The sequence below is a fragment of the Longicatena caecimuris genome, assembly GCF_004341945.1.
Lineage (GTDB): Bacteria > Bacillota_I > Bacilli_A > Erysipelotrichales > Erysipelotrichaceae > Longicatena > Longicatena caecimuris.
Genome location: NZ_SMBP01000008.1, coordinates 57,672 through 115,342 on the forward strand (window position 1 = coordinate 57,672; position 57,671 = coordinate 115,342).

Sequence of the window (57,671 nt, forward strand, 5' to 3'; positions counted from 1 at the left end):
TGATGTCGTTGAACGTGGTGTTATCTTATCTGGTACGGCTGTTGTCGCTATTGTAACACAGCTATTTGCTGGTTATTTATGTGATAAGTACCATAGTGATAAACGCTTTTTCAATTTATCATTGATTATCTTTGTTTTAGCGGCCTTGGTGATGTATCAGGTAAGTGAAAAGAGCTTTTATCTGCATTTGATCTTTATGTCTTTAGTCGGCGGTATGTTTCGTACGACAATGGCAATACAGGATAGCTGGACACTACAGACGAGTGAAACCTGTCGAAATAACTTTGGACCGATTCGGGCCTTTGGTGCGATTGGTTGGATGATTGGAAGTCCGATTGGAGCGATGATTGTTGAACATTACGGCTATGCTTCCTTAGGTTATGTATTTGCCGGTTTGGCCGTATTGAATATTTTATTGACGATGATGATGCAAGATGCCGTAAAGGTGGAAAAAAGTGGTGGTATTCATATCGGCGATTTAAAGGAATTGTTACTCAATCGTAAATATATCATCGTGGTATTGATCTTCCTATTTATTAATGTCATCGCAACGGCCGATATTTATACGACTGTGGATAAGATGATGAATCTTGGAGCGAAAGAAGGAATGATCGGCGCACGCTGGAGCATACAGGCATTTACCGAACTGCCACTGTTTTTTGCCGGTACCTGGCTGTTAAAGAAATTCGGTGACTATAAGCTGATGATGTTTGGTACCTTTATGTACATTCTTCGTTTTATTGCCTATTCGCTTGTACAATCACCGGAAATGATGATTGTTGTCACTTTGATGCAATGTATCACGTATCCGCTTATCATGATCACCAGCAAAACTTTGGTTGATGATACGACGCCAAAACATTTGCGTAGTAGTGGACAGACCATAGCTTCAGCTTTTTATGTAGGTGTTTCACTATTAGTTACCCCTGTGATTGCCGGTGCAATGGTCAATGCGATGGGGGCCGATATGACATTATTGCTGATTGGTTTATCCGGCATTATCCCTTTAGGTTTGGGATTGCTTTATAAACGGGTATAGACAAATGTCACTGATTTACGTAACCGCTTAAATTCTTCCTTGAAATAGTGTATAATAATACCGAAATTGGAAGAAGGAGAAAATTTATGGATACTATATTTACTATGGAAACCTTTATCAGTGTGGTTATGATCGGGTATGGCATTTGGATGTTATTTCGTTCCGCACAGCAGTTAAGAACAAATATAAAATTAAGAAATGAGTACAAAAACAGTCATAAGGACTATGAAGAAGTAAATGTTTATACCGGCTTTTTGATTTTCTTTGCCATAATGATGGCAGCCGGCATTTTCCTTGCCTTTTTCCCATATGTGGAGGATAACGTTTACTATTATCGTCTTGCCTACAGTTTAATAGCGTTGATTGCCGTGAGTATGGGAATGGATACGCTTGTGAAACGACGTGTTATTTTTGATGACAATGGCTTCTTATATGAAAAGGCTTATTATCGTTACCGTTCTATCATGAACGTAACACGAAATAAAGGCTTAATGAAAAACATGGAAATTTCATCAACCGAAGAAAAACGAATCACGATTTCACATAAGATGGGTGAGGCATTTGATGTTCATTATGACAACTGGAAAAACCGTAAGAAACATAAAAAATAAAGGTGAAGGATGATTCGTAATGATAAAACTATGTGTGTTTGATGTGGATGGTACACTGATTACAAAAGGTGATAGACAGTTCAGTTACAACACGATAACAGCATTAAAAAATTTGCAAAAGCAAGGAGTGAAGCTGGCCATTGCCAGTGGCAGACCTCCTTTTGCCATGGAGAAGAAACTGCTGGAAGAAATTACATTTGATTATTTTATTTGCAGCAATGGTGCCTGTGTGATAGATAGCAAGGATGAGGTATTACATCGCTTTTCTTTTACGAAACAGCAGACCCAAAAATTGATTGATATCTTTCGCACCAAAGATGATGCTTTGATGTTTCAATGCATCGAAGCGGCGCGTTGTTATCATGGCTATAAACGTATTGCGCATATGCTGGAAGGATTTTTAGGACGTTTGGATATTTTAAGCGATGAGCGTGAACAAAGCATATATCAACAAAAAAGCCTTCCTTTAGCTGCTGTGGCAAAAATTGAACATGAGGATTTGCAAGCGATCAAAGAACATTTTCCTGAATTATTATTTACGCCCTTTGATACGACATATTATGATATCAATGGACAGCATAGCAAAGCAGATGGCATCGCATGTATTTGTAAGCATATCGGTATCGATATGACAGAATGTGCGGCGTTTGGCGATGATTATAATGATTTGGATATGATCAAGCGCTGTGGGTATGGCATTGCCATGGGGAATGCCCGTGAAAAAGTCAAAGAAGTAGCTGCTTATGTGACATCTAATGTTGAGGAAGATGGCATATGGAACGCTTGTCTTCACTATGGGTGGATAAAGCAATGATACGATTATTATTAAGTGATATCGATGGTACCTTGATTCAATATGATCCAAAGATTCATAAGACTGATGTTGACGCAATCCATCAGCTGCAGGAACATGGTGTTCAATTTGGTTTGGTGACAGGAAGAGATATCGGCTTTTGCCGTCATCTGTTAACACACCATAATTTACAAGCCGATTGTATCATAGCCAATAATGGAGGCTCTTTATGGATTCAAAAACATAAGGTATTGGAACATCATATGGATGGGGAAGAAGTTATCGCTATTATGAAACAATTGGATGCTTATGTGGGGATGTGTCATCCTTTTATTTGTAGTGAAGAGCGTGAATTCTTTTTGATGAAACATGCCTATACAGCGGATGCATGGCAATCTATACGTAAGACACTTGCTTATTTGGGCAATTTGCGTGAAGAAGACTTACTCCAACATTTGCATAGAACAAAAGCCAGTGTGGTCAAAATCAGTTTGTATACTTGCAATGAGCAGACAACAAATGCTTTATTGCCTAAGCTTCAGGCAATATTTAAAGAGTATGAAGTCTTGCCTACTTCTATCGACTATATTGAAATAACCAAAAAAGGAATTCATAAAGGCAACACCGTTTGTACCCTGATGGATAAGCTGCATCTAAAAAAGCATGAGGTTGGGGTAATCGGGGATGGCCATAATGATGTGCCGATGTTTTCCTGTGTTGAGCATAGTTTTGTGATGGAAAGTGCGCAGGAGGAAGTAAAGCGTCATGGAAAGAGAATCGTAAAAAGTGTTGCGCAAGCGGTACAATGTGTTATACAATACAATCAAAATGAGGAATAACTTCCTTTTATCAGTAGGAGGATGTAAGGAAATGGCAAAGAAAAAAGCAACAGTTCAGCAGACAGCGGCAAAACGTGTATTAGATGTATTACATCGAAAAGAGGCATATTCAGAAAGTACGGCTGTCGGTTATGAGGCATTTAAAAATATATCATATCCAACTCAGGTCATCGCTTATACGATTGCGAATCTGATGGAAAATGGGGTTGTGAAACGGACGCAGGATGAGCGCTTTTATTTTGATGAGCAGAACTGGAATCAGTTAAAGAAAAAAGTCAATGTAGGATATCTGGTATTAATTGGCTTGCCATTGATTTTATTTTTAATTTTCTTATTCGTCAAATATGTGTTATAGTTTCAGAAAAGCTTAGCGTTTACAGATTATGAAAAACGCTTGCTTCATGTAGTATTTATCCGGTTGCTTAGCAACCTTTTTTTGTTTGAAAAACCTTTTCCATAGTGATATGTACCCTTTTGATACGCGGTACATATGTATTGCTAAGTTACCATATAACGGGTATTAAAAAATGATTATTATCGGTTATCCGGTTGAAACATATGGAATTAGATATAAATGATGTTGCGTAATTGTTTATCCGTTTAAAGGAGTTTATCGATTATCAAAGGGTGGAGAAGCTTGTAATGAATAAGTTAAAGGGAGGATCAAAAACTTATCTTATAGGAAATGTTATGAAGTATTACGTCAGTGCTATGCCGGGATAAAGGCGAATCGTAAATAAATAAAAAATGAGGGATGCCAAATTCGGCAATTCCTCATTTTGGGTGTTTTAGGTGATATTTTCTAATGTATCTTTTAGTTTATCCATGCTGGATATAGTTTCCTGGAAAGGCACTTCAGCTTCTAAGGAAAGGACTTTATCATAACCGCGATTGTGTAAATATGTCAGAATCTGATCATATGGTATATCGCCGTCGAATAATTCTTTATGCACAAAAGGTTTTTGCTGGGTAGGATCATAATGATAATCTTTGATGTGAATATGACCTATTTGCGGATAGATATAACGTAACTCATCCATTAATGAAAAGAGTAAATAATCTTTTGGCACATTTTCTTTTACTGCTCTAAAGCTATTTGCTGGATCCCATAATAAGCGTAAGTGTGGATCTTGGAAAGCCTTGATGATCTGTATCGTCATCATTCCCTTTGGCAATCGTGAATATGGGCAGTTTTCTAAAACCAACGTTATATCATACTCCTTCGCAATCCGTAAAGCTAAGCGGACTGCACGAAGGATAGCATTCATATCTTCCTGAACGCCGAAAGGAGGTTTACGATTGTCAGGAAAACGGAAGGGGAATATGCGTACGCGCGGACAATTTAAACGTTTGGCAATGCGGCAGGCATTTTCCAGATAACGCAGGTGCGTATTGATATCGCCTTCAATGGCATAAAAAGAATCATTGAATAAAGAAACTTGATCACCTTCATATAAAGGGCAAAGAAAAAAGACAGTACTGGCAATGCAGGATACTTCCAAATGATAGGTTTGTAAGAGCGTGCGGATATGCTCGACTTCTGCCAGACTACATTCTTCAATACTTTTACCAAAGACATTGTGTAATTCCACATGCGAATAATGATGTGCTTTCGCTATTTGTAAAGCACGTTCTAAATCTTCACAAATTTGATCGGTTATAATGGCATATTGCATACATTCACCTGACTGCAACAATAAGATTTGCAGTCATTTTTCCTTTCTGTACTATGATTATACCATTTTCTTAGGCAATTGTTATAACAATTGTTAGAAAAAAGATGAAAAATGTAGGAAAGGTCATAATGTAATGACATTTCATTGCTTTTGTATGTGATTCATATTATAATAGGGACGAGAAAAAGAAAGAGGTAGAACATTATGTATCCATTTCGTTTAAAACCAATTTATGACAAAACCATTTGGGCCAATGATCGTTTAACGACGATGCGTCATGAAGCCCAGACCGGATGTGGCACATGCTGGGAAATCAGTGCCCATCCACATGCACAGAATAAGATCATCAATGGAGATTATGCCGGTAAAACTTTACAGGAATTGTTAGATGAGAAAGAGCAAGAAATGCTAGGGAAAGTACCTAGACAGCGTTTGTTACGTTTGGCTTTTCTAGATGCGGCAGATAATCTTTCCATTCAGGTTCATCCGGATGATGCTTATGCGCATGAACATGAACATGATGAAGGGAAAACAGAATCCTGGTATATTTTAGAGGCTGATGAAGGGGCAACGCTGGTAGCTGGAACGACCATTGCCGATAAGGATGTTTTATATCAGGCGGTGCAAGAGAATACAGTTGAGCAATATGTGCGGCGCATTCCGGTAAAAGCCGGGGATTTTGTATGTATTGATGCAGGGATGTTGCATGCCTTAGGGAAGGGCATCTTAGCATTGGAAATTGGGGAGAATTCCAACACGACATATCGTTTTTATGATTATAATCGAAAAGATGCAAACGGCAATCCACGTCCTTTGCATATTCAAAAAAGCTTTGATGTTGCGGATTTCGCTTTGGTTTGTACACCGGTTCATTCTCCTTTAGAAAAAGTACAGGAAACAAAGGAGAAAATGTTAGTAGAGCGTGAAGAGTTTTGTGTCAAGCTGGTAGACATTCATGCATCCTATGAAGTAATTATGGATCACACAAAATTTTATTGTGTATCGAATGTTGGTCAAGATGCTGAAATCATCTGTGACGGTATGCACATTCCATTCCTTTATACAGAAAGCATCTTTGTGCCGGCAGCGTGTAAGGATTTTACCATACTGGGGGATACCAGAGTATTACTTAGCTATGTGAAATAAAGCAAGGCGATTAGGGCAGCTAAGAGCTGCCTTTTTGTTACCGGTGTTCTACATGCGCAAGAATTAAGCAGGTGCATAGTCGAACACAATTATGTGCGCATAGGGTGTCATATTTGGATGTTTGCAAGCAAGATACCAAAAGCAAAAGGTAAAAAGCCTGTTTACGAAGAAAATAGCCTGTTTTCCATATAATTTGTTGGTTTCTTTATGTCAATTTTGGGTGAATTGTGTGATTACATTTGTAATGTATGTGAAAAAATTAAACAAAATGCTTGAAATACCATATCCACTGATGTAAGATAACTATGTAAAAAGACAGCGTAAGCGATTACATTCCTGGAAAAATAAGAGCTGGTCACTCTGGAATGTAGCACTTACTGGTAACTGAATCGCTGGGAGATTCTGCATATTGTTGATACTTCATACAATAAAATAGTGATGGTGCTATCCGTAGTGCTTAACTTTTTTGTGTGAAAAAACAGTGTTGAAAAACCATAAGACAGTTACGATCAGTGTCTGTTAAAAAGGAGGATACTAATGAGATATGTGATTATGGTCAGCCACGGCGAATTTGCACCGGGTCTGCATTCTGCTGTAAAGATGATGACAGGCAGTAGAGATGATGTATTAAGCACGAGTCTTCGTGAAGATATGAGTGCTGATGAATTTGCGGAAAACTTCCGTAAACTGGTGGAGCCGCTGAATACTGACGACTCCGTAATTTTACTTGCTGATATTTTGAGCGGTTCACCATTTACGAATGCGTTGGCAGTACTTGATGAAAAAGGTATGATGGCTAATACGTTAGTACTTGCTGGTATGAACATGCCAATGGCTATTACCGCCGTATTGATGAAAGACAATTTTGATGATTTAAATGTACTGAAAGAAACCATTCTAAGTGAAGGTCGTGCTGGCATGACAGAATTCAGTACAACAGCTGATGACGCTGATGATGACATTTAGTCATTCAGATAAAAAGGAGGAAAAAGTATATGATTAGTTTTGTACGAGTTGACGACCGCATCATTCACGGTCAGATTGTAACACGTTGGTCTAAGGAATTCCCTTGTGACGGTATCATTGCTGTAAATGATAAAGCAGCAACTACTCCAGTTCTAAAACAGTCCTTTAAAGCATCTACTGATAAAAAAGTATTGGTGTGGACGATGGAACACTTCTTGGAAAAAGCACAGACCGTGCTTGACAGTGAAAAACGCTATTTCTTAATTACAAAGAATCCAGTCGACATGAAAAAAATCCTGGTAGACAACAAATTTGTCCCAAGTGATGTAAAACGTGTTGTCATTGGACCTTGTAATGATCGCCCAGGTTCTATTAAGTTAGGACAGAATCAGTCTTTAATTCAGGAAGAGGCTGAAGCATGTGAAGCTATGACAAACGCTGGTTATGATGTATACTTTGCGTTATTGCAGGAAACAGCTATTGGTTCATGGCCTAAATTCAGATCTAAATTCGGTTATTAATGGTGGGAGCATTGAAACTGAATTGGATTATATAAAAAAAGGAAAAGGAGAAATGCTATTATGAGTTTAATTCAAGCAATTTTAATTGGTCTTATGAGTTGTACTGCAGCTAGTACGATTGCTTGTTTGGGAACTACTGTTGGTAACTACACTCTGAATAGACCGTTGGTAGCATCTTTGTTCGTCGGTTTAATTCTTGGTGATGTACCAGGATGTATCCTGGTTGGTATGCCTATGCAGGTTATGTGGATTGCGCTGGTTACACCTGGTGGAACCGTAGCTTCTGACTTGCGTGCAGTTTCCTACATTGGTATTCCTTTGGCTTACGTTGGAGCGAAAGCTGCTGGAATGGATTTAGCTGGAAAGGATGCTGCAGGTTTGGCATCTAGTATCTCAGCTATGACTGGTGTTATCGGTATTACATTGTTCTACGGAACTGCTATGATGAACCTGATCTGGCAGCACATTGGATGGGCTAGACTGGATAAAGGCGATTTAGGAATTATTGGTAAAGTTGATGCTTTATTCCCATTAATTTCTCACTTCGTATTATCTTTCCTGCCTGTTACTCTGCTGTGCTATTATGGTGCAGATGCAGTTACGGAAATCTTTGCATCTTTGAAAACAGACGTATGGTATGTTAAGGCGCTGATTACAGTTGGTGCTGTACTGCCTGCTGTTGGTATTGCTATTCTGCTGAAATCCGTTGTTACGAAGACAACCGATTTGATTTTCTTCGCATTCGGTTTCGCATTGGCTAAATCTATGGGATTAACACTGATTGCTGCTACAGCTGTTGGTGCTGTATTCGCATTGATTAACTATCAGTTAACAATGGTAAAAGCTGGTGGCGGTGGAGCTGCCATCGATGATGATGACGAGGAGGATATTTAATTATGAAAAAAATCTCAAAGAAAACATTAAATAGTTCCTTCTGGCGCTGGTGGTATGGAAACTTAACTTGTTTCTCTCACGAACACATGCAGACATTTGGTTACATGTGGTCTATGCTGCCAATCATTCAGGAATTGTATCCTACACACGAAGAACAGTGTGAAAAAATGAGAACGTATTATCCATTCTTCAACACTGAGCCTCAGATTGGTGCTATCGTAGTTGGTATCACTGCTGGTTTGGAAGAAGCTCGTGCAAATGGTGCTGAAGAAATTGATGATGAAATGATCAATGGTATCCGTGCAGGTTTGATGGGTCCATTGGCTGGTATCGGTGACTCTTTGATCGTTGGTACTTACATTCCTATTTTGTTAGGTATCGCATTAGGTTTCGCTGAAGGCGGATCTATCTTAGGTCCATTATTCTATATCGTAGTATGGAACGTAACAAGTACATTATTCCAGAAAGTTATTTATAACAAGGGTTATGAACTTGGTGGTTCTGCTGTTGAAATGATCGTTGGTACACAGGCAACTGCGTTCCGTGAATCTGTTATCGTTATGGGTCAGGTTATCGTTGGTGCGATGGCTGGATCTTGGGTAAACATTACTTCAGCTGTTCAGATCGCTACTGACTCTGAAGGTAAAGCAGTTATGCTGCAGCAAAAACTGGATGGTGCATTCCCTGGCATTCTGACAATGCTGTTTGTACTGTTCGCTTGGTGGCTGATGGCGAAAAAGAACGTTACTCCAATCAAAGTATTAATTCTGTTTGTGGTAATTGGTTTCTTAGGTTCTGTCAGCGGATTGCTGGGATAATACTTAGCAATACATTCAAAATCATCCCTTACTCCCAAAAGGGATGATTTTCTTTAGGTCTTGCAAATCGAAGTATGGGATGGTATGATTTTTACAATGAAATGAGGTAGAGTACGATGACCAAAAAAGAGCGTGAACAATTGAAGAACGAGATATCTTATCGTGATATGATGACCAAACGATTGATAAGAAATGCTAAGATGTGTTTCTTCCTATGTTTATTATTTAGTGCTTTGGCTATATGGGGATTCACAGGTATGCACGATGCATTCCTCAGTGTAGGCGAAACAGCACGCAGTGTCATAAAATGGCTAGGATTGATACTTGCAATTCCGACAGGTATCTTTACGATCTTGTTCTATCTAAGCTACCGCAATTCTAAGAAACTGGTACTGCAAATGTTAAATGATTTGCAGAAGGGGAAAAAATAATAGGAAAAGGCGCTTATCCAAGCGCTTTTTTGATGCAAATAATTGCTATATACGGTACAATGAACATAACGAAAAGAAAGGTTAAAGGATGATGTTTATGAAACTAAAAGCGCTTTATGGGGTTTATTACAGTGCCTGTGGCAATACCAGAAAAGTAATTGAAACAGCGGCTGAAACATTACAACAATATCTCCATCTTCCGATTACCTATATTGATTTTACATTGCCTGCTATGCGTAAAGAAACCTATGTTTTCCCTAAAGATGCGTTGGTGTTGTTTGGTTCCAGCGTTTATGCAGGAAGATTGCCTAATAAGATGTAGCCCTTTCTGCAAAATCATTTACAAGGGGATAACACCCTTGCGCTAGCTATCCTTACCTATGGCAATCGTTCTTATGATCAAGCGGTAGATGAAGCTATCCAAGAACTGCATTTGCATGGTTTTCGTGTTATAGGTGCAGCAGCTATGTCTTGCCAACATGCCTTTACAGAGAAACTGGCAACCTTTCGACCTAATGAAGAGGATAAAGAAGCATTACGTCAATTTCTGATGCAACTTATGCATACCTTATTGGAAAATGATCTGTCAAAGGATATGGCTGTACTTACAACGAAGATGACAACGAAACGATCGTATTATAAGCCACTCAAAGAAGATGGAACACCCGCACACTTCCTTAAAGCAACGCCCAAAACAAGACTCGATTTCTGTACTAAATGTGGGATATGTGCTACCCATTGTCCTATGGGGGCTATCTCTTTTGAAAACTTTTATGAAATTATCGGAACTTGTATAAAATGCCAGGCTTGTGTTCAGAGCTGTTTGGCAAAGGCAAAATATTTTGATGATGCAGATTTTTTATCTCATGTGGCCATGCTGGAAAAAAACTATCAAAAGCCGAAAGAAAATACATTTTGGCTTGCGAATACTTTATGAAAAGTATGAAGCACAGTATTTATACATTCTATCATTTGAAAAAGAAAAGAGCCATCTGCATCCCGCAGGGCTCTTTTGTGGTGTTATTCAACAGATGATTTTGTCAGAGCATCAATCAAAGCATTTGGATCAATATCACGTTTTTCCTTTTGAGCAACTTTTTCATAATCACGATTATAAATATCAAAATATTCATGATATAAATATAAGGTATCTTCTGCCGTGATCTTGCCTCCAAATAAGCATTCCGGATGTGCTTTTAAAGTTTCTTCCGCTAATGGTTTGGCATCGCTGCTTTCTACCCAAGTTCCATTTGGACCGACAACACGCAAATCTTGATTGATATGATCATCTTTTCGACCATTGACATATACATACTTCTGCATCATCATCGGTATGTATTGTTCCTCCGCATACCAAGAAAGCTTGTAAGATTCAGATACGTAATCAAAATGCGCAGCTAAGATTTTAGCACTCGCTTTTGATAAGATGAACCAAGGGCTGCCGATGCGATATACTTCTTCACTCTTACGGCGTATACCAAGCATGGAAAAGAAAGAACCGCTGGCTTTTGATAGGGAACGCAGAAAGTTATTTCTAGGAAAATCTAAAGCATTGGTAAACGGATAATATTTCTTACTTTTTTTATTTAGGGCCACCTGATCATAATCGGCTGTGGCATCATAATAAAAATCTTTTCCTTCATGTTCGCTTAGAAATGCAACAATTTCACTACGACTCTTTAAGGGCATCATGCCATCTGTTAAATTAATGAAATAATCGAAATCATCTTTTTCGATTGCTTCTTTCATTTGAATGATGGTTCCTCTTGCCAAAGAGAGATCTCCTTCTTGGGCATATTCTTGCGTGCGTGATACGTGTACACGTAAATAATCTGTATATACAAAGGCTACTTTGTCTCTTAAATCGTTATCATTGATCATGATGAAGACATGATCACCTTGCTTAGTCAATTGATTGATCATTTCAATTACTTCTTCATAATCACGGCTTGTATGTACCAGAAATGCTAATTTCATAGTATCCTCCATTCTGTAAGATGATAAATCATCCTGGGTGTTTTCATTATCTTCCTTATTATAGCATTGATATGTAAAAATGCGAAGTGATATTCGTCATCAATTGTATCCGTTTACAACGCATATAAAAAAGACAGATTGTTTAAAAAATCTGTCTATTTAGCTATTTCAACCAGCCGAAATCTTTTAAACAGGCATCTACATTTTCTTCAAAGGTGCCAAAATGGATGCCGGCCTCTTCTATCTTTTGATGATCGAGACGATAGTCACGGAAACGTTCTTTATAGCGTTCATGATCAGGTAAAATATAGCGATCGATAGTTTCTTCATCGAAGCCTAATTTACGAGCTACTATTTTTGCTGACTCATAGGTGTTGTGGGTATTGGTATCCGAGATATGATAAATACCGGATGCCAGCTCCATGATGTTTGCAAATTGATCTGCCAGCTTCTGGGCATAGGTCATACCACGGATTTCATTTACGGTAAATTTTGTCGGCTGTTGATAGAACAGAGCATGCATAACGTTGCGTATGATGTTAGGACTTGCCTTAATGCCGGGGCGATTCATGCCTAACATCCAAGAGAAACGAAGAATCAGATAATCTTCCAGATGGGAAGTGATATAGTTTTCACATTCCACTTTGTGCTGTCCATATTTTGTGATAGAGCACAAGCTGTCTTCTTCTTTAAATGGACCTGCACAAGTCTTAGCGTTAAAGCATTGTTCCGTACTGATAAAAAGTAAGCGAGCATGTCGTTCTTGACAGATATCGGCAATAACTTTTGTGCTTTCCACATTCACCCGATAGGTGAGTTCAGGATAGTTCTCACAATCCGCTGTCTGTGCCATTGCTGCGGTATGGAATACATAATCGAATTCCTGCTTTTCAAACCAGGCTCTGACTGCATCCGGATCAGCAAAATCTGCATCTTTTCGCGTCATAGCCACCACATCCATTGTGTTTTTTAAGGATTCTTTGACTAAAGAGGCAATAAAGCCATTGCCACCGGTAATAATGATTCTTTTCATGTGGTTATCCTCTTTCTTTTTTAAATTCATCTAAGATTTTTAATGAACTGCTCGTACCGATACGTTCTGCACCTGCTTCCAGCATTGCTTTGCATGTTGCCCAATCGCGAATGCCTCCGGCTGCTTTTACTTTCACTGCATCGCCTACGGTTTCTTTCATCAGTTTTACATCTTCTACACTAGCTCCTCCAGTACCGAAGCCGGTACTTGTTTTGATATAATCCGGTTTCACTTTTTTAGCTATTTCCGCAAGCTTGCGAATTTCTTCTTTTTCTAAATAGCAGTTTTCAAATATAACTTTACATAAGATCCCATGTTTATGACATACCTGTGTGATTTCACGCATTTCCCTTTCAAGATAATCCCAATGATGCATCTTTGCTTCTCCGATGTTGATGACATAATCAATTTCATCAGCACCATCCGCAATTGCTTTCTGCGTTTCTAAAATCTTTGTCTCCAGTGTTGTCTGCCCTAAAGGAAAGGCGATGGCTGCTCCCACATGCACATCACTGTCCTTGAGTTGTTCTTTACAATAGGTTACCGGTGAAGCGTTGATGGCAACCATCGCGGCTCCGATTTCTTTCGCTTCACGGCAGAGTTTATCAAAATCCTCATGTGTTGCATAAGCCTTTAAAAAGGTGTGATCAAATACACTTGCAAGTGTTTTAGCGGTTAATTTTGTTGTGTCCATAACGATGTCCTCCTTTAATGTAATTACATTATAACATTAAGATATTTTCATTGTCAAATAGAAAAAAATCCTTTATAATAAAAAGAGAAATGAGGCATGTATATGATCGATAAAAACCTACGGCAGCATTTTCGCATTGCGAAAAATTCTCCTGTTCCATTATATTATCAGTTGAAATCGGCAATCTTGGAATTGTTTGAAAACGGCTATTATAAACCTGGTGATAAATTACCGACAGAGGCAGAGTTTTGTGAACTCTTAGATATATCAAGACCAACGATTCGTCAGGCATTTGCGGAGTTAATACATGAAGGGTATATCACCAGACAAAAAGCAAAAGGCACGTTTGTCTCGGTACCGAAAGTAGAAGGCAATTTCTTTATGAAATTAAGTAGTTATGACGAAGAGATGAAAAGCTTAGGTTTAGTGCCAAGCACAAAGGTGTTACAAAAAGAAACACTTCCGACACCGGAAGGTTGCCAATCATTATGGGAGAGTGAAACATCACTGTATTTAAAACGGCTGCGGTATGCTGATGAAAAGGAAATGGTCGTCGTGGAAACGTATGTGCCAAGTGCAGTATTTCCGGACATTGCCCAACATGATTTTGAAACATCTTCCCTTTATCAGATTATGGAGGAAAGGTATCAATGTAAAATAGCTTATGTTGATCGTGTGGTAGAAACACGTTTGGCAGATGAAGAGATCCAGTCATTGTTGCATATGGAACAGCCGGCAGTAATCTTGTATGTAAAAACAAAGGCATATACGGCGGATGATCGGTGTGTGGAATATTCCACGGCATATTATCATGGAGAACGTAATACCTTTAAAATGCGTCTTATTCAACAGGGGTAATTCAGAAGCTCTTCTATTTGCAGGATGGAAGAGCTTTTCGCTTTATGCGCATACCATAGCTTTTTTATGGATTTCCTATGAAAAAAGATCGAAAAGATAGGTCAATTCCATGGAATTGGTATAACGAATTTCGGAAATTTCAGCACTTTTATTGACATTTATTCAGTGGTTTACTAGAATAAAATCAAGCAAGATATAATGTTATAACAATTAGGAGGAAAGATATGGAATTTGACCCTGGATTTGCCATCCATATGGAGGAAGAAACACTAACGTTTTCCTATGGCGATGGCGCATTTGGACCGATTTGTGAAAAGCGACATCTTAATGATATTCGTTCTTCATTGGCGGATGCAGATGCGGATGGACCGGATGTTTTATACAGTATAGCTATGGATGTCGGTATGGAAAAGGATCGCGAAGCGATTGTACAGCGCAATCTTTTATATGGTGCAGTTGCGTATGCGAAAGGAAGGATCGGGAAGGAACCTGTCCGCTCACAAGGACATATTCATGCGATATCCCCTTCTTGTAATGCATCCACCTGTGAGGTTTATGAAATATGGAGCGGTGAGGCGTATATTTATATGCAGCAGTATGGCGGTGATGATGCCGGAAATTGTTATGCCGTACATGCCAAAGCGGGTGATGTTGTCATCGTGCCACCGGGTTGGGTGCATGCGACGGTGAATGCGAATATTCATGAGAACATGAGCTTTGGGGCATGGTGTGTCAGAGATTATGGCTTTGCATATCAGGAAGTGCGTGAACACAATGGTATTGCTTTTTTCCCACTGGCGGATGAAGCGGGTAATATTACCTGGGAAATGAATCCTAGCTACAGCCAAGGAAACCTTACCATTTGTGAGGCCAAAGAATATCCACAATTTGGTATTGAAAAAGGAAAACCGATTTACACGCAGTTTCAGGAGAATCCGGATAAATTCTTATTTGTCGCACATCCTGAAATAAAGAAAAAGGAATGGGAGGAACTTGTATGAAGGTAGTAAAAGCACCGGTAACATTCGATATACATTCTGTAATGGAAGGAAGTGATGTTGCGGTTGGCACGAAACGGTATAAGGATGCCAAATCCTTCTTTGCCAAAGAAGGTGATTTGGATGAAAACACAGTAATGTATGATGTATATTCCTACACAAAAGGTGATGCCAAGCGGGGCAATTTAAACTGGGGACTGACCGTGTTACATCCACTTTGTGTAGCAGGAGAATGCAATATGACACGCGGACATTGGCATGAAGATCGTGACTGTGCGGAATTTTATTTCGGTGTCAGTGGAAAAGGATTGTTAATGTTGATGGATGAAGAAGGAAATACTTGGGCAGAAGAAGTGTCTGAGGGAAGCCTGCATCACATTGACGGTCATCTTGCACATCGTCTGATCAATACAGGGGATGAGGATATGAAAGTGGCTGCCTGCTGGGGTTGTGATGCCGGACATGATTATGCAGCGGTAGATGCGATGCCATTCGGCTATCGCGTAATGAAGGAAAAAGGAAAACTGGTATTTGTGAGAGGAGAATAAGAATGAAAAGCAATTACAACAAATTCCCGACAACGTATATAGAGGGATATGATGACAGCGCATGGGCTGGTTATGCGCGTATTTTGGATGAATTGAAAAAACACTGCAATACAGGACGTCATGTACTGGTTGCTGATGTGTATCCGGGGGTATTTGATGATGAAATTCTGCCGGAATTAATGAAACTGCATCCAGCATTAGTAATTAATATGATAGATCTTTTTAAAGAAGAAAAAACCATCAGTGAACAATTGAAATATCATATAACGGATGATCGTGTCTTTGGTAAGATGTATTATGGAGATGTCATTGATTTTATTGATTTGACGAAACTGGAAGAGGCAAAGCAACAGGTTATGGCATGTGATGGTTTGGTTTTGCTTTATGGTTTTGGAGCTGCTTTGGTACATCCAGGGGATACTCTGGTTTATTTCGATATGGCTCGCTGGGAAATTCAAATGCGTTATCGCGCAGGCATGGGCAATTATAAATGCAGCAATTATGATGAAGATCCATTGCGTAAAAATAAACGTGGCTTCTTTATTGAATGGCGTATTGCGGATAAGCATAAAGCATCTTTATTTGAACGAATGGACTATGTATGCGATACAAATAAAAAGATGGAGCCAAAGATGATCAGTGGCGATGCCTTCCGCAGTGCATTACAACAGATCGCAAAACAGCCATTCCGTACAGTCCCATATTTTGATCCAGGTGTATGGGGAGGCCAGTGGATGAAAGAGGTTTGTGACCTTGATCGTTCCAAACAAAATTTCGCCTGGAGCTTTGATGGCGTACCGGAAGAGAACTCTTTATATTTAGGATTTCATGACATTACGGTAGAAATCCCAGCTATGGATTTGGTATTATACCAGCCAAAACCATTATTGGGAGCACAGGTATTCGCACGTTTTGGGGCAGAATTTCCAATTCGTTTTGACTTCTTAGACACCATGGGCGGACAGAATTTAAGTCTTCAGGTACATCCACTGACAGAATATATTAAAAAACAATTCGGTATGACTTACACACAGGATGAAAGCTATTATATTTTAGATGCAGAAGATGATGCTGTCGTATATCTTGGGTTAAAAGAAGGTATTCAAAAGGATGAAATGATTCAAGATTTGCGTAAAGCGAATCAGGGCGAAATGTCCTTTGATGCAGAAAAATATATTAATAAATTTCCGGCAAAGAAGCATGACCATTTCTTAATCCCGGCAGGTACTTGCCATTGTTCTGGAAGTAATGCAATGGTTTTGGAAATCAGTGCTACACCATATATTTTTACCTTTAAATTATGGGATTGGGATCGTTTAGGTTTAGATGGCCGTCCACGTCCGGTGCATATCGAACATGGAAAAGAAGTCATTCAGTGGGACCGTACGACACCATGGGTAGAAAAGAATTTAGTAAATGCGATTTATGAAGTATCACGTGGTGAACATTATGTGGAAGAACATACCGGTCTTCATGAATTGGAATTTATCGAAACCAGACGTTATTGGATGGATGATGTAACGCATCACACTACCGATGATGGGGTGCATATGCTGAATCTGGTAGAAGGAAGAGAAGCAGTCATTGAAAGTCCAACGAATGCTTTTGCGCCATTTGTTGTTCATTATGCGGAAACCTTCATCATTCCAGCAAGTGTCGGGGAATATACGATTCGCCCATATGGAGAATCTCAAGGTAAGAAAATCGGTGTTCTGAAAGCTTACGTAAGAAAATTTTCCTAAAATAAAATAAGACATGCTATAATGGATTCACGGAGGTGAGTTCATGGAGCAACTCGATTTTAACAAAGGTGCAATTCCTCTGTATATTCAAATTAAAAAAATTATTAAGGATAAAATCTTATCCAATGAATATGCCCCAGGAGATGCCATTCCAAGTGAGGCGCAGCTGCAAAAACGCTTTGGTGTATCACGCATCACGGCAAGACAGGCGATTGCCCAATTGGAAACGGAAGGACTGGTAGAACGTGCCAGAGGAAAGGGCACAAGAGTCATATTCCAGAATAAGATTGAAGAAGAACTGATTGGTATCAAAAGCTTTACGAATGAAATGCTGGAAAGAGGAATTACGCCTGGCACTAGCTATGTGCATATTGAAATGACCGTAGCAGATAAAGAAGTGGCAGAGGTATTTCATTGTCCTTTGCAGGAACAAGTATATCGTCTGTCCCGTGTACGTACTGGAGATGGGGCACCAATGGTTTACTTCATCAGCTATTTTTCTAAGGACCGCAATCTGCCTTTAGATGATACCCGCTATCAGGGCAGTATGTATGCATTGCTGGATGAACTTCACATAAACAAGCCATCACGTAGTAAGGAAAGCTTTTATGCCGTAACAGCGACGAAGGAAATTGCCGAAAAGCTAGAAATGAAAAAAGGCGAGGCCTTACTGGTGCGTAAGCGTGTATCTTATGATCATGATGGACGTGTGTTAGAATATACGGTTTCCTATTATCCAGGAGATCGTTATTCCTATACGATAGAATTACAATAAGACTCGAATCTATGTTCGGGTCTTTCCTTATATTTTAGGTAACATGCCATTGTAAAGAATACATATGAAATAGATAAGGAGGAGATGCAGATGACAACGTTAGATAAAACGATACCTTATTATCCGGTATTAATGGAACTAACAGAACTACCGGAAAAGATGGAATACCGTTTGGCAGAAGGATATCGAGTCATACCTTTTGATGCGCGTTATAGTCAAGATTGGGTGCGCTTGCATGTGGCATTAGGTCAGTTAGCGAATTTTGCACAGGGAATGCAATATTTTAAGGAAACATTTTTATCACAGCCGGAAAAAGTGAAGAAACAAATGCTACTAGTCGTTGATGAAAACGGAAGGCTTGCCGGTACAAGCTCTGTATGGGAAGGCGAGCATTTTGGTCATACACGAATGCGTGTGCATTGGGTAGGTGTAGATGAGCATCATCAAAGAAAAGGGATAGCTAAGGCATTAATGATTGAAACGATTCGGTTTTATGCCTCTATGCAGGTAACAGAACCTCTGTATTTAACTACGCAAACAAACAGTTATGTGGCAATTGCCATGTATTTGCGATTAGGTTTTACACCTTATAAAAAAGCAATGCCCGTAAACTTTCAAGCAGATCCCAAAACATTTGAAAAAGATACGGCATTGGCTTGGAAACTCATCATGGATAAGATTGCCGAAATAGCCTAAAACAATAAAAAAAGAAAATCACACTCGATGATTTTCTTTTTTTACACCCATGATCGTAATAGCTGCAAGTATTCTGACATTGGCATTGCTTGATAATAATAATGCCCTTGGATCTGATCACAATGCGCCTCTTTTAATAGAGGCAGATAGCATTCATCTTCGACACCTTCCGCAACAATGCTATAACCACATTGTTTTAACATACGTATACTTGATTGTAACATCAGGTTATTTTTTTCATTGGCAGGTTGGGGAAAAAAGGAACGATCAAGTTTGATACTTGTAAAGGGAAGATGAGGAAGCATCGTTAAGGAAGCACTGCCACTGCCAAAGTCATCCATGGCAATCGGATATCCTTCCTGGTGCAAGACAGTTAAGAAGTCGGATAAGGCTTGATTATCTTTTGATAAAATATCTTCACTGATTTCAAATTCTAAGAGCTTACTGGAAAGTGCAGAAGCTTTTGTAAGTTTTTTTACTTCCATTAGATATTCCTGTGCATTTTCTAGTGTTGCTTCAGAGACATTCACACTGATTGGCAGTAAGGGGAATTGTTGTTTCTGACATAAGGCAAACATATGAAAAAGCTGATGTAAAACATATACATCCGTCTGGCGAATAAAGCTGTTTCTTTGAATTTCTTTCATCCATTCAGATAGTGGAAGCCATTGGTTTTCATGGTACAAACGCAATAAAGCCTCACCCCCACATATGGTTTGGGTAGCTAGATCAACTTTTGGTTGTATAAAAACACGCAGATTCCCTTTTGCCATTGCCTTTTCTACCATTTCCTGTGTCGAAACCGCTTGTAATAAGCGGTTTTCTAGCAATTGATCATAAAGCTCATAAGATGTCGTATATTTTGCATGATCCTTGCTTTTGATAGCGGCAAGCTGGCACTTATAAAATAAGGTAGATAGTTCTTCCTGTGCTTTGGGATAACAAATGCCAAAGGCAAAAGCAACATGTGGAAAAGCATCATCTAGTTGCTGGATCATATCATGAATATATGTCCAGGATATGGTTTTCCACAACGTGAATAAAGAACAATGCATCCATTCACTTACGCAAATACATGGATCCATGACAGACAGCATTTGGTCCAGTATTTCTACGGCCTTTTGGCATTCTTGCCGATCTTTTAAATAGTGTTGCGCATATTGTTTAATTTCAATATACACACCGATACAATCATCCGCTTCTAAGCGTTCATACAACGTTTCCATATCCTTCCATGTCAGCATTCCACATCACCTAATGAAAGTCTTGCACGTTTTTCTGCTTTTATGCATTCCTTTTTGTAAATGTGTCATTGAGCTATCTTGTGAAAACAGACTTAGCGAAGCTTGCGTTGAGAACTGCCGGGGATATGCAACTGTTCTCGATACTTCGCTACGGTTCTGCGTGAAACCTTAAGATCCATGGCAGATAATTTTATCACCAATTGTTGATCCGAAAACGGTTTGTGTTTATCTTCCTGTCGAATGATAGAAAGGATGGCCTTTCGTATTCCATCGGCACTATCCCCTTGACAAGTCATCGCTGAAAACAATTGTTTAAAAGCATAACATTCACCTTCAAAGCGATAATATTTCTGATGCAAGGCTCTGGAAACAGTTGATTCATGCATTCCTAATTTTTGGGCGATATCCTTTAAGGTACAGGGACGCAGCTCATCATGATACAGAAAATAGCCTTTTTGAAGGGTGACAAGCTCATTGATGATCATGAGCAAGGAGGCATTGCGGCGATGCAGCATATCGACAAAAATACTTGCCTCTTGAAAGTATTGTTTTAATTGTGGATGCTCTTCCATCATACTGACATATTCCTGATGCAGGGAAGGGGTAAAGACGGAAATCGGTTCAATGCGAATTTCCTCATCTTCAACGATGATATCCACTTCCGGGGTTATATTGATTGTTGTTTGGGTTTGGTATGGAGCACAAGGATATGGATGACATTTGCGGATGGAATGTAAAATATCCTTGATCTCCTCAATCGTTAAGTTCATTTGCTTGGCAATAGAAGAAAGATCATGAGATAAGATGGCATCGGCATGATGTTTGAGCAGATATGCCCCTTTGGTGTTTCCCATATGCAAACATTGCAAATATAAGGAGTCAGCGGCATCTTTGGCAAAGACTCCACTTGGTTCAAAGGTACGAAGAATCGTAAATACATCCTGCACTTCCTGAAGTGTTACTTGAAAAGCGTGTGCAACTTCTTCCTCGTTGATGTTGATATAACCATTTTCATCTAAGGATTCAATAAGATAGGCGGCAATATCTTCACGTATGGAAGTCTTGCAGGTGTGCAGCTGATAGTACAACTCTTCCTTTAAGCTGATAGGCGCATGTACGGTATCCATCATTTCATAGCCCTTCTCCTGATGAAAGCGACAGGCAAACATCGGATTGCGTTGCGCAAATTGTAACACTAGCTTTGTGATTTCTTCATGATTCATTTTTAATACTTCTAAGGCATTCTGATTTTTCTGCGTTAATAAATATTTCTGTTGAAGCGTTTGTTGAATTGCTAAATTTTGTTTCATACGATCACCTCTAAGTTCCTCTTATCTATATCTAGCAAAAAGCGTGCCAACTTTCGTAAAAAAGCAAATTCTTCTGATTGACTTTTTCTATGAGAATTTCGTACACTTAATAATGGAAAAGGGGTTGATGGTAATGTTAGAAAAGGTAAGACAACAGGTCCTTATGGCAACCACAAGAGAATTAGCAGAAACAGGCAATGCAGTTGCGATTAGTGAAGCGTTGCATTTAAGCCGTAATATGGTATCCCAATATTTAAACCAGCTATGGAATGAAGGGAAACTTGTTAAAATAAATACCCGTCCGGTGTTGTTTTATGATGTGCAGACATTAGAGAAGTTATTTTCTATCCATCTGAAGGAAAAGGAATTCACATCGAAGAAGGAATTTGTAAAAGCCTTGCAGCCACAGGAAGCGAAAGATTTTGAAAAGCTGATTGGAGCGCAGGAAAGCTTAGCCAATGTGGTAAATCAATGTAAGGCTACCATATCATATCCGCCAAATGGACTGCCTTTATTGCTGTATGGACCTACCGGTACCGGAAAAAGCTTCATGGCACAGTTAATGTATGAATATGCCTTAAATCATCAATTAATCGAAGCGGATAAAAAATTTCTCATCGTTAACTGTAGCGAATATGCCAATAATCCGGAGTTGTTAACGGCGAATCTGTTTGGTCATAAAAAAGGCGCATTCACCGGTGCGGATAAGGATAATCCCGGTCTTATTAAACTGGCAGAAGGCGGTGTGCTCTTCTTGGATGAGGTGCATTGTCTGCCACCGGAATGTCAGGAAAAGCTCTTCTTATTTATGGATAAGGGCATTTATCACATGGTGGGAGATAATGAAAAGTGGTATCAGTCTTCTTTACGTTTAATCTTTGCGACAACGGAAAAACCAGAAGAGGTATTATTAAAAACCTTGCTGCGCCGTATTCCGATGATTATCACGATTCCTTCCTTAGAAGAACGTGGCACGCATGAGCGTCTACAACTCATTCATTCTATCTTTGCGGCAGAAGAAACCCGTATCCATAAATCCATCTATCTTTCTACCCTTGTCTATCAAACCTTATTATCAACAACGTTCAATGCCAATATCGGAGAACTAAAAAACGCTATTCAAGCAAGCTGTGTCAACGCGCTGTTTCATGCAGATCCCAACAAGGATCGCTTAGAAATACGGGCATATAATCTGCCGGAAACCTTGAAAGAGCCAAAGATGAATGTGCCATCCATGACGGAACAAAAGCTCATCTCTGTACATGAACTGGCGAAATTCGTATCGCATGAGCGCGCCATTCTAAAATGCAATGAAGAACTGTTGAAAGCTTATGATGCAAGAGAAAACAGTGATTTGTTCTTAAAAACGGCATGTCAAAGCATTGATGAGTATCAGGAAACCATCGTCTTTCAAAAGAAAAAGACCATTCGTAAGAATGAATATCTGCAAGGTATCGTATCGAATATCTTTGATATGCTGAGTTCACGTTATGGTTTTAAATTCGTGAATAATGATGTGATTGCCATTGCTTCCTATATTGATGATTACAGTCGCAACCTGTTAGAAATGAACAATTGGCTGGAGCAAGAAAAAAAACACGTCAAACAATTGCTTTCCTATATAAAGAGCGAATGGCATCGAGAATATGCGATTGCGCAGGAAATCGTAGAAAATCTTACCGTAAATTTGGATATGGAATTTGATGCGATGTTTACTTCTGTGCTGGCATTAAATTTAAAGAAATTAAATCGTATTACAGATTTGAATAAACGTATCGGTATTATCATTGCCCATGGTTTCAGTACAGCCAGCAGTATGGCCGATGCAGCGAATAAACTGTTAGGGCGTTATGTGTTTGACGCCATGGATATGCCGTTACAGCTTAGTTCCACACAGATCATTGAACAGCTAAATCGCTATTTGGCAAAAATTCCGCAATATGAAGAATTATTTTTACTGGTTGATATGGGTTCTTTGGAAGAAATCTATAAAGGATTAGAAGTATCCAATGCCAGCATCGGCATCATGAACAATGTCACGACACGTTTAGCATTGGAAATCGGGCAGGGTATCATCTCCAATACGCCGATGAAAGAAATCTTTGAAACTGCTATTGATTACAGTAGTGCCAATTATCATATTGTGGAACATAAGAATCGCGAAAAGGTTATTCTCTGTTCCTGTGCCAGCGGTATGGGAACTGCCGAAAAGCTGAAAAAGATTTTGGTGGATTCCTTACCATGCGATTTACCGATTCATGTCTATACGTATGATTACAATACCTTATTGGAAAAACAGCTGCACGATGCCTTCTTTGAAAATTACGAAGTCATCTGCATTGTTGGAACACTGAATCCTAATATACCTGACATCCGCTTTATACCAATCGAAGATTTAATTATCAACGATACCTTGGATGAGCTGCATGATTATTTTAAGGATTACATCAGTGACAGTGAAATGAAGACCTTCCAACAAAATATCTTAAAGAACTTCTCGTTAAGTAATATCATGAACAATCTGACGATCTTAAATCCTAGTAAGCTATTAGAACATGTCGCCGATGCCATTGATAAGCTGCAAAATGATTTGCAGGTTCGCTTGACGAATAATACCTGTGTGGGCTTGTATGTGCATGTCTGTTGCTTGATTGAACGTCTGGTTACCAGAAAGAGCATTGAAACGTATACGAATGTAGAAGATTTTGCGGAAAAAGAAATAGCGTTTATCAAATCGGTGAAAAAAGCGTTTAGCGTCGTTGAAAATTACTATAGCGTCGAAATACCGGTGGAAGAGATCGGCTATATCTTCGACTACGTGAAGAATAATTAAGAAAAAAAGCGAAAAAAGCGTGTTTAACATGGAAAATTCCAAGTTGGCACGCTTTTTGCTAGTTAGTAAGTGAAGGGAGCTGATGAGTATGCGACAAGTGATTCTCGCATCCCATGGAAAGCTGGCGGAAGGATTATTAAACTCCCTGCGTATGATTATCGGCGAAGAGCTGACGCAGGATGTAGAAACCTACTGTCTGTTTCCGGGAGAAAATCCAAATGACTTTATGAACAAGCTGAAAGAGCGCATTGCAACAAATCCACAGATGGAATTTGTCATTCTCTGCGATATCAAAGGCGGCAGCGTTCATACAGCCTTATCGCAGCTGTGTGTGCATCACAATGTGAAGGTATTCAGCGGAATGAATATGAATTTGGCCATGGATATTCTGTTATCCTGTCCGCAAGTGATTGATGCACAGGTTAAAGACAGTATCGTAAAGAATGCCCAAGACGGCATTACCTTCCTGGCAGCGGATGATTTAAAAGCTGAGGAAGATGATGAATTTTAGAAAGAGGTGAAGTAAGATGATTAAATGTTTACGCGTTGACCACCGACTATTACATGGACAGGTGGCATTTTCCTGGACGAGCGCATTAGGCGCTGACTGTATCCTGATTGCGAATGATGATGTCATGAAGGATGAATTACGTAAGACAACCATTAAGATGGCCAAACCACAAGGTGTTAAGCTGGTTATGAAAAGTGTGGAAGATGGCATTGCAGCGGTGAATAGTGGTGTTACAGATAAATACAAACTGTTTATCGTTGTGGAATCAATTCAAGATGCTTATCGTTTCGCAACAGAAACAAATGTCATCAAGTCTGTGAATTTAGGTGGCACGAAAGCAAAAGAGAACACAAGAAATATCAGTAAGGCAATCAATGTGACAGAAGAAGAAACAACCTTACTGAAAGAATTAGTAGACAAAGGAATCGAAGTGGAAATTCGCATGGTTCCTAATGATGCGAAAGTGCATGCGGAAAATGTATTATAAAATCGCATAAGAAACACAAATCTATCGAAGGTTAAAGCTAACCGCATAAAGAAACATAATCATGAAACTATTTGAGAAAGAGGAGGGTTTTACACAATGCTACAAGCAATCTTACTTGCATTGGTCGCAATGCTTGGTAATGCAGAATATTTATTTGGTACCTGTTTGTTATCCAGACCATTGGTGATGGGAACATTGACAGGCATCGTATTAGGGGATATTTCGATGGGAGTAACTCTGGGAGCTACATTGGAGCTTGCCTTTATGGGCGCATTCTCTGTAGGTGCATCCATTCCACCGGAAATGATCAGTGGAACCGTATTAGGTACGGCATTTGCCATCACTACCGGAACCGGTGCTGAGGCAGCCTTGGCATTAGGTCTTCCAATTGCCAGTCTGGTTTTGATTTTTAAGAATTTAAGCATGGTCTTCATTTTACCGATGTTTGTGCATAAAGCAGATAAATATGCCGCTGTTGGTAATTATAAGGGTGTTGAAAGAATGCATCTGTTAGGTGGATTCTTTGGTGTCAATTTGATCATCGGTGTGATCGTCGGTGTCAGCTTCTATTTAGGTAGTCCTGTCATTCAGGGCATTCTGGATATGATTCCAGCATGGGTACAAAAAGGCTTAGAACTGACAATGGGTCTGTTACCTGCAATTGGTTTTGGCTTATTGATGCAGATGATCATGAACAAGAATGTTGCTTGTTTCTTCTTCTTGGGCTTTGCGTTAAGCACATATTTGAAGATTCCAGTAACCGGTATTGCCATCTTTGGTGCTATCGTGGCAATTGTCCTTGTCCAAATTAAAAATCAGAATAAGCATGCGGTAGAAACAGCCGGTGTGAGTGAAGGAGATGAAGATGATGACTTCTAATACGGTAAAAGAAAATAGTATGATTACAAAAAAAGATCTAAATAAAGTAGCCCTTCGTTCCTTGTCTATGGAATGGTCATGGAATTATGAGCGACAGGCGAATCTGCCTTATTGTTATGCGTTGATTCCAATCATTAACAAATTATATAAAACAGATGAAGAACGTGCAGAAGCGATGAAACGTCATCTGGAATTCTTTAACACAACACCACATTTATCAACCTTGCTGTTAGGTATTTCTACAGCGATGGAAGAACAAAATGCTACAGAAGAAAACTTCGATACTTCCAGTATCAATAATATTAAGATTGCCTTAATGGGACCATTAGCCGGTATTGGTGACAGCTTTATCTGGGGAACTTTACGTATCATTGCAACCGGTATTGGTATTTCCTTAGCACGTCAAGGCAATATCTTAGGACCAATCTTATTCCTGCTGGTATTTAATATTCCGGCACAGGGCTTACGTTTCTTCTTAATGAATGCCGGTTATAAACTGGGAGCTGAATTCTTAACGAAGATTGAAAAAAGCGGTCTGATGGAAAGCTTAACTTATGGCGCTGCTGTTTTGGGTCTGATGGTTATTGGTGGTATGACGGCGGAAAACGTATCGATCAATATACCGATTGCGATTGGTAGCGGTGATGAAGCAACAACGATCGGGGATATTTGCAATGGTATCATGCCGGGCTTATTGCCATTGGCATTTACCTTCGTGGTATTCTTCCTGTTACGTAAAAACTTTAAAACAACGACGATTCTGCTGCTAATGGCTGTTTTAGGTCTGGCAGGCGCATTCTTTGGATTCTTAGGTTAAAAAATAAGGAGAGGAAATGGAAATGTTAAAATTTAATGAACAAGCACAGATTGATAGTGTAAATGGAGCTTTGGCTCTGCGTGGAAAGATCAATGAGATCGTAGATGGGATTTGTAAAGAAGGTTATACGAATGTTTGCTGGTTAGGCATTGGTGGAACATGGGCAAGCAGTATGCAGGCAACTGTGCATATGAAAGAGATGTCTGCGATTGAAACATGGGCAGAAAATGCCGCAGAATATCTGACAACAGGAAATAAACGTATCGGAAAGGGAACCATTGTCATCACATCCAGTGTAACCGGAAGTACGATTGAAGTAGTACAGGCAGTAAAAAAAGCACAGGATGCCGGTGCGAAAGTCTTAGGCTTTATTGATATCGATACTACAGAATTAGCAAAGATGGTCGATTATGAAATTGCTTACTCAGCAAATGAACAACTGAAATTCTTCATGGTTGCGGATCGCTTCATGTTTAACAATGGCGAATTTGCAGATTATGAACGCATGTATGAAGAATTTGAAAAATATTTAGCTGTTGCGTTGGTAGAAGTAGAAAAGAAAGCGGATGACTTTGGAAAAGAATTTGCGAAGAAACATTGGAACGATGAATTGCATTACTTCGTCGGTGCCGGCAATCAGTGGGGTGCTACGTATTCTTATGCTATGTGCTATTGGGAAGAACAGCTATGGATTAAGACAAAATCCATCACAGCACCGGAATTCTTCCACGGTATGTTTGAAATCGTTACACGTGATACACCGGTTACGATCTTTGTTGGAGAAGATGCACAGCGTTCTTTATCTGAAAGAGTTGTCAACTTCATTCCACGTATCTGTAAGAACTATACGGTAATTGATACCAAGGACTACGAATTAAAGGGTATTTCTCCTGAATTCCGTTCACATATTTCTCATCTGGTTATGCATGCAGTCAATAATCGCATTGATGCACACATGGAAGAAGAAACTTGTCATCCAATGGAAATCCGCCGTTATTACCGTAAACTGAACTATTAAAAAGAAGGTGGAGCAATCCACCTTTTCCCCTAGTAAATAAGAAAGGAAAAGGGATCAAACAATACCTCTTGTAAGAGATTAACATCCCAAGGATAGATTATGGAAAAAATGACAATGATGGATTATATCAAAGAAACACCGGCACAGGCGATGAAGAATATAGAAGACTATGCTACCTTGTGTGCGCCCCTGGTAAACTATGCCAAAGAAAAAAAGATGCGTCGTTTATGGCTGGTAGCCAGTGGTTCCAGTTACAATGCTTGTCACTGTGCTCGCAGCTTTTTGATGCATACCTTACAAATGGAAGTAAAAATCACTACCCCTTATACATTCACTTGGTATGAACATGCGATTGCGGATGATGATGTGGTTATCGTAGTATCTCAAAGCGGCTATTCAACCAACGCGATTGCGGCATTAGATAAAATAAGAGCGTTGGGATATACCGGAGTTGCCTTAACCGGCAATGTGGAACATGATATCAAAGACCATGCAGATCTTGTGTTCGATTATGGTGTTGGGGAAGAATTGGTCGGCTATGTCACCAAAGGAGTTACAACACTGATGTTGTATCTGATGCTGTTTGCCATTGCTTATACAAAGCGCAGTGAAAAGCTAGATGAAGTAAAAAAGGCTATAAAATTAAATCAAGAGATGATCGATAAGGCACAAACATTTGTAAAACGACATTATAAAGATTTCAGTTCTATGCATAGCATTTATGTATGTGGAGCAGGGGCCGGTTATGGCATTGCCCTGGAAGGTGCTTTGAAAAGTGGAGAAACTATTCATATTCCGGCACTGCCTTTGGAAATGGAAGAATATATTCATGGACCTAACCTGCAATTGACACCATCCTATACGGTTTTATTGATTGATGGCAATGATGCGGCAAGCAATCGTGTGCAACAGATTTATCAAGCAACACGCAGTGTGAGTGAGCATACCTTTATGTTAAGCAATGCCGCTAATTTAGATGATGATCATATACTAACCTTATCGGATATGGTAGAAAGTGATCTAACACCACTTGTCTATCTGCCATTTGTTCAAGTATTAGCAGCGATGATTTCACAGGATCTAAACAGTGTGAAACAGCACCCATTACTTAAGAAGTTTAAATCTTATGCCGATGCAAAAACAGCAAGCTTTATCAATTATGATGAGGATGATTAACCCACAATTTGCTGTATCACAAAGAGTTACAAAACCAATCCATATGCTTTATATATTTTAATTTTAAGTAAGCTACTAAAATTTAATTTACTCTATAGGCAGTTTGCAAAAAGCAAAGTCTTTTGCCTTCTTTTATCATCTTATACAATTTAAACAAAAAAGACATCAAGAATAGATACGATAATAAAATCTATATGGATGTCTTTTATTTTAGCCTTCCTTACGGTGGCGCTCTTTCTGCATCTTAGTGATTATCGCACTTTTCAATAAACTTACCATCCTGTAAAAGCAATGTGCGTTCTGCATAAGCGGCTACATCACGATCATGAGTGACTAACAGAATGGTTGTTTTCTGCTTTTCATGCAGTTCTTTTAACATTTCCATAAGGATATGTGTGTTTTCACTATCTAAATTTCCGGTTGGTTCATCCATCAACAAGAGCTTTGGCTGATGCACGAAGGCTCTGGCAATCGCGACACGTTGTTGTTCACCACCGGATAGTTCTTGGGGCAATGCTGTGGTTAGCTGGGCAATGTCCAATGCTTGTAAAAGCATTTCCACATGCGCTTGATCTACTGCTTTCTTTGCTAAATGCAGTGGTAATAAAATATTTTCCAAGACACAATGAAAAGGTAATAACGCAAAATCCTGAAAGACGATGCCGATATCCTCACGACGATACACTTCTCGCTGTTTGCGGGAAAAAGCGGTGATATCCTGTCCTTTTACTAAGATGGAGCCACTGTCAATAGGAAGCAAAGAAGCGATACAGTTTAACAAAGTGCTTTTACCAGAACCACTTTTCCCCATGATGGCAGTAAAGCTTCCTTCTTCAGCAGCAAAACTTAAATCATGTAAAACTTCACTCACTCTTCTTGTATTCGCATAGCATTTATGAACATTTTTTACTTCAAGCAATTTCATTAGAATCCCTTCCTTTTTCTTGTCCTACTTTCCCTTTTAATAAGATGGATAAACTTAAAAAGCTAATGAGCAGGATGCATAGCAATGGAACATGGTGGTGCCATATCAAAGAGGCCGGTAAATAATAAGGACTGCTAGGAGCACCTAATGTTGTTAATGGGTGATAAATTTTCTCATACAGCCAATACAGGCAAGCGGTGATAATCAAAGAAATGATAGCTTGTACAATAGCTTCTAAAAAGGCAATGCATAAGAGATAGAATTTACTTACACCTAGTATGCGTAAAAGTTTGTGTTCTACATCCAAATAAGCCTGTTGCAAACGATATTGATTTGACAGTAATAACAGCCATAGAAAACAGATGAACACTTCTATAACACCATAAAGCAGAACCGTTTGTAAGAATTTTTGTTGATGGATTTCTTCCTCTAAACGAGAGTTGGTGATATGCAAATCGCCATAACGACTAAGAATGTTCATGACTTGTTGATCGGTATGATGATAATCGGCTTTTTTATCTGTTTCAGCGACAAGCGATTGATAACCAAGATGTTCCCCCATGATGTTAGCATACCCCTTTTCACTAAGAAAGATGGTAAATGGAATTCCACTATCTTCGCCAAGCGCATCCACCATATCAGAAAACTTATTTTTCATAGGCAATGCTTTGATCTGCATGGTATGTTTTCCTGTCAATGTTAACATCGTACCTTTATGGATATATTGAATTTCATGATAGTTACCACCATCCTGTTTTGCCTGTTCTCTGGTACCATCTGCCAGCAAGTAATCCGTTGTTGAATATCCATTTTTACTGCCAGTATTTTTTTTAAAGATAAAAGCTTCCGTATTTATAATCGCTAAATCACCGTTTAAAAAGGCTTTTTCATCAAAGTTTAGATATTTTCGCATGATGGGTATCACGGTTGTATCCTCATTGATAGCAATGAGGGTGGCATAGGTATTATGAGTGTCAGGAATAACATTTGTATAGTGATAATACGTACGATAATCTTTTAAACAAGTTTCTTGTTGCATATTGGCATAGCTTATTTTTATATCACTGCGTATGTGAAAGGCGCGTACACTTGTTACATGGGGGATGCTCTTAAGTCCTGTTATATCCAATTCACGTATCCTTTTTGATTCTGGATTTACGTTGAAAGAAGCACGATAATCGCCAATTCCTCGTCGCTTTTGATAGTCTTGCCATTGCATATAGGCATTTGCTTGTGTTTGTATGCATAGGAGGAAGGTACTTAAGACGATTACATGCAATACTATGATAATAACAGTGTGATGCGATAATGTAGTAAGATTTCGCCAAGCCAAGCGCCATGGCGTGATCTTTTTCCATGGATGGCGTATCGTCAGCTTATGTATATGTGTTTTCTTTATCATTTTTTCTTGTTTGCGATTCGTCAATAAATTGGCGAGTAGGATGGTTAGCAACAAGCCAAGTAGAAAAATACCACCAACGTACCAAGAAGCAACGACTTCAATGTGCAGTGTATCATTTAATAGATCACTTCCTAAGGCACTGCCTCCATAATATAGCAAATAGGCACAAAGAATTGGCAGACGCAAGAGATAGATGAAAAACCAAAAGCGAATCCATCGTATTTGCTTACGCGATGCCCCTAATTGTTTTAGGATGTGATCTTCTTTTTCATAACTCATAAGAATATCTCGAATGATGAAATACATAAATACAAGAATCATACACAACGCAAACATCATCCCTATTAAGAAACGACTGCTATTGCCATTTAACCAAACCATATTATCATAAGCATAGGTATTGATAGCAGAAACACCTGGTATGGAAGGATAGTCTTCGTTTACGCGTACATCTTTTAACCATAAGGAAGAAAGACTACCTTTCGCTTTGACAAAAGCAGCAGATAAAGAATTGCTGTCTTGTACATTCCACATCGAGCGATAGGGCTTTATGATTCCTGTGAGATAAAACTTATGCATTTTTCCATCACTTAACAACAGCTGTATCGATTGATGAAGCTGATAGGAATAACCTAAATAGCTCAACACATCGGCCTCGATGATGATATCATTGTTCTTTTGCGGATAGCTGCCATCTAATAGTTCTAAGTGAAACAAGTCCATGGCTTCTTTTGTATATTGAGAAACTTCTCCAATTTGGGCATAGCCATCTTGATTTTTTACCATGATCTGTCCTAAAGATGGCAAAGGTAAGACAGTATCTAAATTTGCTTTTTTAGCAGTTTCTACATCTTTTTGTTCTACGTTGAAAATAACGCGATTCCACTCTCCATAATGAGCAAAAGCTTGTCTTTGTTGTGTGCGTATATAGCTTAGACAACCATTTCCAATCAGTAACATACAGAATGTCAAAAAGAAGAGCGCGCTGCGATGAACTCTTCTTTTGGGATTATGCTTAATTTCGTCTTTAGCAAAGGTGCGATAAAAGGATAAATTTGTAAAGTTTTTCATGTGTATATTATACATGTATTACTAACGTAGGAAAGTATGATTAATAATTCTTAAGAAAAATATAGGATGATCTAAGAGTTTTATCTTGCCTAATTATGACCTTTGAATGTCAGCTGTCTTGAGCATTTTAATGTATTTTGTTATAGATAAGGGAAAGGACAAGTGAGGTAAGTATGAAAAAAATTATATTATGTTTAGGAATTCTATTATCTTTTACATGCTTGAAAATTGAAGCTAAAGACACAACAAGTGATTATGATGAAGAGATACAGATGTTTAGTGATTTTTATGAATCGCCTTCCACTTATAGTTTTCAAAATGATAAAGGACAAGAGATAAATTCTTATATTCTAAGCAAACATAAGGATTTTAAAAATAATCCTGAAAAGGTAACAAGACAAATGATGAAACATGTAAGTAGTGTTATAGATTATGAACAGGTTCATTCCGACCGCGCTGGTAAAAATAAAATATGGAAAAATTTAAAGGTCTATTATACATCATCCAAATATGTGCAATATGATTTCAAAGCAACAGCTAATATAAAAAATAGTAAAGTAAGTTCAGTAAAAGGAACTGCTTATAATTTAAGAAAATTGTATAGTGATAAGTATACAATTATAACAAAAACAAACTTTTCTAAGAACAAGGCAAGCTTTAATATAAGTCACATTATCACAAAAAGTAATGTGAAGATGAAAAAAAATACAATAATCACGTGGCAGTTATAAACTAAAATTGTTTTAATCTGTAATTTTGTACTATTATGTGCTATTATATGCAAAAGGTGGACAGAATTATGGAATATGATTTTTTGATAACTATTCTTATCAGCATCGTAAATTTAAGCAGCTTTTTATATATGTATTTTTTCCCGAAATTATCTATGGAGCTAAAACATAAGAAAATACGTGGTATTTATGTTGTTTTTGTAATACTTTTCATGATTTATAATTTATATGAACTTACCTATTATCAGGTGTATTCAATTGAACTGGAATATAGTATTTTGGGTTGTTTAATGTTTATCATGTTAAAGGGAAATGTCTTTAAAAAGATATATTATATTATTTTTTCTTATGTTATGACGCAATTGGCTGAATCCATATACATCTTTATCAATAATATTATTTTCCAATTTATCTTTCCTTGTGATGACGATTACTTGATTTTATTAGAGTTGTTAAAGCCTATTATTTTAGTGGTGGCTTATAAACTGTTTAAAAAATACAAAATGGATGATGATCATATGGATAATAAAGAATGGTTTTTATTTATGATAATGGCAATTTTTGCGGCAGGTTTTTTTGAATACTCTGTATTTGCCACATGGAACATAGATTTAAATGATCCTTTACAATATGTTATTTTTAATTACGTTTATACCTTATTTATGGTTTTGATGTATATGTTATTTTATTTTTATTTACGCGCAATGGGCAAAAAAAATAAAATACTTTTTGAAACCGAACGCCGATTACAAACAGAAGAGTTCAATATAAAATTACATAAGCAAATGGAAGAGGCAAATGAACAAAACAGAAAATTAAGACATGATCTGAAAAATCATATGTTGATGATAAAAAATAAAATCGACCATGATCCCCAAGAAGCAAATGAATATATTGAACAACTTTTAGGTAATGTGAATAATACAACTATCATTGATGGAAAGAATGAAGCATTGATTTATATTTTAAATTCAAAAAATGCCATTATGCAAGAAAAAGGGATATCTGCGAAATTCATCTTACAAAGTGATTTAGATATTATAAGTGAGTATGATCTGACAGTTATATTTGGTAATTTATTAGATAATGCAATCGAGGCACAAGAACATGTGGAAGATAAAAGAATTATAGTAGAGATACGGGAAGATAAAGATTTTTATTATATTAGAATAAAGAATCATTACGATCCGGCAAGGATCATAAAAACGAATGAAGTATTTAAAACAAGTAAAGAAAATAAAGAACAGCATGGATACGGCTTAAAGAATGTTGAGGAATGTGTTAAGAGGTATCATGGGATCTTCCAACAAGAAACAGATGATTACTATTTTATTTCTATGATATCTATCCCTAAATAAAGTATCAGTAAGCATATGTGATATAATTACAAATAAAGTGGGTGATGCTAATGCAAGATATAAATGTGTGTATTTGCGAAGATGATCTTGATTATGCACAACAGGTGAAAACATATATTCTTCATAACTTTAGTAAAGTAAAGGTGTTTGTATGTGATGATGATAGTTTACCAGATGAAAAATTTAATCTGTATATACTAGATGTGGAATTAAAGCATAGTACAGGTTTTGAAATTGCCAAGCAATTAAAATTAAGACACCAGGATGTAAATATCATTTTTTTGACAACGCATGAAGAATTTGCTCGAAAAGGGTATGAGTATCAAGCGTCAGCTTATGTATCAAAAAATTATTTTGATGAAGAGTTTCCATTGGCGATACAAAATGTTATGGATAAGATAAGAAAGCAAACGATTCTTGTGCCAATTACATTTGAAGGGAAGCAAACCGTACTTCGTCTAAATGATATTGATAGTTTACTATCAGAGGGGCATTATCTTATCATCAATTGTCATCATGAAGCATATCGCGTAAGAGGTTCTTTTAAAACTTTTTTTGAGAAGTATCCTAATGATGATTTTTGCTCTAATATGAAAGGACAGTATGTAAATATGCGCTATATCAAATATATAGATACCGGTCGCATTGTATTAAAAGATGGAAGATGGCTGCCATTATCGAGAAAAAAACAAAAAACAGTGGAACATGAATTTAATAACTATATGACAACATTTATGACAGATTCTTTTTAGCAGTAAGTGACTGAAAGACCAATCCATGTCAGAAACAAGCCGTTTGTTGCCAACTATCTTGCACAATATACGTTGTATGATAAAATACGTTCAATAGAATATAGAGCATGGAAATAGAAAAAAGATGATGAAAAAATTATGATGGAAGTATTCCATATAATAACATCATCAAATGGAGAGGAAGTTAAACATATGACAAAATTTATGAAATCATTAGGCATTGGAGCATTAGCTCTTACGATGCTGGTAGGCTGTCAAACTAAGCAGCCTACGGATAATAAAGTAAGCAAGAGCCAAGGAAAGGAAGATACCATCTGCATTGATAAAAGTTTTGTGAATAATCATCAAGTTACGCTACATCCAATTGCTGCCATAGAAGATATCAAAATGACAGATGCCGTCTTGAAAAAGGATGAATTACAGGCAAAGTTGGTAATAAAAATACCAGAGATGATCGAAGCATGGAATGAATATGGAATCTTTAAAGATGAATATCGTTTTACAATCAGTGTAAAAGATGGGGAAGACACCGTTTCGTATACAGGGGAAGAGGTATACAGCGTACAATTATTTGAAGAAAATACGACAGTTAAGATAAAAGAGAAGATTACAGAAACAGCCGTTCTTACGTATTTGCATACAAAAAGTGATGCTAAAAGTTCATATGTAACAATTAGCTTGAATTTTCTAAATGAAAACGGCGATGTTGTGCATGTTTATAACATCGTGTCACCAAAAAATGAGATAAAAGTTTATGAATAAAGGCTCGTTACGGAGCCTTTTCCTTATGTGTATTTGTAAAAGACACCTATATTTATGGTATACTAGTAATGTATATTAACAAAATAGCTTGAAGGTGATGAAATGAAGAAAATAGGATTGGGGATGAGTGCTGTAATTGTGGCAATTGGCTTATTTCTGTTTTGGCGATATGCTACGTATGGACATTCTCAGGAACAGCCTGCCTCGAATGTACATATGCAACAGGTATTAGAAAAGTTTTATCAAAATCCGGGTAATTATAATTTCTTTGATAAAGATGGTAACAGCATGAATGCCTATATTATGAGTCGTGAAAAAGCCTTTCAATTACACCCGCAAGATGTCACAAAAGAAGTTGCACAAAAAGTCAATGATTATTCAGAAGAGGTCGTTCAAGAGCTTTTAGAATTACATAGTGATGAAGAATGGATACATGCCTTTCAAGAATATTATAAAAAACCATACATATATTCACTATATGATAAAAAAGGCGATTCTATGAAAGAATACGCCTTGAATCAAAAGGAAACTTTTGAAAAATCCCCCCAAAAAACCATTCAGGATATTAAAAAACATATTAATGAAGTATATAAAATCGTAGAATAGTTTTATTTATCATCAATATAATGATGCATAAGGAGATAATCACGCAGAGAAGGCTCCCAGCTGGGACCAATCACTTCATCTGCGTGTTTTTTTAATTCTTCATGTCCATTGCCCATGACAACACCAATTCCTGCCTCTTGGATCATTTGCAAATCGTTCATAGAATCGCCAAAGGCCAAGTAAGCATGAGCCGGCAATTGCCAGTATTTCATCAGATGAGCGATACCTCTTGCTTTGTTTACACTTGTCTTCATAAAATCCACACATGTTAAAGATGGATGCTGCACTTCTATGCCTTCAATACCATCAAACATATGCCAGTCAAAGCCAGGTTTTTCATAGGCACTTAACGCAACTAAAGGTTCATGATCCCACTCTCTCACAATAGGTACTTGACAATGAAATTGATCAAACGCAGCTTTGGAATAGGCATTTAACGGTTTTGTCATAAACTCATATTTGCCATGAGAATTAATACATATATCATATTCCTTCCCTAAGGCAAAGATGCGCTCACATTGCGCTGCTGTAAAAGTATCTTCAAAAATGATGTTCATTTGTTCATCATATACGCTGACACCCGCACCACCAACATAGCCATCCCAGGGAAACAGTTGCAAGACTCCTAACTGCTCTGCCATTTCTTTTGCGCGTCCACTACATAAAGCTACCTTATAACCATTTGCTTTTAATTGTCTGATCGCATCCATCGTTTCCGGTAACACCTGATTGCTGTGATGGTCAAAAAAAGTACCGTCAATATCAAAAAACACTGCTTTTATCTCCATCCTATCCCTCTTCTCATGGTTTTATTTTAGCATGTAAGCGATGCTTGTACAATTCTCATTTCAGCAGAAAATAGGGAGGAAATGCAATATGGTTGGAAAAAGAACAGAAAGCGTTTATCCATCTTCATAGCGAATTCATGCTGTTGCTACGCATCTTATAATTATTTTCTTATGCAAAGAAACGATTCTTTATCTGATGCAGATGGAAGCTGTTCATGATCGGTTAGCTATGCTTTTCGCTATACTTGCTTTTCCTGAATTCCTTCTTAAATACATTGCAATCAAACCGTATTTCTCCTATAATTAAACCATGGAGGATGAATATGGTAAAAGGTTTGGTATTGTATGATTACGATGGTACGCTGGTAGATGAGCGTGATGCGATTTATGTACCAAGTAATATCACAAAAAAGACGATTTCCCGATTGCAGGATATGGGATATCTGTGTGTATTAGCCACAGGAAGAGCATTGAGTTATATCCCAAGCGGTGCGAAGGATTTGCATCTGGATGGTTATGTCACATGTAATGGGGCATATGTCACAGTGCATGGTAAAGTGATTCATAAAGTTATCTTTGAAGATGAGGAGCTTGCGGCATTGATTGCTTATATGGATGCGCATGGTATTAATTACATACTGGAAAGTAATGATTTCTGTTATGTAAAAGATTTAAAGGATCCAAGTTATCTGCATTTTATGGATAATTTTCAGCTTCCGGAAGACAATTTTGTCCAGTATAAGAATTTGCAGCAGGTGCATGGATGTATTTCTAAGATAACCTTAGCATTTGGCAATCGTTCATCCTTGCAAAAAAGCGAGCAGTTATTACGTCCGCATTATCAGATGAGCCTACATCGAAATTGTGACACCTTGGATATTGGGAAAAAAGCGGTGCATAAGGGTGTTGGCGCAAAAGCTATCATGGAGTATTATGGAATACCTTATGAGGCAACTTATGCTTTTGGTGATGGTGATAACGATGTGGAACTACTTGCCAGTGTGCGGTATGGCATAGCTATGCGCAAACACGATCCACTGCTGGATGATGTTGCTTATATGGTAACAGGCACAGTCAAAGAAGAAGGTATATTTGAAGCATTAAAGAAATTGGAGGTAATTTAATTATGGCAATGGTACGATTGCTCCCTGCATTTAAGGATTATTTATGGGGAGGCACAAAGTTAAAGGAAAACTACAACAAAAAAAGTGATTTAGACATTGTCGCTGAAAGCTGGGAACTTTCTACGCACAAGGATGGGCAAAGTATTGTCGACAGTGGTGAGGATCAAGGAATGCTGTTTGGCGATTATTTGCAGAAGTTGGGAAAAGAAGCACTTGGTACAAAAGGTGCGGCTTTTGAGAATTTCCCTATTTTAATTAAATTTATTGACGCAAAGGGGAACTTATCCATTCAGGTTCATCCAAATAATGAATACGCAATGCGCGTAGAAAAAGAATATGGGAAAACCGAAATGTGGTATATTCTGGATGCAGAAGAAGGGGCTTCCCTGTATTATGGAACAAATAAAGAAATCACAAAGGAAGAATTCCGTGAACGTATTGAAAATAATACATTACTAGATGTATTAAAGAGTGTCCCTGTACACAAGGGAGATGTATTCTTCATTGAGGCTGGTACCATTCATGCCATCGGTGAAGGTATCGTGATTTGTGAGATTCAGCAAAATTCAAATACGACCTATCGTGTATATGACTTTGGCCGTGTTGGTGCTGATGGAAAACCAAGAGAATTGCATATTGATAAAGCTATTGATGTATCAAATCTGACTCCATTAGAAAGTGATTTTAAGCCTTGTGGTGAAGTTAAGACATATGATGGCTATCAGGTAGCCATGATGGCATCCTGTGATTACTTTACGACTTATATTTATGAGGTAAAAAGTGAATGCAGTGTTAAGGTGGATGAAGAAAGCTTTGCTTCTTTCGTTATCGTTGATGGGGAAGGAACGATTGAAAGTGATGATACGATGCTGAGTATCCGCAAGGGAGACAGCATTTTCGCAACAGCTGGAACAGGCAGTGTAAGAGTAAAAGGAAATTGCCGTTTCATTCTGTCAAGAGTATAAGAGAGAAAGCCTTGCGCAGTTTTGCTCGCGTAAGGTTTTTTTTGAAAGGAGATTTGTATGGGTTATAAATTAATTGTTATGGATATGGATGGCACTTTGACAAACAGTAAGAAGGAAATATCTGAGGAAACCAGAACAGCTTTGATAGAAGCACAAAAACTTGGAGCTAGCATCGTGTTAGCCAGTGGGCGACCAACACCAGGTTTATATCGAGAGGCCAAGATTCTAGAAATGGATCGTTTCAAAGGGTATTTGTTAAGCTATAATGGTGCGCATGTCTGTGATTATCCCAATCAGCAGGTTATCTATAACAAGACCATAGATAAAAAGTATATTCTTCCAATTATCAATAATGCTAAAGCATTGAATCTGGGTATTATGGTGAATAAAGGTGAATATGTAGTTGTCGATGATCCGCATACTTATCAATTGGAATATGAGGCACATGCGACGAATATGAAAACAATGGTGGTAGATGATTTACGGACATTTGTTGATTTTGAGCCAAATAAATTTTTAATCAGTGCACCCCCTGAATATCTGAAGATGCAGTTTGAGGATTTTAAGCTGCCCTTTGGCGATCGCCTGAGTATTTATACATCTGCTCCTTTCTATATTGAAGTGGTATCGAATGGAATTGATAAAGGAAAGGCCCTGGCAGGAATTGCAGAACGTTTAGGAATTCAAAGAGAAGAAATCATCGCTTTTGGGGATGAGATGAATGATCTTACAATGCTGCAGTATGCCGGACATGGAGTAGCCATGGGGAATGCTGTAAAACCAATTAAATTGATTGCAAATGAAATTACGGCTAGTAATGATGAGGACGGAATTGCCAAGTCTTTGTACAAAGCTTTTCCTGAAATCAAACATCGTTAAGGATGAAAAAAAGCACGATTAGCGAAATCGTGTTTTTTTGTGGAATATGATTTTCTTTTCAATATGTGTAAGAAAAGAAGATTATCATCTGCTATGCAATGCGATAAACGAAGAGTGTACAATGGATAGAACTGATAAAGTAATCAACAAGAAAAGGAGTTTGGGAAAGTGCTATGTAAAGTGATACATAAGAATAGAGCATATCCAAAATGCTTTTAAAAGCGAGAAAACAGTGTGTACTACATAGGAACATCATAAAACAACATTCTTGCAGAAGGAAGCAATATATGCTTGGAATTGACGGATATCACACGAATTCATGATTAATTTTGATTGATATAGATTGACATTGACTGAAATAGGCGATAAACTGTAGTTACTTAGGAGGTAATTAGGATATGTTAGCAGAAGAGCGATTTGCGGCAATACTACAGTTGCTACAGGAAAAGAAGACGGTAACAGTGAATGAACTGACGAAAACTTTGCATATATCAGAATCAACGATACGAAGAGATCTGGTGTCTTTGCATAAGATGAAAAAACTACGTAAGGTCCATGGAGGAGCAACCTTATTACAAAAGGAGTATGCACCGATAGAGAACGATGTCACACAGCGTTCCCAAGAACATATAGAGGAAAAAAGACGACTAGCACAATATGCCGCAACCTTAATAGAACCTCATGATTTTATTTATTTGGATGCTGGCAGTACGATCTTACATATGGCAGAATTTATTGAAGAAAAAGATGCTGTCTATGTGACGAATAGTTTATATCTAAGTGAACGTCTGGCAATCAAGGGAATGAAGGTTTTTATCTTAGCTGGGGAAATAAAAGCAAAGACCATGGCCGTTGTTGGTTTGGGTGCTGTCAGTGCCTTACAAAAATATAATTTTACAAAAGCGTTTTTAGGTACAAATGGCATTACCATTGAGAATGGTTTTACGACGCCGGATATGGAAGAATCTTATGTAAAATGTGAAGCGATGAAGCATGCTCAAAAATGCTATGTTTTAGCCGATGCATCAAAATTTAATCTTTGCACGGCAATGAGCACTGCCGATATCAGTGATGCAATCATCATCACTAGTAAAGGAATTCCTGATGAATATAAGGAAGAAACAGAAGTTATCGAGGTGGCAATATGATCTACACCGTTACTTTAAATCCATCAATTGATTATGTCATCACACTGGATGCCTTATGTAAGGGAGCAATCAACCGCACCAAGGAAGAAGATATTATCTATGGAGGGAAAGGAATTAACGTGTCGATGATGCTTGCACATTTAGGTATACCCTCCACTGCTTTAGGATTTTTTGCTGGTTTTACGGGAGAGGCGTTAAAAAAAGGTATTGAGCAGCAAGGAATCAGGACAGATTTTATTCCTATAGAAGATGGTTTTACCCGCATCAATGTCAAAATTCATGCGCAGGAGGAAAGTGAAATCAATGGACAGGGACCTCTTATTACCTCGGCCCATTTGTATCAGCTATATGCAAAGCTGGAACTCTTACAGCCAAATGATATCTTAGTATTATCAGGGAATTTACCAAAACAAGTGCCAGCAAATATTTATGCAGTATTAATGGAGAAACTTCATGATAAGCAAATTGATGTAGTTGTGGATGCTTTTGGTGAACCTCTACGTCAGGCATTACCACAGCATCCATTCTTAATTAAGCCCAATCATCATGAATTACAAGAGCTGTTTCAGTTAGCGGACTTACAAGAACAAGACCTTGTCACATGTGCACGGCAATTACAAATGGAAGGAGCTAGAAATGTTATCATATCCATGGCAGATAAGGGGGCTATGTTGGTAAGTGAAACAAATGAAGTGTATCGTATAGCGAGTCCAAAGGGAAAAGTTGTTAATTCGGTAGGAGCTGGGGATTCCCTGGTTGCAGGTTTTTTGTATGGTTGGTTAAAGGAAAAAACGTATGAAAAAGCTTTACGTTGGGGTGTTGCTTGTGGTAGTGCCAGTGCTTTTTGTAAAGGAATTGCCCAAAGAGCATTTGTGATGGAACAATATCAAAAAATGGAGGATGACTTGTTATGAATAGTAAAGAAAGAACTGCGTTTGCGGCATTAACCTTTATTAAGGATGGAATGCTCATTGGTTTAGGTGGGGGAACAACGATTGGGACATTGGCAAAATTTATCACAGAAAAACAATTGGCGGTAAAGGTTGTAACACCATCTTTTGAAACAGAAAAGCTTTGTGTTCGTTTAGGATTGCCACTGCTGCCGCTGCGTATGGTATCACATGTGGATGTCGCATTTGACGGTTGTGATGAAATTGACCGCCATTTGCATGCGTTAAAATCCGGTGGAGGCATTCATACAAGGGAAAAGCTGATTGCGCATATGGCAGATGAGTATATCCTTATGGCAACGGAAGACAAATTGAGTGATACCTTACGTTTTACATGTCCGATTGTTTTAGAGTTGTTAGAAGATAGCTATGCCTATGTGAAGCGCAGGGTTGAAGAATTAAAGGGAAGTTTTCATCCTCGAACAAGTGATGGAAAATTCGGGCTGCTAATGAGTGATCATGGTAATGTATTAGCAGATGTGCGCTTTCCTAACGTACAAGACAGTGTGCAATTGAATCAAGAGCTAAAGAAAATTGCCGGTGTGATTGATACAAGTCTGTTAACAGAAGAAGTAACGAAAGCATTGATTGGCAAAGAGGATGATTTTCTTTTGTTGGAGAAGGAGGTTTAAGTGATGAATTGGGGTATTTTAGGACAGGGCGTCATCGCTCATCAAATGGCACAGGCATTATTACAGGAACATGGGACTATCTATGCGGTTGCAGGACGTCATCCGAAAAAGGTAGAAGCGTTCGCAAAGCAATACACAATCGCGCACGCTTATACGATTGATGAAGTAATGCAAGATGAACATGTGGATATCGTCTATATTGCTACACCACATTCCAATCATTTTGAATATATCATGCAGGCACTTCAACATCATAAGCATGTCTTATGTGAAAAAGCTATTACAGTAAATGCACAACAACTTGAAGAGGCTATGGCTTTCGCAAAGAAACATCAGCTGATTCTGATGGAAGCGATGACTATTTTTCATATGCCGATCATGAAGAAAGCGAAAGAACGCATTGAGAGTGGAAAACTTGGAAAATTAAAAATGTTGCAGATAAATTTTGGCAGTTGTAAAGAATATGATATTACCAATCGATTCTTTGCGAAAGAGTTGGCAGGTGGAGCCTTATTGGATATCGGAACCTATGCAATAAGCCTTGCCCGTTATTTTCTGCATGCACAGCCGCATATCATTAAAACAGATATGCTTCCTTTTGAAACCGGAGTAGATGAGATGAGCGGTATCATCTTACGCAATAAAGAAGATGAAATGGCGACCATTACCTTAACAATGCGCGCAAAGCTTCCTAAACGCGCTGTTATAGCGGGTGAACTTGGTTACTTGGAGTTATGTGAATACCCTAGAGGAGATAAAGCGACGTGGAAAATGACACAAGATGGTCATGAAGAAATGATGAAGGATGGAGAAAGTGCATTGGCATTGTGTTATGAGATTCGTGATATGGAAGAGGCCGTAAGAACTGGGCAAAACGAAACTTTGCAGTTGAGCTATGATGTGACAAAGCTTTTATGGGAAGTAAGAAAACAATGGGGCATGATATATCCATTTGAATAACTACTGCATGAGCATGCTATGTAAGAAATCGTGGTGATGCGTATCATAAAGAAAATGATGTTTCCAATCCTGTAAAAAGTGTTACAATATTCATATAGGAAAAAGGAGATGGCGGTAATGAAGTACGCTGTTGTGTATTGTAGTCACACAGGAAATACAAAACGTGTGGCAGAGGCGATTGCGCAGGTTATTCCGGCAGAGGATATGCTTTATTTCGGAATTCCGGATATGGATGCGACAAAAGATGCGGATGTTATTTTTGCCGGATTCTGGACGGATAAAGGCAGCTGCCCAAGCGCATTGTTAGATTATTTTTCATCCTTGCATAATAAACAAATCGTGTTATTCGGTACATGTGGCTTTGGCGGCAGTGCAGAATACTATGATATGATCTTACAGCGAGTCAGTGCATTTATTGAAGATGATTGTACTTATGTGGATGGTTTTATGTGTCAGGGAAAAATGCCGATGGAATTAAGAGAACGCTATGAGCGAGCAAAAGAAGATCCAAAGAAAATAGAACGGATTCTCGATAATTTTGATATGGCACTATCACATCCAGATGAAAATGATCTGCGCCAGGCCAAAGCTTTTACACAAATAATTTTACGATCCATTGCATAAACGAAAACACAGGAAACCTTAAGGAGAGCTGTTTAGAAAGCATATCCATACAACAGGTTGCCTGTGTTTTTTAATTCAACTTGGGGAATACAAACAAAAGGTATTGGCAAAGATTGTGAATCTTCTTAGAAAATAAAAGTAAGCTAGCTTTTAGGATTATTCTTTATTTGTATGTGGTGATCATTCAACTGGTTTTAGAAAATCATTCTTTGCATACATGAAAATTATCCGGCAATTGCTCAACGGTGGTTGGCGCATTCATGAAAATCGTATCAAAGTCGGTTGTGTGTGCCCAGGTGGCTAAGGCTTGTACTTGCAGCTTGCTGGCATCGGCCAATATATGTGCTTTGCGACAGCGTTTTAATACAGCGGCTTTCACAGCACTGATATCTAAATCAACAGCCATGACTTCTTCACTTTCTAAATCAATGCCGCTTGCTGAGAAAAAAGCCTGATCGAAATGAAATCGATTAATATCTTCAATGGCTACAAAACCGACGCTCATATCATAATCGGGAATATAATGACCGCCGATCAGAAACAATTCCCCTTTAAAACGTTTCGGCAATTTTCTTACCAAATAAGTACTGGCTGTTACCAATTTGATGTTTTTATCTTTCAGATAGGGCAGCATGGCAACTGGGGTTGTACCGGAATCAAGGTAAATACATTCACCATTCTTCACGATCTCAGCCGCTGCTTTTCCAATCAATTCTTTTTCAGCAAAATGAATGTTTTCTTTATTCATTACCGGTAAATCGGTACTGCTGCTTAAAGTCTGTGGTAATTCTTTACGAATCGCTCCACCGCGTTCACGCTGAATCAATCCCTGTCGCTCTAGCTCCATTAAATCACGGGTGATCGTAGATTTACTGGCATTTAAAAATTCCATCAATTCACTAATGGTGACAAAAGATTGTTCTTCAATTACTTCCATAATGCGAAATAAACGTTCTTTGCTTAGCATAAGATCCCTGCTTTCTTTTCTTTATCATACGACACAAAGGAAGTTTTCGTCAATGGATGTCTTCAAAAGAAATCAAATTGATTCATTTTATTGGTAAATATGTGCGTATCAAGAAACGTTTTGTATCCCTTTTATAATTCCTTGTTATCATGCTATACTATAGCTGAGATAGGAGGTTTTCTTATGGCATCAATGGAAGACTTGAAGAAACGTTTAAACTCCTCCAGCCAGTTTTTACAAAGCAACGATATGCATGTTGTTGAAGTAAAAGAAGGCTATGCTAAGGTGGAGATGATTATAGATGAACAGATTTTGAATGTTCATGGCTTTGTTCATGGCGGAGCATTGTATTCCTTAGCTGACACAGCTGCTGGAGCAGCTAGCTTTGCGACAGGGCGCGATAGTGTTACGCTTTCGGGTACCATCAATTATATAAAACCGGGAAAAGGCGGTAAGCTGATCGGCATTGCACAGGAAATATCTGCTGGTAGAACGACAGGTGTATATGAAGTGTTTATTTTTAACGATCAAGAAATCTTATTATCACGTGCAACATTTACGATGTTTTTCTTAGATGGGGAGCGCTATCGTAAGCAAAAATAAGGAAGTGTTGTTCCTATTCTTGAAAGGCTGATGCGCTTTTATACTAACAGATGGAATAGAATACTAACAATTAAGGATACAAACAGATGAAATGAAAATGATAAGGGGAAATGATATGAAGGTAATACTGCATGATTTAGCACAAGCGGAATGGAGCACGTTTGCTCTTCCTTTAGATAATAATACAAGAATCATCGATCATACCAAGGTCATCCATCCATGCGTGGGCTGCTTTGGTTGTTGGACGAAAACACCGGGGCAGTGTGTTATACAAGATGAATATCAAAAAATAGGTGCTCTTTTTGGTAACACAGACGAGTTGATGATTATTAGCCGATGTTTGTTTGGCAGCTATAGTTCTTTTATAAAAAATGTTATAGATCGCTCTATCGCATATTTTCTTCCTTTTTTCGAGATACGCCAAGGAGAAATGCATCATAAAGTAAGATATCATAATACGATACAATTCCGTGTTTTTTTTTATGGAGAAGATCTATCTGAAAATGAAAAGAAAACCGCTAAACTATTGGTAGAAGCAAATGTGCAAAATTTTAACGGCATATTAAAACAAGTTTGTTTTGTAGATAGTTATGAGAAGCTTAAAGAGCTAGTGATATAAGAAGTAACTAATTTTTATATTCATCATTTTGACATCAATATGCATTTAAAAAGTCGTAGGGAATGAGAAAGGTATGGGAAAAAGATATGATTCTATTACTGAATGGTAGCTTACGCAAAAGCAAGAGTAATTCAAATCATTTTTTAAATTTATTAAAAACGCAACTAAAAGATTCATATGAAAGCGTACAACTTTATCAACGAAAAGATCTAAATGTTATGAAAGATCTGCTTCAAAAAGCGGATGCCTGTGTGATAGGTATGCCGGTATATGTAGATGGTGTTCCTGCCCAAGTCATGGAGTTTATGGAACAGATGTATCTTCGATATCAAGGACAGTTTGCACAATTACCCGTTTATGTAATAACTAACCTTGGTTTTTATGAAAGTGAACAAGGTAATGTTTTGCTGGAAATTGTAAAGAATTGGTGCAGCAAGATGGGATTTTTCTATGGAGGAGGACTTGCCATAGGAGCCGGTGAAATGCTTGGCACTTTAAAAAAGGTTCCTCTTGATCAAGGCCCCAATAACAACTAGGAAAAGGCATCCGCCAGTTTGCTGAAGCTATTTCTGATAAGCGATGCATTGAGGATTTTTATGTGGAACCAAGCTACTTTCCAAGAAGATTATATATCTTGGCGGCGCATCGAAATTGGTATAAAATGAGCAAACAAAATGGCTTGCAAAGAAAAGCATTATACCAAAGACTGGCAGTGAAATAAGCATACCGTACCATATAAGAATGAGAGGTGAAAGCATGCCATCTAGTAAAAGCTTTTTACAATATGTTTTAGAACAATTGTCTGCGCTAGAGGATATCACATATCGCGCAATGATGAAGGAATACATCATCTATTACCGTGGCAAGATCGTAGGCGGTATTTATGATGATCGATTACTTGTAAAACCGATAAAATCAGCAGTGAAGTATATGCCGACAGCTACCTATGAACTGCCATATGCAGGGGCGAAAGCAATGCTATTGGTAAATGAAATTGATGATAAAGCTTTTTTAATGGGCCTTTTTGAGGCAATGTATGAGGAGTTGCCAGAGGTAAAAGGGAAAAAGAAAAAATAGTAATTTATTTGCACTTCATATTTATAAGATAGCGGATCATCGTGATGGTGAATCGCTTTTTTAATGAAACGCTACATTCTTACTTTATAGTGATAAGTATCTTCGTACATCAGCAGTATGGCCTTTACAAAGATTTCCTTATCATAAGAATGTTTTAGGATTGCATGTTGTAGGAAAAGTAGTGTATCATAATGCTGTTATTTAGATAGAAAGCAACAGTTAAGCAATAACTACAGATGAGGTAACAATATGCAAATCAGACAAACATTTCAAAAGTATCATTTTGTCGTTTTCTTTTTACTGGTTGCAATGGAAAGCATGGCTGCGAATTTTGCCCATCCCATCACACCGACATTGATTCAACAATTACAGCTGCCGGATTATTCTTTTGGTTTATTGTATGCCGGCATGGCATTTACGAATTTCTTGTTTTCGCCATTATGGGCAAATCAGGTACATCATTTAGGCAGTAAGCGTGTATTGGGCATATGTTGCGTGGGCTATGGCGCAGGACAAATGCTGTTTGCTCTTAGTAAAACACTTCCTTTGATCATGGTTGCACGTTTATTATCCGGCTTCTTTGTTGGTGGTATCATGGTGAGCTTTTTGACTTATATCATTGCCCATGCCACACTTGAACAAAGAGGTCGCTATCTTGCTTTATCTGCCACCATCCCAACAGTTTTTGCGGCTTTTGGTTATTTGATAGGCGGTATCATGGGTGTTTATTCCTTGTTTGCGACTTTTGTTATGCAAAGTCTGACCTTGGTGGCAGCCGGAGTTCTTTTTGCTTTGTTTTTAAAAGCTGATCCCGATAAAGCAAAAACGCATACTATTTCTTTTAAAGATATCAATCCTTTTCAAGCCTTTTTGGATGCACGCCACTTTTTAAACGTGGCCATGGTGCTATTGTTTTTTGTTGTCTTTCTAACATCTTGTGCAACCACGGCATATGATCAAAATTTCAACTATTTCATTAAAGATCAGTTCGGTTTCCCATCTTCTTACAATGGCGCATTAAAAGCAGTTGTTGGTTTTGTATCTTTATTCGCAAATACGACGATCTGTATGTGGATCATGAAACGCGGAAATGTAAAAAAAGCCCTGCGCTATGTTTTAGCAGGAGCCGGCATCTTACTTGTGATGATGACCTTTACCACGCACATGGTTCCATTCATGGTTGTCAATCTGCTTTTCTTTGCGTTTAATGCCATCTATATTCCACTATTACAGGATGTATGTGCTGGGGAAGGTAATACGGAAAACAGTCATCAGGTCATGGGTTTTTATAATGCGATGAAAAGTCTTGGCATGATTGCCGGAGCTTTGTTTGCAGGATTTATTTATGGTGCAGGAGCTCGCTTATCATTTCTTTTTGCAGGTCTTTTCTTTCTCATCAGTACCCTGATTTTTCATATCTTTAAAGCTATTGCGAATAAAGCTACTGCAAAAGCATAGCAAGTATGCTATTTATCATTTTGACATATAAAGGCACGCATTAGGCAGCATTTTCTACTTAAAGCAATTGTTCATAGGCTTCCAGCTTGCGCATGAACAAGGCGAAAAGCTGTTCGATTTTTGCTAATTCCAGTGTAGTGCCTATGGAATGACAGGTTATCGTGCAGATATCTTGCTATGTGAAAGCTGATAGCTGAAGGGAAGGAAAATGACGTAACATGGTTAAAATTACTATTACCCTTTGTAAACCGTATTCTTAGATAAACTATTTTCTTGAATACATTTTTTTGGTTTTTCCTCTGGATTATCTATTTGCCATTGTTTTACATAGGTAGTCACAATAATCAAAAATGTAATACTTGAAAAGATAAAAATTGACCAAGTATTTGCTTGGTCAATCTATCCTGTTTCACTTATTAGAATTAGAAAATAGTAAATTTAATACCCATAGTTTACAAAATAAATATAATCAAAATAGCATATATAATACAAGTAAAATAAGCAAGATATAGAAGGGGATGTTTGATAATTGATTTTTCTCTTGCTATATTGATTAAGTTAGAAAAAACTATCAAAAATAAACAAAATTGAAAATAATTTATTTGTAAATTTATATCAAATTTTAATAAAATTGCTATAATTGCTACAATGAGACTTGCAAAACTTGAATATCTTAATATTGCTGAAAATAAATTTTTTCTCATAATTTTTTTATTTATAAAAGTTAGTTTGACGAACCACAGTATAATAACTAGTGAATTTATTGATATCAGTAACTGTTCCCCCTGGTCCATAGACAAGTCATTATACTAAAAACGGTTATAACCAATCTTTTAATTTTAATCCTCCTTTTTTATTCTATAATTTAAAATTATAATAAAGTTCCCATGTTTCCACCTCTTTCTAACATTTACAGTATACAAAAGAATATTAAAAAATATAAGACTCATTTATTTGCTATATTTATGGTATGATATGAAAGTAAGCACTAAACATAACTCAGTTTTTACTTTAAAAAAATTTCACCATTTACATGAGATAATTCATGTAAGGAAAAGAGTATAAAAAAAGCGCTGATATAGAGCGCTTCACTCACGATATGGTGCAGGAGAAGAGATTTGAACTCTCACGCGATTGCTCGCACTGCCGCCTGAAGACAGCGTGTCTGCCGTTCCACCACTCCTGCTTAATTGAGTGCTTATATATAATAAACTATTTTAAAACATTTGTCTAGTAGAAAATGAAAAAATTATATCCGTAAAACAGTTTCTTTACAGTATATAATGGCGAGAAAAAACACAACGAAATTTAGCTATTTCGATTGCGCAATTGTGCATAAATAAAGGCTATATAGCAGATGATATATGATGAATTCATGAATCACACAGGATGTAGGAAAAGCCTTTGATAAGTGTAGAATGCTCTTACATGAAAGCTATGTTATAAGGATGTTTTGGCATCACCGAAAAAGAAAGTAAGTAGAAAAAAAGTCCTTTTGAAAGGACTTGCTCTTTCATAAGATATTTAAGGTAACCCTAAAACATCTTTTTTGATTTTCATTGGTGCAGCCGATGAGACTTGAACTCACACGAGCATACGCCCACTACCCCCTCAAGATAGCGTGTCTGCCATTCCACCACGGCTGCTCATTTATGCTTTATAATAATACTATATTTTTTTTAATTTATCCATAGTTTTTTTAATTTTCTTATGATGCATTCCATCTTATAAAAAAGCTATCCATAATGGAAAGAAGACAAAACGCTTATGCATTGCTTGTTGCAGTGCAAAGCTTGCGACGATAACGAACAAGATATGTGAAAAGCCTTACATCATAAAATTCGTCTAGAAATCACATGATGCACACACTCATCACATATTTATAGTAGATAATAGAATCCGAATAAAAGAAAGGTTGAATGTTAATGTCAAAAAATAAGATTAAAATCTCGAAAGCTAGTATCGTTTTTTATGTAGCATCTGTTGTGTTTCTGGGAATTGCCGCATTTTATTTCTATATTACGTATGAATCAGTTGTTACCTACAGTCAAAGTGCCAGCTTAGAAATCAAAGATATGCTAAATGCTTATTTCAGCAATTGTGCCCCTTTCTTCGCATATGCTTTTGGTTGCTATGGTATCGGTTTTATTATCTCAAAAATTGGAAATCTAAATCAAATACTTGCATTATGCTTGGATGATGCTATCGCAGAAACCCAGGATCAGGATGTTGTTCCTACACAAACTGAAGAAACTATGCAGGATGTTGAAAGTGATGCAAATCGCGAAATTGCTACCGAAGAAGCCTAATTTCTAACGGTGCGTACTCTTCATAAAATCTTCATATAAAATTAATATTATAATCAAGAAAAAGGAGTATCCTAACAGTATGAATGGAGGGATACCGGATGAAAGAAGTTATTGAAACGTTTTTGCAAGGAAAATTAACAGCATTCTTTTGTATATTGCTGGCACTGCCATTTCTTATTATGATGGTATCCTTATCACGACGCTTTCAGCCCATGCTGATTGAAAAGGATTCCTACAAAAACGAATAGTAAAAAACCTGTATGATCGTGGTATGGCAGAATGACATCTGTGCATATTTACGAAATACAGGTTTTTTCACGTCTTAATTATTTTTCCATCTGTGCAATTACCAGCTCGGCAATCTGAACAGCATTCGTTGCCGCCCCTTTTCTAACTTGATCGCCGCAGCACCAAAAACTTAATGCGTTGGTATGGTTGCTCATATCTTCACGGATACGGCCGACATATACCAAATCTTGATCAGTGGTATCTAATGGCATAGGATATTTTTGATGTTCAGGATCATCAACTAATTTCACACCTGGAGCAGTTTGCAACAAGGCTCTGGCTTTTTCAACGCTGATTTCTTTATCGAATTCAACCATGATTGATTCGGAATGGGAACGATATACCGGAACCCGAACACATGTACAATTCACACAAAGATCAGGATTGTCCATGATCTTTCTTCCTTCATTTTGCATTTTCATTTCTTCACTGGAATATCCCGCTTCATTAAAGCCACCTATTTGAGGAATCAGATTATAGGCAATCTGATATTGGAAAGTAGAAACTTCTACTTCTTTCTCATGGGCGATTGCGCCAACTTGCTGATTCAGTTCTCGAATACCGTTTACCCCGGCTCCAGAAACCGCCTGATACGTTGATACGACCATGCGTTTTGCCTTTGCGTAGCGATGCAGTGGTGCTAAAGCTACCAAAGCAATGATCGTTGCGCAGTTTGGATTGGCGATGATGCCGTTATGTGAGGCAACGGCTTCTGGATTTACTTCTGGTATCACCAATGGTACATTGGGGTCTAAACGATAGGCTGAGCTGTTATCCACAACAACGGCACCAGCTTCTACAGCTTTCGGTAAAAAGCGCTTAGCAATATCATTCTCCGCAGCACCTAACACGATATCCATCCCTTGAAAGCTTTGCTCGGTTGTTTCCTCAATGCTATACTCTTTCCCATTGATTTCCATTTTTTTACCGGCACTGCGCTTGCTGGCTAATAAATGTAATTCATTGATGGGAAAGTTTCGTTCCATTAAGATTTTGATCATTTCCTGACCAACGGCACCTGTAGCACCTAAAATAGCCACATTATATGTTCTCATATACAATCCTTCCTTTCTTTCTATCCTATTCAATAACAAAGGAATTGTAGATAGCCGAAATGGTTTTCTCAAAGTCCTTATCTTCTACACCAACAACAATGTTGATTTCATCACTGCCCTGTGCAATCATACGAATGTTGATATTATGCTTACCTAGTACGGCAAACAAACGTCCGGAAATACCGGGACGATACATCATCTGACGACCAACAGTCGCAATCAAGGCGATGTGGTCAATGACTTTCACATTATCCGGATTGCAGGCTCTTTTGATATCGCCTACAATATCGTAGATGACATCCTTGACATCATCGCTATTTACAACAATACTAAAGGAATCAATGCCACTTGGAATATGTTCAATGGAAATGCGGTAATTTTCAAAAACTTCCAATGCACGTCGAATGATACCGACTTCATCGGACATATGATTTTTATAAATAGCTACCACAGTGAAGTTTTTCTTTCCGGCAATTCCGGTAATGATCTGATCAGAATCTTTTTCTTTGATTTCCTCGACGATGATCGTTCCGCCTTCTTCCGGATGATTTGTATTTAAGATATTGATAGGTATATTTTTTTCTTTGACTGGAAAGATGGCTTCTTCATGTAGGACACTGGCACCCATGTAAGACAATTCACGCAATTCGCTATAAGTAATCGTATGAATACGTTTTGGGTGTGTCACGATGCGTGGGTCAGCCATCAAAATGCCGGATACATCTGTCCAATTTTCATACATATCGGCATTTAATAGGCGTGCTAATATAGATCCTGTAATATCACTTCCTCCACGTGCCATTGTTTTTACTGTACCATCTGGCAAAGCACCATAGAACCCTGGAATGACAAAGCAGTCATGGGATTTTAGAAAATTATCCAAACGATATTTTGTGGCATCAAAATCAATCTTGCCATCATAGCGGAAGGTGATGATATCTTTGGCATCAACAAAAGGGAAACCTAAATATTCCGCCATTAATTTTGCGGTCAGATATTCACCACGGCTTACCAGATAATCCGTAGACATCGATTTGCTTAGCTCACTTTGTAACTTAGCCAAATCCTCTTCGATAGGGTATTGTAGTCCTAAATCGGTTTTAATAGAAATAAAGCGTTCTTTAATCAAATCGAACAAGGATAGATAATCTACACTATATTTCAGATGAGCTTCTATCAGATATAATAAATCTGTTACTTTGTTGTCTTTTTTATGCTCTTTGCCACTTGCGCTGACGACAACAAAACGTCTCGCTTCATCACTTTCAATAATATGCTTAACCTTTGCAAACTGTGCGGCATTAGCGACAGATGACCCTCCAAATTTAGCAATCTTTAACATTATAATTCCTCCCTATGATCATGGATGCTTGCCATAAAGGCTGTAGCATCGTGTTTTAAGATTTCTTTCATCAGTTCATGCATATGGGCAACCTCGACATTTTTTACATGTAGATATTTATCAAAGGTACTGCTGTCATAAGATAAATGATGTAACATCGGACGTAAGGATTTATCACAGCGTACAATATAATCACGGTTACACAATGTCGTATCGTACTGCATTTCTTTTTGGAAATGCAAGACGCGATGGGCTTTGCCTTCCAGGATATCAAGGATATCTTGTACTACAGCATTGGCCGTTGCCAGTTTTCCGGCCCCTTGTCCAAAAAACTTTAAATCACCAATCGTATCACCATGCAAGGTAATCAGATTGTAATTATCCATCGTATTTGCTTCCAACTGATTTTCTTTAAATAAAATAGGCTCTACGACACAGCTGTAGGTGTTTCCTTGGCGTTTGGTTTTGGCTATCAGACGAACGGCCATACCTAAGGATTTAAAATACTGGACATCTTCTTTGGTGATGGTGCGGATCCCAAATACCGGAAAGTTATCAGGGACATGATAATCATAGGCAATGGATGCGGAAATACGCAGTTTATTGCAAATATCAAAGCCATCGATATCCGCGCTAGGATCAGCTTCGGCATATCCTAAATGTTGTGCTTCCTTTAATACTTCATCAAAGGTTGCCTGGTAACGCTGCATATGATCTAGAATGAAGTTGCTGGTTCCATTAAAAATGCCGTGAATGCGATTGACCTGATCAATACGCAAGGCTTTTTCCAGACCTTGAATCCATGGAATACCACCTCCGGTGCTGGCTTCATAATAGAAGTTTACATCATTTTCACTGGCACATTCATGAAATTCTTTTACATAGGCTGCGACAACCACTTTGTTTGCCGTGACGACATGTTTTCCGGCCTGTAATGCCTGTAGGATATAAGTATGGGCCGGCTCTAAACCTCCCATGGTTTCTACGACAACATCCAAAGCAGGATCGTTGAGTATGGTTTCAATATCATCACACATATAAGGAAGGGTTTTAGGTTTTCCTTTCCGTATCAGAATGTGTGTTACATGCAAAGCTTTCGTTTCTGGTGTTGTGGCATGCTCAATAATTTCATAAACACCACTGCCGATCGTTCCAAAACCAAGTATTGCTATATTCATGGAAATCCTCCTTTTTAAAATTTTTTGTCTTTTTAATAAAAACACTTGTTTTTATATTGCGAACATTGTATCATAGTAAAATAAGAATTGCAAGATGAAAAAAGGAGAATTAAAGATATGGAAAAAAGGATGCAGAAAATATATACAAGTACTCGTAATAAAGATATAAAGCGGACATCGAAAGAAGCTATCTTAGCTGGTATGGCGGATGATGGCGGTCTATATGTATACGATGGATTGGATGAAGTAAAGCTGCCAATCCGCGATATGATGGAAATGTCGTATGCGCAAATGGCTGAAACTATTCTGTCTGCATTACTTCCGGATTTCACGGAAGAGGAAGTGAAAAAATGTGTACAGGATGCCTATGCCAATCGTTTTGATAACGATGATATTACCCCTCTTCATATTGCCAAAGATGTACCTGTTTTGGAATTGTTCCATGGACCTACCTGTGCTTTTAAAGATGTGGGATTGCGTATGTTGCCACAATTAATGTCAACTGCTATTCAAAGCTGTAAAGGCAAAGATGTGATGATTTTAACAGCAACCAGTGGTGATACGGGAAAAGCTGCTTTGGAAGGCTTTAAAGATGTTGAACATATTGGTATCACAGTGTTCTATCCGGATCATGGTGTCAGCAATATGCAGAAATTACAAATGGTGACAACAAGTGGACAAAATACAAAAGTTTGTGCTATTCAGGGAAACTTTGATGATGCGCAATCGAATGTAAAAAAGATTTTCCAAGATCAAGAGTTGAAAGAGCGTCTGAATGAGATGAATACGACATTATCTAGCGCAAACTCAATTAATATCGGCCGTTTGATACCGCAGATTGTTTATTATGTATTTGCTTATAAGGAAATGGTACGCAAAGGTAAGATTCGTTTCGGCGAAGAGATTAATTTCTGTGTACCAACCGGTAATTATGGCAATGTCTTAGCCGGCTATTATGCAAAATGTATGGGACTTCCCGTAAAACGTTTCCTGGTTGCCAGCAATGCCAACCATGTGCTGTATGATTTTTTAACCACGGGTATTTATGATCGTAACCGTTCTTTCTTTAAAACCATATCACCAAGTATGGATATTTTAATTTCCAGTAACCTGGAACGTTTGTTGTATTATAAGAGCGGAAAAGATGCAGACTATATTCATGAACTGATGAAGTCTTTAGAAGAAAAAGGTTCTTATCAGGTACGCAGTGATATATTTAAAGATATTCAAAAAGATTTTTACGGTGGCTATTGTGATGATGAAACATGTGCTGCAATCATGAAAGAGTTTTATGAGGAAAAGGGATATGTATTAGATCCTCATACAGCTGTTGGTTATAAGGTGATGAAGGATTATCAAAAAAATGATGCGACACCTTGTGTCTTACTGGCAACGGCCAGTCCGTATAAATTTGCTCCGGCAGTGGAAAACGCTATTTTCCAACAGAGCAATGAGGATGAATTTGCTTGTATGGAAGAATTACAGCGAAAAAGCGGTGCCCGTATTCCGGATTCTTTATTGTTGCTGCAAGGGGCAAAAATTCGTCATGAGGATGTAATTGATAAAGAGGATATGCGTGATTACGTAGAAAAAACAGTAAAGGAGATGTTCCATGATTAAGGTAATTGTGCCGGCAACCAGTGCTAACTTAGGTGTAGGATATGATTGTTTGGGTTTGGCATTAGATGAATATGCAACCGTTTATTTTGAAGAAATCGCTACAGGATTAGAAATCATAGGCAGTGAAGAAGCTTATTGTAATGAAGAT

61 protein-coding genes and 2 tRNA genes (2 of these 63 cut by a window edge) are annotated in these 57,671 nt (G+C 37.9%); 48 read left to right on the forward strand and 15 right to left on the reverse strand.

Annotated features, from left to right (window positions below; translation table 11 throughout):
* From EDD61_RS06190 to EDD61_RS06210, 5 genes are all read left to right on the forward strand, one after another.
* Positions 1-1,039 carry the 3' portion of an MFS transporter gene (locus EDD61_RS06190; protein WP_020990873.1) on the forward strand. Its footprint begins 113 nt before the window's first position, so 1,039 of the gene's 1,152 nt are visible here — the last part of the coding sequence; its start codon lies beyond the left edge, outside the window; its stop codon occupies positions 1,037-1,039.
* 86 nt (positions 1,040-1,125) lie between these two features.
* Positions 1,126-1,650, forward strand: a complete 525-nt coding sequence (locus EDD61_RS06195) for a hypothetical protein (protein WP_008979307.1) — start codon at positions 1,126-1,128, stop codon at positions 1,648-1,650.
* Between the two features lie 19 nt (positions 1,651-1,669).
* Positions 1,670-2,464 (forward strand): HAD family hydrolase, encoded by a 795-nt coding sequence (locus tag EDD61_RS06200; protein WP_132224568.1) that lies wholly within the window; start codon positions 1,670-1,672, stop codon positions 2,462-2,464.
* Complete coding sequence (locus tag EDD61_RS06205; protein ID WP_132224570.1) at positions 2,425-3,282, forward strand: HAD family hydrolase; 858 nt, start codon at positions 2,425-2,427, stop codon at positions 3,280-3,282. Before EDD61_RS06200 ends, EDD61_RS06205 begins: the two co-directional genes overlap by 40 nt.
* 31 nt (positions 3,283-3,313) lie before the next feature.
* On the forward strand, positions 3,314-3,637 hold the full coding sequence (locus tag EDD61_RS06210) for a hypothetical protein (RefSeq protein ID WP_008690707.1): 324 nt from the start codon (positions 3,314-3,316) through the stop codon (positions 3,635-3,637).
* A 433-nt stretch (positions 3,638-4,070) separates the two neighbouring features.
* Here EDD61_RS06210 and EDD61_RS06215 read toward each other — a convergent pair whose 3' ends face one another.
* The gene (locus EDD61_RS06215) at positions 4,071-4,958 is read right to left on the reverse strand and encodes a sugar phosphate isomerase/epimerase family protein (RefSeq protein WP_008979304.1); all 888 of its coding nucleotides are present in this window, start codon (positions 4,956-4,958) and stop codon (positions 4,071-4,073) included.
* Between the two features lie 204 nt (positions 4,959-5,162).
* Here EDD61_RS06215 and EDD61_RS06220 point away from each other — a divergent pair, with 204 nt between their 5' ends.
* The 8 genes from EDD61_RS06220 to EDD61_RS14075 all read left to right on the forward strand — a co-directional run bounded on the left by EDD61_RS06220 (position 5,163) and on the right by EDD61_RS14075 (position 10,671).
* Complete coding sequence (locus EDD61_RS06220) at positions 5,163-6,104, forward strand: type I phosphomannose isomerase catalytic subunit (protein WP_132224572.1); 942 nt, start codon at positions 5,163-5,165, stop codon at positions 6,102-6,104.
* 552 nt (positions 6,105-6,656) lie between these two features.
* Entirely contained in the window at positions 6,657-7,070 is a 414-nt protein-coding gene (locus EDD61_RS06230) for a PTS sugar transporter subunit IIA (RefSeq protein ID WP_230326903.1), read from the forward strand.
* A gap of 29 nt (positions 7,071-7,099) precedes the next feature.
* Positions 7,100-7,591, forward strand: a complete 492-nt coding sequence (locus EDD61_RS06235; RefSeq protein WP_008979301.1) for a PTS sugar transporter subunit IIB — start codon at positions 7,100-7,102, stop codon at positions 7,589-7,591.
* Between the two features lie 60 nt (positions 7,592-7,651).
* On the forward strand, positions 7,652-8,485 hold the full coding sequence (locus EDD61_RS06240) for a PTS sugar transporter subunit IIC (protein WP_008690712.1): 834 nt from the start codon (positions 7,652-7,654) through the stop codon (positions 8,483-8,485).
* Positions 8,486-8,487: 2 nt separating this feature from the next.
* Positions 8,488-9,303 carry a PTS system mannose/fructose/sorbose family transporter subunit IID gene (locus EDD61_RS06245; protein ID WP_008690714.1) on the forward strand — a complete coding sequence of 272 codons (816 nt, stop codon included), beginning with the start codon at positions 8,488-8,490 and terminating at the stop codon, positions 9,301-9,303.
* A gap of 116 nt (positions 9,304-9,419) precedes the next feature.
* Positions 9,420-9,734, forward strand: a complete 315-nt coding sequence (locus tag EDD61_RS06250; protein WP_008979299.1) for a hypothetical protein — start codon at positions 9,420-9,422, stop codon at positions 9,732-9,734.
* 97 nt (positions 9,735-9,831) lie between these two features.
* Positions 9,832-10,056 carry a flavodoxin family protein gene (locus EDD61_RS14070; protein ID WP_243642694.1) on the forward strand — a complete coding sequence of 75 codons (225 nt, stop codon included), beginning with the start codon at positions 9,832-9,834 and terminating at the stop codon, positions 10,054-10,056.
* Between the two features lie 144 nt (positions 10,057-10,200).
* On the forward strand, positions 10,201-10,671 hold the full coding sequence (locus EDD61_RS14075) for a 4Fe-4S binding protein (protein WP_243642695.1): 471 nt from the start codon (positions 10,201-10,203) through the stop codon (positions 10,669-10,671).
* 83 nt (positions 10,672-10,754) lie between these two features.
* Here EDD61_RS14075 and EDD61_RS06260 read toward each other — a convergent pair whose 3' ends face one another.
* The 3 genes from EDD61_RS06260 to deoC form a co-directional block, all read right to left on the reverse strand.
* Positions 10,755-11,711: a beta-1,6-N-acetylglucosaminyltransferase gene (locus EDD61_RS06260; protein ID WP_020990869.1), complete on the reverse strand. Its 957-nt coding sequence runs from the start codon at positions 11,709-11,711 to the stop codon at positions 10,755-10,757.
* A 163-nt stretch (positions 11,712-11,874) separates the two neighbouring features.
* Positions 11,875-12,744 carry an SDR family oxidoreductase gene (locus EDD61_RS06265; RefSeq protein WP_117548017.1) on the reverse strand — a complete coding sequence of 290 codons (870 nt, stop codon included), beginning with the start codon at positions 12,742-12,744 and terminating at the stop codon, positions 11,875-11,877.
* Between the two features lie 4 nt (positions 12,745-12,748).
* A complete protein-coding gene (gene deoC / locus EDD61_RS06270) occupies positions 12,749-13,438 on the reverse strand; it encodes a deoxyribose-phosphate aldolase (protein WP_132224576.1) in 690 nt (229 codons plus the stop codon).
* 102 nt (positions 13,439-13,540) lie between these two features.
* On the opposite strand from deoC, the gene EDD61_RS06275 reads away from it, so the two are divergent.
* The 6 genes from EDD61_RS06275 (at position 13,541) to EDD61_RS06300 (ending at position 19,055) form a co-directional block, all read left to right on the forward strand.
* Entirely contained in the window at positions 13,541-14,296 is a 756-nt protein-coding gene (locus tag EDD61_RS06275) for a GntR family transcriptional regulator (RefSeq protein ID WP_243642696.1), read from the forward strand.
* 224 nt (positions 14,297-14,520) lie between these two features.
* Positions 14,521-15,297, forward strand: coding sequence for a glucose-6-phosphate isomerase family protein (locus EDD61_RS06280; protein WP_008690722.1), 777 nt, complete (start codon positions 14,521-14,523; stop codon positions 15,295-15,297).
* A complete protein-coding gene (locus EDD61_RS06285) occupies positions 15,294-15,842 on the forward strand; it encodes a glucose-6-phosphate isomerase family protein (RefSeq protein WP_132224580.1) in 549 nt (182 codons plus the stop codon). The genes EDD61_RS06280 and EDD61_RS06285 overlap by 4 nt, the downstream gene beginning before the upstream one ends.
* A 2-nt stretch (positions 15,843-15,844) precedes the next feature.
* Entirely contained in the window at positions 15,845-17,584 is a 1,740-nt protein-coding gene (locus EDD61_RS06290) for a class I mannose-6-phosphate isomerase (RefSeq protein WP_132224582.1), read from the forward strand.
* Positions 17,585-17,627: 43 nt separating this feature from the next.
* Positions 17,628-18,359, forward strand: coding sequence for a GntR family transcriptional regulator (locus EDD61_RS06295; RefSeq protein WP_008690726.1), 732 nt, complete (start codon positions 17,628-17,630; stop codon positions 18,357-18,359).
* Between the two features lie 90 nt (positions 18,360-18,449).
* Positions 18,450-19,055 carry a GNAT family N-acetyltransferase gene (locus EDD61_RS06300; RefSeq protein ID WP_132224584.1) on the forward strand — a complete coding sequence of 202 codons (606 nt, stop codon included), beginning with the start codon at positions 18,450-18,452 and terminating at the stop codon, positions 19,053-19,055.
* Positions 19,056-19,096: 41 nt separating this feature from the next.
* On the opposite strand, the gene EDD61_RS06305 is transcribed toward EDD61_RS06300, so the two are convergent.
* Together EDD61_RS06305 and rpoN are read right to left on the reverse strand one after the other, a co-directional pair.
* On the reverse strand, positions 19,097-20,299 hold the full coding sequence (locus EDD61_RS06305) for an EAL domain-containing protein (RefSeq protein WP_132224586.1): 1,203 nt from the start codon (positions 20,297-20,299) through the stop codon (positions 19,097-19,099).
* A gap of 92 nt (positions 20,300-20,391) precedes the next feature.
* A complete protein-coding gene (gene rpoN / locus EDD61_RS06310) occupies positions 20,392-21,609 on the reverse strand; it encodes an RNA polymerase factor sigma-54 (RefSeq protein ID WP_132224588.1) in 1,218 nt (405 codons plus the stop codon).
* Between the two features lie 163 nt (positions 21,610-21,772).
* Here rpoN and EDD61_RS06315 point away from each other — a divergent pair, with 163 nt between their 5' ends.
* The 7 genes from EDD61_RS06315 to EDD61_RS06345 all read left to right on the forward strand — a co-directional run bounded on the left by EDD61_RS06315 (position 21,773) and on the right by EDD61_RS06345 (position 29,330).
* Positions 21,773-24,442, forward strand: a complete 2,670-nt coding sequence (locus EDD61_RS06315) for a sigma 54-interacting transcriptional regulator (protein WP_424353162.1) — start codon at positions 21,773-21,775, stop codon at positions 24,440-24,442.
* An 88-nt stretch (positions 24,443-24,530) separates the two neighbouring features.
* Entirely contained in the window at positions 24,531-24,953 is a 423-nt protein-coding gene (locus EDD61_RS06320) for a PTS sugar transporter subunit IIA (protein WP_008690736.1), read from the forward strand.
* A gap of 16 nt (positions 24,954-24,969) precedes the next feature.
* Positions 24,970-25,440: a PTS sugar transporter subunit IIB gene (locus EDD61_RS06325; RefSeq protein ID WP_008690738.1), complete on the forward strand. Its 471-nt coding sequence runs from the start codon at positions 24,970-24,972 to the stop codon at positions 25,438-25,440.
* Positions 25,441-25,536: 96 nt separating this feature from the next.
* Positions 25,537-26,319 carry a PTS mannose/fructose/sorbose/N-acetylgalactosamine transporter subunit IIC gene (locus EDD61_RS06330; RefSeq protein ID WP_008690739.1) on the forward strand — a complete coding sequence of 261 codons (783 nt, stop codon included), beginning with the start codon at positions 25,537-25,539 and terminating at the stop codon, positions 26,317-26,319.
* A complete protein-coding gene (locus tag EDD61_RS06335; RefSeq protein ID WP_020990866.1) occupies positions 26,306-27,136 on the forward strand; it encodes a PTS system mannose/fructose/sorbose family transporter subunit IID in 831 nt (276 codons plus the stop codon). The genes EDD61_RS06330 and EDD61_RS06335 overlap by 14 nt, the downstream gene beginning before the upstream one ends.
* A 16-nt stretch (positions 27,137-27,152) precedes the next feature.
* On the forward strand, positions 27,153-28,154 hold the full coding sequence (locus EDD61_RS06340) for an SIS domain-containing protein (protein WP_132224592.1): 1,002 nt from the start codon (positions 27,153-27,155) through the stop codon (positions 28,152-28,154).
* 99 nt (positions 28,155-28,253) lie between these two features.
* On the forward strand, positions 28,254-29,330 hold the full coding sequence (locus EDD61_RS06345) for an SIS domain-containing protein (RefSeq protein ID WP_132224594.1): 1,077 nt from the start codon (positions 28,254-28,256) through the stop codon (positions 29,328-29,330).
* Positions 29,331-29,574: 244 nt separating this feature from the next.
* Here the strand turns inward: EDD61_RS06345 and EDD61_RS06350 are convergent, their stop codons facing one another.
* Entirely contained in the window at positions 29,575-30,255 is a 681-nt protein-coding gene (locus EDD61_RS06350; protein ID WP_132224596.1) for an ABC transporter ATP-binding protein, read from the reverse strand.
* The gene (locus EDD61_RS06355) at positions 30,242-32,728 is read right to left on the reverse strand and encodes an ABC transporter permease (protein WP_207900992.1); all 2,487 of its coding nucleotides are present in this window, start codon (positions 32,726-32,728) and stop codon (positions 30,242-30,244) included. Before EDD61_RS06355 ends, EDD61_RS06350 begins: the two co-directional genes overlap by 14 nt.
* A gap of 173 nt (positions 32,729-32,901) precedes the next feature.
* Between EDD61_RS06355 and EDD61_RS06360 the strand changes: the two genes are divergently transcribed.
* From EDD61_RS06360 to EDD61_RS06380, 5 genes are all read left to right on the forward strand, one after another.
* Entirely contained in the window at positions 32,902-33,459 is a 558-nt protein-coding gene (locus EDD61_RS06360) for a hypothetical protein (RefSeq protein WP_132224598.1), read from the forward strand.
* A 68-nt stretch (positions 33,460-33,527) separates the two neighbouring features.
* Entirely contained in the window at positions 33,528-34,817 is a 1,290-nt protein-coding gene (locus EDD61_RS06365; protein WP_132224600.1) for a sensor histidine kinase, read from the forward strand.
* Positions 34,818-34,867: 50 nt separating this feature from the next.
* On the forward strand, positions 34,868-35,569 hold the full coding sequence (locus tag EDD61_RS06370; protein WP_132224602.1) for a LytR/AlgR family response regulator transcription factor: 702 nt from the start codon (positions 34,868-34,870) through the stop codon (positions 35,567-35,569).
* Positions 35,570-35,761: 192 nt separating this feature from the next.
* A complete protein-coding gene (locus EDD61_RS06375; RefSeq protein WP_132224604.1) occupies positions 35,762-36,331 on the forward strand; it encodes a hypothetical protein in 570 nt (189 codons plus the stop codon).
* Positions 36,332-36,433: 102 nt separating this feature from the next.
* Positions 36,434-36,937, forward strand: coding sequence for a hypothetical protein (locus EDD61_RS06380; protein ID WP_132224606.1), 504 nt, complete (start codon positions 36,434-36,436; stop codon positions 36,935-36,937).
* 2 nt (positions 36,938-36,939) lie between these two features.
* Here the strand turns inward: EDD61_RS06380 and EDD61_RS06385 are convergent, their stop codons facing one another.
* On the reverse strand, positions 36,940-37,725 hold the full coding sequence (locus EDD61_RS06385) for an HAD family hydrolase (protein WP_008690755.1): 786 nt from the start codon (positions 37,723-37,725) through the stop codon (positions 36,940-36,942).
* 323 nt (positions 37,726-38,048) lie between these two features.
* Between EDD61_RS06385 and EDD61_RS06390 the strand changes: the two genes are divergently transcribed.
* The 8 genes from EDD61_RS06390 (at position 38,049) to bilS (ending at position 45,007) form a co-directional block, all read left to right on the forward strand.
* Complete coding sequence (locus EDD61_RS06390) at positions 38,049-38,849, forward strand: Cof-type HAD-IIB family hydrolase (protein ID WP_132224608.1); 801 nt, start codon at positions 38,049-38,051, stop codon at positions 38,847-38,849.
* A 2-nt stretch (positions 38,850-38,851) separates the two neighbouring features.
* Positions 38,852-39,814: a type I phosphomannose isomerase catalytic subunit gene (locus EDD61_RS06395; RefSeq protein WP_008690757.1), complete on the forward strand. Its 963-nt coding sequence runs from the start codon at positions 38,852-38,854 to the stop codon at positions 39,812-39,814.
* A gap of 57 nt (positions 39,815-39,871) precedes the next feature.
* A complete protein-coding gene (locus tag EDD61_RS06400; RefSeq protein ID WP_117548031.1) occupies positions 39,872-40,693 on the forward strand; it encodes a Cof-type HAD-IIB family hydrolase in 822 nt (273 codons plus the stop codon).
* A gap of 398 nt (positions 40,694-41,091) precedes the next feature.
* Positions 41,092-41,841, forward strand: a complete 750-nt coding sequence (locus EDD61_RS06405; RefSeq protein ID WP_008690759.1) for a DeoR/GlpR family DNA-binding transcription regulator — start codon at positions 41,092-41,094, stop codon at positions 41,839-41,841.
* Positions 41,838-42,755 (forward strand): 1-phosphofructokinase, encoded by a 918-nt coding sequence (gene pfkB, locus EDD61_RS06410; RefSeq protein ID WP_132224610.1) that lies wholly within the window; start codon positions 41,838-41,840, stop codon positions 42,753-42,755. Before EDD61_RS06405 ends, pfkB begins: the two co-directional genes overlap by 4 nt.
* Complete coding sequence (gene rpiA / locus EDD61_RS06415) at positions 42,752-43,423, forward strand: ribose 5-phosphate isomerase A (RefSeq protein WP_008690761.1); 672 nt, start codon at positions 42,752-42,754, stop codon at positions 43,421-43,423. Before pfkB ends, rpiA begins: the two co-directional genes overlap by 4 nt.
* 3 nt (positions 43,424-43,426) lie before the next feature.
* Entirely contained in the window at positions 43,427-44,383 is a 957-nt protein-coding gene (locus EDD61_RS06420; RefSeq protein WP_132224612.1) for a Gfo/Idh/MocA family protein, read from the forward strand.
* A 117-nt stretch (positions 44,384-44,500) separates the two neighbouring features.
* Positions 44,501-45,007 carry a flavodoxin family protein BilS gene (bilS, locus tag EDD61_RS06425; RefSeq protein WP_008690765.1) on the forward strand — a complete coding sequence of 169 codons (507 nt, stop codon included), beginning with the start codon at positions 44,501-44,503 and terminating at the stop codon, positions 45,005-45,007.
* Positions 45,008-45,209: 202 nt separating this feature from the next.
* On the opposite strand, the gene EDD61_RS06430 is transcribed toward bilS, so the two are convergent.
* The gene (locus EDD61_RS06430; protein ID WP_132224614.1) at positions 45,210-45,974 is read right to left on the reverse strand and encodes a DeoR/GlpR family DNA-binding transcription regulator; all 765 of its coding nucleotides are present in this window, start codon (positions 45,972-45,974) and stop codon (positions 45,210-45,212) included.
* Between the two features lie 183 nt (positions 45,975-46,157).
* Here EDD61_RS06430 and EDD61_RS06435 point away from each other — a divergent pair, with 183 nt between their 5' ends.
* From EDD61_RS06435 to EDD61_RS06455, 5 genes are all read left to right on the forward strand, one after another.
* Entirely contained in the window at positions 46,158-46,577 is a 420-nt protein-coding gene (locus EDD61_RS06435) for a PaaI family thioesterase (RefSeq protein WP_008690769.1), read from the forward strand.
* 115 nt (positions 46,578-46,692) lie between these two features.
* Entirely contained in the window at positions 46,693-47,196 is a 504-nt protein-coding gene (locus EDD61_RS06440) for a flavodoxin family protein (RefSeq protein WP_132224616.1), read from the forward strand.
* Between the two features lie 86 nt (positions 47,197-47,282).
* Positions 47,283-47,732: an NAD(P)H-dependent oxidoreductase gene (locus EDD61_RS06445; RefSeq protein ID WP_207900993.1), complete on the forward strand. Its 450-nt coding sequence runs from the start codon at positions 47,283-47,285 to the stop codon at positions 47,730-47,732.
* Between the two features lie 220 nt (positions 47,733-47,952).
* The gene (locus tag EDD61_RS06450; RefSeq protein WP_132224618.1) at positions 47,953-48,273 is read left to right on the forward strand and encodes a TfoX/Sxy family protein; all 321 of its coding nucleotides are present in this window, start codon (positions 47,953-47,955) and stop codon (positions 48,271-48,273) included.
* Between the two features lie 249 nt (positions 48,274-48,522).
* The gene (locus EDD61_RS06455) at positions 48,523-49,731 is read left to right on the forward strand and encodes an MFS transporter (protein WP_132224620.1); all 1,209 of its coding nucleotides are present in this window, start codon (positions 48,523-48,525) and stop codon (positions 49,729-49,731) included.
* 1,100 nt (positions 49,732-50,831) lie between these two features.
* On the opposite strand, the gene EDD61_RS06460 is transcribed toward EDD61_RS06455, so the two are convergent.
* Together EDD61_RS06460 and EDD61_RS06465 are read right to left on the reverse strand one after the other, a co-directional pair.
* Positions 50,832-50,917: transfer RNA gene (locus EDD61_RS06460), tRNA-Leu, on the reverse strand.
* A 374-nt stretch (positions 50,918-51,291) separates the two neighbouring features.
* Positions 51,292-51,377, reverse strand: a tRNA-Leu gene (locus EDD61_RS06465).
* A 279-nt stretch (positions 51,378-51,656) separates the two neighbouring features.
* Between EDD61_RS06465 and EDD61_RS06470 the strand changes: the two genes are divergently transcribed.
* Together EDD61_RS06470 and EDD61_RS13790 are read left to right on the forward strand one after the other, a co-directional pair.
* Positions 51,657-52,040 carry a hypothetical protein gene (locus tag EDD61_RS06470; RefSeq protein ID WP_008690777.1) on the forward strand — a complete coding sequence of 128 codons (384 nt, stop codon included), beginning with the start codon at positions 51,657-51,659 and terminating at the stop codon, positions 52,038-52,040.
* 98 nt (positions 52,041-52,138) lie between these two features.
* Entirely contained in the window at positions 52,139-52,288 is a 150-nt protein-coding gene (locus EDD61_RS13790; protein WP_008690778.1) for a hypothetical protein, read from the forward strand.
* A gap of 78 nt (positions 52,289-52,366) precedes the next feature.
* On the opposite strand, the gene EDD61_RS06475 is transcribed toward EDD61_RS13790, so the two are convergent.
* The 3 genes from EDD61_RS06475 to EDD61_RS06485 are packed head-to-tail and all read right to left on the reverse strand — an operon-like array spanning position 52,367 to position 55,903.
* Positions 52,367-53,383 carry an aspartate-semialdehyde dehydrogenase gene (locus EDD61_RS06475; RefSeq protein ID WP_132224622.1) on the reverse strand — a complete coding sequence of 339 codons (1,017 nt, stop codon included), beginning with the start codon at positions 53,381-53,383 and terminating at the stop codon, positions 52,367-52,369.
* 25 nt (positions 53,384-53,408) lie between these two features.
* Positions 53,409-54,725: an aspartate kinase gene (locus EDD61_RS06480; protein WP_008690780.1), complete on the reverse strand. Its 1,317-nt coding sequence runs from the start codon at positions 54,723-54,725 to the stop codon at positions 53,409-53,411.
* Positions 54,725-55,903, reverse strand: a complete 1,179-nt coding sequence (locus EDD61_RS06485; protein ID WP_132224624.1) for a homoserine dehydrogenase — start codon at positions 55,901-55,903, stop codon at positions 54,725-54,727. The genes EDD61_RS06480 and EDD61_RS06485 overlap by 1 nt, the downstream gene beginning before the upstream one ends.
* A 117-nt stretch (positions 55,904-56,020) precedes the next feature.
* On the opposite strand from EDD61_RS06485, the gene thrC reads away from it, so the two are divergent.
* Both thrC and thrB read left to right on the forward strand, forming a co-directional pair.
* Positions 56,021-57,523 carry a threonine synthase gene (gene thrC / locus EDD61_RS06490; RefSeq protein ID WP_132224626.1) on the forward strand — a complete coding sequence of 501 codons (1,503 nt, stop codon included), beginning with the start codon at positions 56,021-56,023 and terminating at the stop codon, positions 57,521-57,523.
* Positions 57,516-57,671, forward strand: the 5' end (the start) of a protein-coding gene (thrB, locus tag EDD61_RS06495; RefSeq protein WP_132224628.1) for a homoserine kinase. Its footprint extends 726 nt past the window's final position; only the first 156 of its 882 coding nucleotides appear in the window; its start codon is at positions 57,516-57,518; its stop codon lies off the right edge, out of view. Before thrC ends, thrB begins: the two co-directional genes overlap by 8 nt.

Coding starts and splice junctions, on each gene's coding strand:
- EDD61_RS06195 (WP_008979307.1), top strand. CDS start 1,126: ATGGATACTATATTTACTATGGAAACCTTTATCAGTGTGGTTATGATC.
- EDD61_RS06200 (WP_132224568.1), top strand. CDS start 1,670: ATGATAAAACTATGTGTGTTTGATGTGGATGGTACACTGATTACAAAA.
- EDD61_RS06205 (WP_132224570.1), top strand. CDS start 2,425: ATGGAACGCTTGTCTTCACTATGGGTGGATAAAGCAATGATACGATTA.
- EDD61_RS06210 (WP_008690707.1), top strand. CDS start 3,314: ATGGCAAAGAAAAAAGCAACAGTTCAGCAGACAGCGGCAAAACGTGTA.
- EDD61_RS06215 (WP_008979304.1), bottom strand. CDS start 4,958: ATGCAATATGCCATTATAACCGATCAAATTTGTGAAGATTTAGAACGT.
- EDD61_RS06220 (WP_132224572.1), top strand. CDS start 5,163: ATGTATCCATTTCGTTTAAAACCAATTTATGACAAAACCATTTGGGCC.
- EDD61_RS06230 (WP_230326903.1), top strand. CDS start 6,657: ATGGTCAGCCACGGCGAATTTGCACCGGGTCTGCATTCTGCTGTAAAG.
- EDD61_RS06235 (WP_008979301.1), top strand. CDS start 7,100: ATGATTAGTTTTGTACGAGTTGACGACCGCATCATTCACGGTCAGATT.
- EDD61_RS06240 (WP_008690712.1), top strand. CDS start 7,652: ATGAGTTTAATTCAAGCAATTTTAATTGGTCTTATGAGTTGTACTGCA.
- EDD61_RS06245 (WP_008690714.1), top strand. CDS start 8,488: ATGAAAAAAATCTCAAAGAAAACATTAAATAGTTCCTTCTGGCGCTGG.
- EDD61_RS06250 (WP_008979299.1), top strand. CDS start 9,420: ATGACCAAAAAAGAGCGTGAACAATTGAAGAACGAGATATCTTATCGT.
- EDD61_RS14070 (WP_243642694.1), top strand. CDS start 9,832: ATGAAACTAAAAGCGCTTTATGGGGTTTATTACAGTGCCTGTGGCAAT.
- EDD61_RS14075 (WP_243642695.1), top strand. CDS start 10,201: ATGTCTTGCCAACATGCCTTTACAGAGAAACTGGCAACCTTTCGACCT.
- EDD61_RS06260 (WP_020990869.1), bottom strand. CDS start 11,711: ATGAAATTAGCATTTCTGGTACATACAAGCCGTGATTATGAAGAAGTA.
- EDD61_RS06265 (WP_117548017.1), bottom strand. CDS start 12,744: ATGAAAAGAATCATTATTACCGGTGGCAATGGCTTTATTGCCTCTTTA.
- deoC (WP_132224576.1), bottom strand. CDS start 13,438: ATGGACACAACAAAATTAACCGCTAAAACACTTGCAAGTGTATTTGAT.
- EDD61_RS06275 (WP_243642696.1), top strand. CDS start 13,541: ATGATCGATAAAAACCTACGGCAGCATTTTCGCATTGCGAAAAATTCT.
- EDD61_RS06280 (WP_008690722.1), top strand. CDS start 14,521: ATGGAATTTGACCCTGGATTTGCCATCCATATGGAGGAAGAAACACTA.
- EDD61_RS06285 (WP_132224580.1), top strand. CDS start 15,294: ATGAAGGTAGTAAAAGCACCGGTAACATTCGATATACATTCTGTAATG.
- EDD61_RS06290 (WP_132224582.1), top strand. CDS start 15,845: ATGAAAAGCAATTACAACAAATTCCCGACAACGTATATAGAGGGATAT.
- EDD61_RS06295 (WP_008690726.1), top strand. CDS start 17,628: ATGGAGCAACTCGATTTTAACAAAGGTGCAATTCCTCTGTATATTCAA.
- EDD61_RS06300 (WP_132224584.1), top strand. CDS start 18,450: ATGACAACGTTAGATAAAACGATACCTTATTATCCGGTATTAATGGAA.
- EDD61_RS06305 (WP_132224586.1), bottom strand. CDS start 20,299: ATGCTGACATGGAAGGATATGGAAACGTTGTATGAACGCTTAGAAGCG.
- rpoN (WP_132224588.1), bottom strand. CDS start 21,609: ATGAAACAAAATTTAGCAATTCAACAAACGCTTCAACAGAAATATTTA.
- EDD61_RS06315 (WP_424353162.1), top strand. CDS start 21,773: ATGGCAACCACAAGAGAATTAGCAGAAACAGGCAATGCAGTTGCGATT.
- EDD61_RS06320 (WP_008690736.1), top strand. CDS start 24,531: ATGCGACAAGTGATTCTCGCATCCCATGGAAAGCTGGCGGAAGGATTA.
- EDD61_RS06325 (WP_008690738.1), top strand. CDS start 24,970: ATGATTAAATGTTTACGCGTTGACCACCGACTATTACATGGACAGGTG.
- EDD61_RS06330 (WP_008690739.1), top strand. CDS start 25,537: ATGCTACAAGCAATCTTACTTGCATTGGTCGCAATGCTTGGTAATGCA.
- EDD61_RS06335 (WP_020990866.1), top strand. CDS start 26,306: ATGATGACTTCTAATACGGTAAAAGAAAATAGTATGATTACAAAAAAA.
- EDD61_RS06340 (WP_132224592.1), top strand. CDS start 27,153: ATGGAAATGTTAAAATTTAATGAACAAGCACAGATTGATAGTGTAAAT.
- EDD61_RS06345 (WP_132224594.1), top strand. CDS start 28,254: ATGGAAAAAATGACAATGATGGATTATATCAAAGAAACACCGGCACAG.
- EDD61_RS06350 (WP_132224596.1), bottom strand. CDS start 30,255: ATGAAATTGCTTGAAGTAAAAAATGTTCATAAATGCTATGCGAATACA.
- EDD61_RS06355 (WP_207900992.1), bottom strand. CDS start 32,728: ATGAAAAACTTTACAAATTTATCCTTTTATCGCACCTTTGCTAAAGAC.
- EDD61_RS06360 (WP_132224598.1), top strand. CDS start 32,902: ATGAAAAAAATTATATTATGTTTAGGAATTCTATTATCTTTTACATGC.
- EDD61_RS06365 (WP_132224600.1), top strand. CDS start 33,528: ATGGAATATGATTTTTTGATAACTATTCTTATCAGCATCGTAAATTTA.
- EDD61_RS06370 (WP_132224602.1), top strand. CDS start 34,868: ATGCAAGATATAAATGTGTGTATTTGCGAAGATGATCTTGATTATGCA.
- EDD61_RS06375 (WP_132224604.1), top strand. CDS start 35,762: ATGACAAAATTTATGAAATCATTAGGCATTGGAGCATTAGCTCTTACG.
- EDD61_RS06380 (WP_132224606.1), top strand. CDS start 36,434: ATGAAGAAAATAGGATTGGGGATGAGTGCTGTAATTGTGGCAATTGGC.
- EDD61_RS06385 (WP_008690755.1), bottom strand. CDS start 37,725: ATGGAGATAAAAGCAGTGTTTTTTGATATTGACGGTACTTTTTTTGAC.
- EDD61_RS06390 (WP_132224608.1), top strand. CDS start 38,049: ATGGTAAAAGGTTTGGTATTGTATGATTACGATGGTACGCTGGTAGAT.
- EDD61_RS06395 (WP_008690757.1), top strand. CDS start 38,852: ATGGCAATGGTACGATTGCTCCCTGCATTTAAGGATTATTTATGGGGA.
- EDD61_RS06400 (WP_117548031.1), top strand. CDS start 39,872: ATGGGTTATAAATTAATTGTTATGGATATGGATGGCACTTTGACAAAC.
- EDD61_RS06405 (WP_008690759.1), top strand. CDS start 41,092: ATGTTAGCAGAAGAGCGATTTGCGGCAATACTACAGTTGCTACAGGAA.
- pfkB (WP_132224610.1), top strand. CDS start 41,838: ATGATCTACACCGTTACTTTAAATCCATCAATTGATTATGTCATCACA.
- rpiA (WP_008690761.1), top strand. CDS start 42,752: ATGAATAGTAAAGAAAGAACTGCGTTTGCGGCATTAACCTTTATTAAG.
- EDD61_RS06420 (WP_132224612.1), top strand. CDS start 43,427: ATGAATTGGGGTATTTTAGGACAGGGCGTCATCGCTCATCAAATGGCA.
- bilS (WP_008690765.1), top strand. CDS start 44,501: ATGAAGTACGCTGTTGTGTATTGTAGTCACACAGGAAATACAAAACGT.
- EDD61_RS06430 (WP_132224614.1), bottom strand. CDS start 45,974: ATGCTAAGCAAAGAACGTTTATTTCGCATTATGGAAGTAATTGAAGAA.
- EDD61_RS06435 (WP_008690769.1), top strand. CDS start 46,158: ATGGCATCAATGGAAGACTTGAAGAAACGTTTAAACTCCTCCAGCCAG.
- EDD61_RS06440 (WP_132224616.1), top strand. CDS start 46,693: ATGAAGGTAATACTGCATGATTTAGCACAAGCGGAATGGAGCACGTTT.
- EDD61_RS06445 (WP_207900993.1), top strand. CDS start 47,283: ATGATTCTATTACTGAATGGTAGCTTACGCAAAAGCAAGAGTAATTCA.
- EDD61_RS06450 (WP_132224618.1), top strand. CDS start 47,953: ATGCCATCTAGTAAAAGCTTTTTACAATATGTTTTAGAACAATTGTCT.
- EDD61_RS06455 (WP_132224620.1), top strand. CDS start 48,523: ATGCAAATCAGACAAACATTTCAAAAGTATCATTTTGTCGTTTTCTTT.
- EDD61_RS06470 (WP_008690777.1), top strand. CDS start 51,657: ATGTCAAAAAATAAGATTAAAATCTCGAAAGCTAGTATCGTTTTTTAT.
- EDD61_RS13790 (WP_008690778.1), top strand. CDS start 52,139: ATGAAAGAAGTTATTGAAACGTTTTTGCAAGGAAAATTAACAGCATTC.
- EDD61_RS06475 (WP_132224622.1), bottom strand. CDS start 53,383: ATGAGAACATATAATGTGGCTATTTTAGGTGCTACAGGTGCCGTTGGT.
- EDD61_RS06480 (WP_008690780.1), bottom strand. CDS start 54,725: ATGTTAAAGATTGCTAAATTTGGAGGGTCATCTGTCGCTAATGCCGCA.
- EDD61_RS06485 (WP_132224624.1), bottom strand. CDS start 55,903: ATGAATATAGCAATACTTGGTTTTGGAACGATCGGCAGTGGTGTTTAT.
- thrC (WP_132224626.1), top strand. CDS start 56,021: ATGGAAAAAAGGATGCAGAAAATATATACAAGTACTCGTAATAAAGAT.